Genomic DNA, 57,316 nt, shown 5'->3' with positions numbered 1-57,316 from the left:
GCCCGCCTGCAAAAGACGCTGCTGGCAGCACCGCCGACGCAGCCTTTCGATGGCGTCGGTCCAGGCGACCGCGTGCTGCAAGCCATGCTCGATCCGGCCTATGAGGTGAAATAATGATGAACCGCCGCGATATTCTGCGCTACGGCGCTGCCGCTGCCTTCACCGGCTTGATGCCCACCGGTGCCCTGATCGCGGGCGAGGTGAAGCGCCTGCCCACCTTGATCCTGATCGAACTGCAGGGCGGCAACGACGGGCTCAACACCGTCATTCCCTATGCCGATCCGCTCTACGCCAAGATGCGGCCCAAGATCGGTTTTGCCCCCGACGAGGTTATCCGCATCGACGAGCAGTTGGGGCTGCACCCGGCCTTGAAACCGCTAATGACCGACTGGGATGCCAAGGAACTGGCGATATTCCTCGGTGTCGGCTACCCGAACTCCGACCGCTCGCACTTCCGGGGTATCCAGATCTGGGACACGGCCCTCGACAGTGAACGCCTGGCGTCCGAGGGCTGGGTGGCCAAGGCCCTCACGAAAGCAGGGGGCAAGCCTCGTTCTGCCGATGCCGTTCTGTTGGGCCGCATGCATGCGGGACCTGTCGAAAGCTTCGATATCAAGGCCGTTTCGTTGAATGATCCCGCACGCCTGAAGCGTCTTAGCGCCGACATAGACGCTGACCATATGATGGAAGGCGCGCCCAAGAATATCCTGGTGCAGCAGATCGCCGCCCTGCAATCGACGGTCAAGGTGGCCGGACAGGAACTGATCGCCCGCCTCGACACCGTACCGGACAGCGCGCTCGGCACCTTCCCGACCCATACCTTCGGCAAACAGATGCGCGACGCCCTGCGCCTGATCGCAGCAGGCGTCGATGTGCCGGTGATCAAGATCTCGCAAGGATCCTTCGACACCCATATCAACCAGCGCAATCCCCAGGAAAAGCTGCTCCGGGAGCTGGCCGAAGGCATCGCTGCCTTTCGTGACGGCGCCAAGGCGCTGTCGAAATGGGACGATATCCTACTGGTGACCTACTCGGAGTTCGGTCGCCGTCCGGTCGAAAACGCCAGCCTCGGCACCGACCACGGCACCGCCGCCCCCCACTTCGCCTTAGGGGGACGCGTCAAGGGCGGCTTCCAGTTCAAGCAGCCGTCGCTTGACGTCCTCGCCAATGCCGACATGGTGCCGAGCGGAGACTTCCGGCAGATCTATACGACCGTGCTGCAGAAATGGTGGGGGCTAAAGCCCGACGGTATTCTGGCCGGAACCTATGACACGGTGGATTTTCTAAGGGCTTAGGACAGCGCCTCGTCCAGCCTGGCCAGTGCCTCGTCCCGGCCCAGAAGGTCAAGGACATCGGCAACACCGGGGGAGTTGGTACGCCCGGTCAGGGCTGCCCGTAGCGGAAGCCCCACGGCCGGGAACTTGACACCCAACTCACCCACCGCCGCCTTGATGGCGGCGGCAATCGGATCATGGCTCCAGTCGGCAAGCTCGCCGAGTTTCGCACGCACCAGCCTCAGACGTTCCTTGGCATCGATATCGAGCAGCGCCTGAGCGGCTTCTTCCATAGGAATGGGACGGCTGCGGAAGTAGAAGGCGCCGCTTTCGGCCAGATGCGGCAGGGTCTTGGCGCGCTCCTTCAAGCCCGGCAGGGCCTTCACCAGCAGGTCGCGCTCGGCATCGCTTAAAGAGCGGCTCAGCTCTTTTTCGAAGAAGGGGCGCGCGACATCGGCCAGATAGGCGGGCTCGGCTTCCTTGATGAAATGGAAATTCGCCGACGTCAGCGCATCGAGATCGAAGCGGGCCGGCCCTTTGCTGACATGACTGAGGTCGAACAGCGGCGCCGCCTGATCCTTGGTCAGATGGGGATGCTCAGCCCCCGGCGCCCAGCCCAGGCGCATGAGATAGTCGCACATGGCATCCGGCAGGAAGCCCATGTCGCGATAATACTCGACGCCCACCGCGCCATGGCGCTTGGACAGCTTGGTGCCATCGACACCATGGATCAGGGGGATATGAGCATAGGTCGGCTCGGCCCAACCCAAGGCGCGGATCAACTGCAGCTGACGCGCGGCATTGGGCAGATGCTCGTTACCACGGATCACATGGGTGACGCCCAGATCATGATCGTCGACCACGGTCGAGAGCATATAGGTCGGCGAGCCATCGGCGCGCAGCAGAATGAAATCATCCAGTTCGGCATTCCGGAAGGTCACGGAACCCAGGATCATATCCTCGATCACCGTCTCGCCATTCTGCGGAGCCTTCAGACGGATAACGTAGGGCGCTCCCGCCGGAGCATCGCTCTCGGGCCGATCGCGCCAGCGCCCGTCGTACCGCGGCGGCCGATTGGCCGCGACAGCAGCGGCCCGCATCGCCGTCAGATCGTCCTGGGTGGCAAAGCATTTATAGGCCAGCCCCTTGGCCAGCATCTCCTGCGCCACCGCCATATGCCGGGCCAGAAGCTGATGCTGGTAGAAGGGGCCGTCGTCCCATCTGATGCCCAGCCACTGCAGCCCCGACAGGATCGCAGCCGTCGCCTCTTCGGTCGACCGTTCGCGGTCGGTATCATCAATGCGCAGGATAAACTTGCCGCCGTGCTTCTTGGCGAAAAGCCAATTGAAAAGAGCGGTGCGGGCGCCGCCGATATGCAGCAGGCCGGTGGGCGAAGGGGCGAAGCGGGTTACGGTGCTCATGGCTTCGCTTCTACCCGATCCTATTGCCGCCTGTCATCCAATGAGACTCTCACTTTGTCGCGTCATCCCGGGACTTGATCCCGGGATGACAGTTTCCCTAGTGATTGGTCCGGTCGGAACTGCCAAAAAGTCCGGTCGGACGGATCATGAGGATCACCACAAGCGCAACGAAGATCGCCAGATCCCGCCATTCATGGGACACAAAGCCGCCGAACAGCCCCTCGACCAGCCCGATGATCAGCCCCCCGGCCATCGCCCCCAAAGGCGACCCCAAGCCGCCGATGATGGCTCCTGTCAGCGCCTTGAAGCCGATCAGCAGCCCAACCGAATGATCCGTCTGGCCATAGTAGAGCATGAAGACGACACCGCCGAATCCAGCCAAGACGCCCGACAGCAGGAACGCACGCCGCGTCGTACCCTGGAAATCGACCCCGCAGAGCGAGGCCCCCACGGCATCGGCCGCCACTGCCCGAAGTTCACGGCCGAACTTTGTGCCCACCAGCAGCCGCCAAATGGCGAAAGCGGTCAGAACCCCACTGACCAGCACCCCGATCTGGGTGAAGGACAACCGCACACCACCACCAGGAAGGTCAAATTCGACACCTGCGTGACTGAGAGGTTGCAACCATTTAGCGCGTGGTCCCTGAGTCAGCAGGGCGCTGTTTTGTAACACGAGAGAAAAGCCGATGGCCGCCACCAGCGGCGCCAGTCGGTTGGCGCGCCCTACAGGGCGATAGACCAGCGTCTCGCCCACCACACCGATCAATCCCACGTAAGCCGGGGCGAAGATCAGCGAAATGGCGGCCAGTACCAGCAGTGGCACATCCGCCCCCAGTGTCACAGCGACCGCAAACGGTAGGACAGTGCTGACGGTGCCGATCATCGCCATATCGCCAAAGGCAAAATTCACGGTTTCCAGCAGGCTGAAGATGATCCCATAGCCAACGGCGACCAAAGCATAGATCGTCCCCAGGATCAGGCCATTGACGATCACCTGGAGGATGAAGGCGCCGCCGCCCAACGGGTCGGATTTTGTATCGTAACTGATGGCCTTGCCCGGCGAAAAAGCCGCCATCCGGCCCCAGCGCTGCAGCATGTAGGTCTGCATGTCGGTCAGGGTGCCCTGGCTTGCAAGGATCGCCTCGCTTAGGACCAGTTCCTCGGCATCGCCAACCTCGGCAAAAAGGCAAAGCAGACTATCGCTTGCCCAGGCTTCATTGCCCCGTCGATATTCAAAGCTAACCCGCACACCGTTGTCCTGGCGTTCAGGCTTAGCGATCTGCGCCTCGCTCCCCACCGGAACAAAAGCCCAAGCGTAGTCGGCGCAAGTATGCAGCTCCCGCGCGTCTTTACGCTCGCAAGCAGCGAGAAATAAAAGGCAGATACACCAAAAAATACGGATTGCCATCGCACCTGGTTCTTAGCCGGTGAAGCACTCAACACGAAGTCGCCACAATTCGCCTTAATACTTAATAAGACCCCTCGCAAGAGATTGCGACCCTGCCCCGTCGATGCCATTCTGGACGACGGGGCTTCTTTTTTGTCCCGACGATCGGACGTCGTGTAAAAAAAAGAAACAAAATAACAGGGATACTCGCCACCAAGAGTGCCTAACAAAGAAGGAGCGATTGCGCCTTCGAGACGCAGGCGCATGGGTTCGCGAAGGGAAAAAGGTCGGAAATGGCTGGGCTTGGTAAAACCTTGGGCGGTGCAGTGCTGATACTCGGGATCGGCGCTGCGACTATTTACTACGTGCAGTTCGGCGACAGCGCCGGGGCAACCCCCGCGCAAGGTCCCGGACGGGGTGGCCCCCAGCGCGCTCTGCCGGTTCTGGTCGCCCAGGCCGAAGTCGGCGCGCAGCCCATCGAGATCAGCGCCATCGGCTCGGTCCAGGCCTCGGAGACGGTGCAGGTCCGCTCGCGCGTCGACGGCACTATCCTGGAAGTCCATTTCAAGGAAGGCGACCGGGTGAACGAGGGTGACCTGCTGTTCACCATCGACCCGCGTGGCATTCAGGCCGATCTCAAGCAGGCGGAAGCCAACCTCGCCCGCAACAAGGTGGCGATGGGCAACAGCAATCGCGACCTCGACCGCCAGAACGCGCTTGCCGCCAAGAATTTCGCCTCCCAAGCCGCTCTCGATTCCGCCAAAAGCACAGCCGGTCAGGCCATGCAGACGGTTCGCGCCATGGAAGCCCAGATCGAGGCGCTGAAAGTCCAACTCGGCTATACCCAGATCCGCGCGCCGATCAGTGGCCGCACCGGCCAGATCCTGCAGACCAAGGGCAATATCGTGCGCTCGGGCGAAGCAACCGGCCTGGTGACGATCCGCAAGGTCAACCCCATCGCCGTCACCTTCTCGGTCCCGCAGCGCCATTTCCCGGATCTGCGCGCGGCCCTGGATGCCGGTGCCGTTCCGGTGCGGGCGACCGTCGCCGGACAGCCTGCCCAGACGGGCAAGGTCGCTTTTTTCGACAATCAGATCGACAGCGCGACTGGTACTTTCTCGGTCAAGGCGCAGTTCGATAACGAGGGCGATGTCCTCTGGCCCGGTATGTTCGTTTCCGTGACAGCGCGCCTGGGCACCGAAGCTCAGGCCGTCTCCGTTCCGACCGCCGCCATTCAGACCGGCCAGCAGGGCCAGTATCTGTTTGCTGTCGAAGAGAAGGACGGGGCGAAAGCGGTCAAGATGACCCCGGTCACCACCTCCCGTCAGCAGGGCGACCGCACCATCCTCGCCTCCGGCCTCAAGGGTGGCGAAACGGTGGTGATCGACGGTCAGCTGCGCCTGGTCGACAATAGCCGCATCGAAGTTCGCGACCCGGCAGCCGCCAGCGGTGCGGCCCCGGCCAGACAGAATCAGGCTCAAAAACGCGCGCCCCAGGGCTGAGCGGACAAGGAAACAGGGCGATGAACCTCTCGGAACTCTGCATTCGCCGCCCGGTCATGACGACCCTGATGATGGCGGCGATCATTCTCGCCGGCATCGCGGGCTTCCGTCAGTTGCCGGTCTCCGCCCTGCCGAAGGTCGACTTCCCGACCATCGTGGTCTTCGCGACACTCTCGGGCGCCAGCCCCGAAGTCATGGCGAATTCGGTCGCGACCCCGCTGGAGCGCGAATTCTCGAATATCTCGGGCATCACCTCGATGACCTCGACCTCCACCCAGGGGTCGACCAACATCGTCCTGGAGTTCGACCTCAACCGGAATATCGATCAGGCCGCGCTTGATGTGCAGGCCGCTCTGTCGGTGGCACAACGCCGCCTGCCCAAGGAAATGACCTCGCCGCCGGGCTTCCGCAAACAGAACCCGTCGGACGATGCGATCCTGCTGATCGCCCTCTCCTCCCCGACCCTGCCGCTCAGCCAGGTTCATGAGTACGCTGAAACGGTGATCGGTCAGCGCCTCTCGACCATCACCGGCGTCTCGGAAGTCTCGATCTTCGGCGGGCAGAAATTCGCGGTCCGCATCCAGGTCGACCCGCAGGCCCTGGCCGCCCATAACGTGCCGATCAGCGAAGTGCAGGATGCCCTGGCATCCGCCACCTCGACCACGCCGCTCGGCACATTGAACGGCCCGGCCCAGACCATGACGCTGCAGACCACGGGCGAACCGCGGGCAGCCAAGGACTTCAAGAATCTGATTGTCGCCTATCGCAACGGTGCGCCGGTGCGCCTGACCGATATCGCCCAGGTCCAGGATTCGGTCCAGAACGACAAGATCGCCAGCTGGTACAACGGCGTGCGCTCGATCACCCTCGCGATCAAGCGCCAGCCCGCTGCCAATACGGTCGAGGTGGTCGACAAGATCAAGGAACTCCTGCCCGCTTTCCGCGCCCAGGTGCCGCCTTCGATCAATATCGACGTTCTGAATGACCGCTCCGTTTCGATCCGCGACTCGATTGCCGACGTCGAATTCACCTTTGTGCTGACCGTGATCCTGGTCGTTCTGACGATCTTCCTGTTCCTGCGCAAATTCAGCGCGACCGTCATCCCGTCGCTTGCCCTGCCGATGTCCATCGTCGGCACTTTCGCGGGCATGTACCTCTGCGGTTTCAGTCTGAACAACATCTCGCTGATGGCCCTGACACTCGCGGTCGGCTTCGTGGTCGACGACGCCATCGTGATGCTGGAGAACATCGTCCGACACATCGAAGACGGCATGAAGCCCTATGAAGCCGCCATCAAAGGCTCCAAGGAAATCGGCTTCACCATCATCTCGATCACCCTGTCGCTGATCTCGGTCTTTATCCCGATCCTGTTCATGGGCGGTGTCATTGGCCGTATCTTCTTCGAATTCGCGGTCACTATCAGTCTTGCCATCCTGGTGTCGGGCTTCATCTCCCTGACCCTGACCCCGATGCTCTGCTCGCGTTTCCTGTCGGCTCATCAAGGTCACCAGAAGGAAGGCATCTTCGGTCGCATCCTCGAAGGTGGCTTCCAGGGCATGCTCTGGTCCTATCGCGTGACTCTGCGCGGCGTCATGAAGATGAAATTCGTCGCCCTGATGGCGACTTTGGCTTTGACCGCCGTGACAATTGTCGAGTTCCAGCGCATGCCACGCGGCTTCTTCCCCGAAGAAGACAACAGCATGCTGTCGATCTTCACCGAAGCCAACCAGGACACGTCCTTCCCCGCCATGGCCGAACGGCAGCAGAAGCTGGCCGCCATCGTGGCCGGCGATCCAGACGTCATCAGCGTCAATTCGGTCGCCGGTGGCTTTGGCAGCCGTGGCCAGAATACCGGCCAGATGTTCGTCGAAGTGAAGCGCAAGGATTTGCGCTCCACCAAGAATCTGCCCATCCAGGATATCGTTGGACGCCTGCGCAGCCAGCTTAATCAGGTGCCGGGCATCAATGCCTATGTGAACGTGGTGCAGAACCTGCGCCTGGGCGGTCGTCAGTCGAACCTGCAGTATCAGTACACTCTGCAGGGCCTCGATCAGGCGGAACTCTTCGCCTGGATCCCCCGCATCGAACAGGGCATGCGTCAGATCCCGGGTGTGGCCGACGTTTCCTCCGATCTGCGCATCCGCTCGCCCCAGGCCGTGGTCGATATCGACTATGACCGCGCCTCCGCCCTTGGGCTGTCGACCGACACCATCCGGTCGACGCTTTACAGCTTCTTCGGCACCCGGCAGGTCTCGACGATCTTTACCTCGTCTAACGACTATCCGGTGATCCTGGAGGTCGAGCGCAAGTTCCAGGAAGATCCCGCCGGTCTCGGCAAGGTCTATGTCCGGTCGGACAATGGCACCTTGGTGCCGATGGAGACCTTCGCGACCGTCCGCCGCGCCGTCGGCCCGCTATCGGTCAATCACCAGGGTCAGCTTGCCTCGGTGACCGTCTCCTTCGCGCTCCAGCCCGGCATCGCGCTGGGCAATGTCACGGACCAGATCCACAAGCTGGAGACAGATCTCGGCCTGCCCGCGACCATTTCCTCCAGCTTCGCCGGGTCGGCCAAAGTCTTCCAGGACGCAACCTCGAACCAGGTTGCCCTGATCGGTGTCGCGATCCTCGCGGTCTACATCATCCTGGGTGTGCTCTACGAAAGCTTCATCCATCCGATCACCATCCTGTCGGGCCTACCTGCGGCGGGTCTGGGCGCGCTGCTGACCCTGAAGGTCTTCGGGATGGACCTCAGCATCATTGCCGCCATCGGTATCGTGATGCTGATCGGTATCGTGAAGAAAAACGCGATCATGATGATCGACTTCGCGCTGGAGCGAAAACAGGCGGGCGAGACGGATGCCGAAAAGGCCATCGTGGAAGCCTGCCTCATTCGCTTCCGTCCGATCATGATGACGACCTTCGCCGCGATCCTGGGCGTGCTGCCCATCGCTGTCGGCCATGGTGCCGGTGCCGAACTGCGCCAGCCGCTCGGTATCTCGGTGGTCGGCGGTCTAATCGTTTCCCAGCTTCTGACGCTCTATATCACCCCGGTGATCTACGTCTATTTCGAGAAGCTGGCCGCCTTCCTGAAACGCAAACCCGAAGCGGAAGGACCGACAATGGTCCCACCCCCAGCGGGGCAGGCTGCGGAATAACAAGAGGGGCGCTCAACCGAGCGCCCCTTTTTGTTTGAGACCGCTCGGTCGACTAGCGACGCTCGTTCTGAACAAGTGCCAGATTATTGGGCGTATCCTCCAGAATGCTGATAGGTCCGCAATCCTGCTGGACGATTTCCAGCATGGGGCCGCCGCTCGGTTTCGAAACGATCCGCAAGCCCACGATCACCTCTTTGGGACCGAGCCAGGCCTCCGGTTCGCCGTATGTTGAGTTCTGCCAGCGCGCGACGAGCCTTTTGATATCCTTGCCGCCGCCGGAAAGCATCTCCACCACATCAAGTGAAAAGACCGCCTCCGAGCGCGCAGGTATCACCTCATAGTTTGCGACTTTAGCCCGCATCAAGATATCGGCACTTTTAAAGACGCTATAGCTCCGAGGAAACCCCACGGTACAGGCCAGGGCGGGGGTAAAGGTCGGCAAGGCCGATATCATCACAAACACGCCCAACAACACACGCATTTGAATATCCTAAGACAACCTTGATCAATTTATTCTATAGGTTGATCATCCTGTCGAAGACAAAAAAAGACCCGCCAGAGGCGGGCCCGAGTTTGGGAGGAGACTTCCAATGTGCGTGTCATCAAGATGCGCCCTCTCCGACTCCCCTACCATTCGGCATGACGGCTAAGCCGGTTGGATTAGGCCGAATGCAGAAAGGGCGCCCGGTGGACGCCCTTTCGACTCATGAGTCAGATAGATCAATCGCAAGCGAATGATCTATTAAACTAATCGATCGTCGGCAGGATCTCGGCAATGGTCGAGACGATGCGGTCGATCTGGGCCTTCTCGATGATCAGCGGCGGCGAGAGCGCGATGATGTCGCCGGTGGTCCGGATCAGCACGCCCTTGTCGTAGGCCTTGAGGAAGGTTTCGAACGCACGGGCGGTCGGTTTGCCGGGACGGGTTTCCAGTTCGATACCGCCGATCAGGCCAAGATTGCGGATATCCACCACATGCTTGGTGCCCTTGAGGCTGTGCAGCGCTTCCTGCCAATAGGGGGCGATTTCGGCGGCGCGCTCGAAATGACGCTCTTCCTTATAGACATCGAGGGTCGCGATACCGGCGGCGCAGGCCAGCGGGTGGCCGGAATAGGTATAGCCGTGGAACAGCTCGATCGCGTTGTCCGGCCCGGTCATGAAGGTGTCGTAGATATCGCCCGCGGCAAAGACCGCGCCCATCGGCACGGTGCCGCTGGTGATGCCCTTGGCGACGGTCATCATATCCGGCACCACGCCGAAATAATCGGCGGCAAAGGGCGCGCCCAGACGGCCAAAGCCGGTGATGACTTCGTCGAAAATCAGCAGGATGCCGTGCTTCTTGGTGATCTCGCGCAGCTTTTCGAGATAGCCCTTGGGGGGGATCAGCACACCGGTCGATCCGGCCACCGGCTCGACAATCACGGCAGCGATGGTGGAGGGGTCATGCAGGGTGACGATCCGCTCCAGCTCGTCGGCCAGCTCGGCACCAAACTCCGGCTGCCCTTTGGTATAGGCATTGCGCTTCGGGTCATGGGTATGGGGCATATGGTCGACGCCCGCCAGCATCGGGCCGAAGAACTTGCGGTTGGTGACGATGCCGCCGACCGAGATGCCGCCGAAACCGACGCCATGATAGCCGCGCTCGCGACCGATGAAGCGGGTGCGCGCGCCCTCGCCCCGCACCCGGTGGTAGGCGAGCGCGATCTTCAGGGCGGTGTCGACCGCTTCGGAACCGGAGTTGGTGTAGAAAACCTTGTCGAGGTTGCCGGGCAGCATGGCCGAGAGGCGCGAGGCAAACTCGAACGCCAGCGGATGGCCCATCTGAAAAGCCGGGGCGTAATCCATCACACCGGCTTGTTTCTGGATCGCCTCGACGATCTTCGGGTTGCCATGGCCCGCGTTGCAGCACCAGAGGCCCGCCGTGCCGTCCAGCACTTCGCGGCCATCATGGCTCTTATAATACATGCCCTTGGCTTCGACGAGCAGGCGCGGATTGTCCTTGAACTGCCGGTTCGCGGTGAACGGCATCCAGAACGGCTGCATGTCGTTGGTTGTCAGGCGGGCATTATCATCCGGCATTTCAAGAACCCCTTTGATTTGGATGAAAAACGCTAGCACGCGCCTAAAATGTAAAAAACCCCTACCGACGGCGTCGATGGGGGCCTTTTCGTGATGATGGTATCAGGGTTTGTGATGGGGAGAGAGCTACCTCCCATCCGATCCCGACCCTATTTGATAGGCTCCCGGAGGAAATCCCCCGCATGAAGCGGGGGATGACGAGTTCCTGGTTTTAAGCTTTAGAAGCGAAGGCCGGAGGGGTTAGATGCTAGGCACCGGAAGGCGCAGGACCGGAGCGTACTTTTGTACGTGAGGATCCGAGCACTTCCGGTAACGACGCAGATGGCCCCTCCGGGCGAGCGTTAGCTGATGCGCTGTTCCGTTGCCGGATCGAAGATATTGGCCCGGCTCATATCGACCATGAAGTCGGCAACGCTACCGGCCTCCGGGGCTTCCTTGGGCACGCAGCGGGCGATCGCGTCGCGGCCGCCGAGCTGGATGTAGGTCAGCGTATCGGCGCCGGTCGGCTCGACGACCGAAACCGTGGCGTCGAACTTGATCATTCCCGGATTGGCAGCGGCTTCGGCGGCATTGAAGCGAGTGACCGTTTCCGGGCGAACGCCCAGGGTCACGTCCTTGCCGACATAGGCGGGCAGGTTCTTCGGCGGGTTCGGCAGCGGCAGGAAGATCTCGCCCTGGCCGTTGGCAATGCGCACGCCCAGCTGATTGCCTTCGTTCGCGACCTTGGCCGGAATGAAGTTCATGGACGGCGAGCCGATGAAGCCCGCGACATACATGTTCGCCGGATGCTCGTAGACTTCCTGCGGCGGGGCGAACTGCTGGACGACGCCTTCCTTCATGATCGCGATGCGGGTTGCCAGGGTCATGGCTTCGATCTGATCATGCGTCACATAGACGATGGTGGTCTTCAGGCGCTGATGCAGCTTCTTGATCTCGGTCCGCATATCGACGCGCAGCTTGGCATCGAGGTTGGACAGAGGCTCGTCGAACAGGAAGACCTTGGGGTCACGCACCAGGGCGCGGCCCATGGCGACACGCTGGCGCTGACCGCCCGAAAGCTGGGCCGGCTTGCGTTCCAGCAGATGCTCCATCTGGAGCAACGCCGCGACCTTCTTCACCGCCGCATCCCGTTCAGCCTTGGCGACGCCTCGCATCTCCAGGCCGAAGGCGATGTTCCGCGCTACGCTCATGTTGGGATAGAGCGCGTAGGACTGGAACACCATCGCGATGTCGCGGTCCTTGGGGTGGATGTCGTTGACGACACGGCCGTCGATGACGATCTGACCGTCGCTGATGGTGTCGAGACCGGCGATCATATTCAGCAGGGTCGACTTGCCGCAGCCCGACGGGCCCAGCAGCACCAGGAATTCGCCATCTTGCAGTTCGAGGTCGATGCCCTTGAGGACCGCGACATTGCCGTACTGCTTCTTGACGTTGGAGATATTGAGGGTGGCCATGGCGCGTTACCCTTTCACCGAACCGGCCGTCAGGCCGCGAACGAAATACTTACCAGCGAGGATGTAGATGACGAGCGTCGGCAGGGCCGCGATCATCGCGGCGGCCATATCGACGTTGTACCGCTTCACCCCGGTGGTGGTGTTGACAAGATTGTTGAGCGCAACGGTCACCGGCGCAGACGCCGTCGAAGTTGCGAAGGACACACCGAACAGGAAGTCGTTCCAGATCTGCGTGAACTGCCAGATCACCGTGACCATGACGATCGGGGTGGAGAGTGGCAGCATGATCTTGAAGAAGATCTGGAAGAAGCCCGCACCGTCGATGGTTGCCGCCTTCACCAGATCGTCCGGGATGGTGATGTAATAGTTCCGGAAGAACAGGGTCGTGAAGGACAGACCATAGACCACATGCACCAGGATCAGGCCCGGCGTCGATCCGGCGATCCCCAGCCAGCCGAGCGTCTGGCTCATGGGCAGCAAGATCAGCTGGAACGGAATGAAGCTGCCGAACAGGATCAGGCCGAACAGCAGGTTGGCCCCCCGGAAACGCCATTTCGTCAGGGCATAGCCGTTGAGCGCGCCCAGAATGGTGGAGATCATCACCGCCGGAACTGCCATGACGATGGAGTTCCAGAAGAAGGGCGCGAGGCCGTTACAGGCGGCGCCCGTGCAGGCCTTGCCCCAGGCTTCGCCCCAGGCATCGAAGGTGATTTCGCGGGGAAGCGAGATCAGGGAGCCGGTGCGGATTTCCGCCGCGCTTTTCAGCGAGGTCGAAATCATCACGATCATCGGCAAGAGGTAGTAGCCGACGAAGAGGATCAGGATCGCATAGATGAAGATGCGTCCGAAGATGGCATACCGCCCGCGTGCGCCGGGCAGGTCCTGCAGACTAGCGCTCGCCACGGCGACCTCCACGAAGTTCGGAATAGAGATAGGGAACGATGATCGCCATCACGGTCGCCAGCATCATCATGGCCGACGCCGCACCGATGCCCATCTGGTTCCGGCGGAAGACCATCTCGTACATGAAGGTCGCAGGCAGGTCCGAGGCATAGCCGGGACCGCCGCCGGTCAGGGCCAGCACCAGATCGAAGCTCTTCACCGCCAGATGGGCGAGGATGACGATGGCGGACAGGAACACCGGGCGGATCGAGGGGATGATGATCCCCCAATAGATGCGCGGCAGGCTGGCACCGTCGAGATAGGCCGCCTTGATGATCTCTTGATCCACACCGCGCAAGGCCGCCAGGAACAGCGCCATCACGAAGCCGGAGGATTGCCAGACGGCAGCGATCACCAGGGTATAGAGCGAAAATTCCTGGGTGATGATCCAGTCGAAGCGGAAATCCGCAAAACCGAGATCGATCATGAACTGCTGGATGCCGGTGCCGGGGTTCAGCAGCCACTTCCACGCCGTCCCCGTCACGATGAACGACAGCGCCATCGGATAGAGGTAGATGGTGCGCAGCGCGCCCTCGCCCCGGATCTTCTGATCGAGGAATACCGCCAGCATGCAGCCGATCGCCAGGCAGGTACCGATGAACAACACGCCGAAAATCAGCAGGTTGGTGATCGCCGTATGCCAGCGCCCCATGCTCCAGAGGCGGATGTAATTCTCGAGGCCGACCCACTCATAGATCGGCAGCATCTTCGATGCGGAGAAGCTGATATAGGTCGTCCACAGAATGAAGCCGTAGACGAAGACGAGGACCATGGCGAGCGTCGGCGCCACCACGATCTTCGACAGGCTGTTGCGTAGGCCCGCCTGCATTTTGTCCCCCCGAACCCAGCCGAACTTAAAAGAAGCGGCCCAACTTACTTAAAAGAAACGGAGTGTCGGGGGGCACCCCGACACTCCGCTGGTAGGCTTAGTTATTTTGCCAGAGCGACAGCTTCGGCCAACTTCTTCACGGCGTCCTGCGACGACATGGTCGAGTTGAAGTGCTGGGTCACGACTTCGAAGATCGCGCCCGACACCGAACCGGTGGTCGACATGCCATGGGCCATCGACGGCAGCAGCGTGCCGTTTGCCGAAGCCGCGTTCAGTGCGGTTTCAGACGCCTTGGCGCATTCGTCGAACTTCGCCATCGAAACGCCGGTACGAGCCGGGATCGAGCCCTTGAACAGGTTGAAGGTCTCCTGGAACTTCTCACCGACCAGCAGCTTGGCGAACAGCATCTGGCCTGCGACCTTGTCGTCACCCTTCACGTTGAACATCGCAAAGCTGTCGACGTTCGAGAGGTAACCGCCCTGGGGGGCCGGGGTCGGAGCGCAGACGAAGTCCTTGCCCGGAACCTTACCGGCAGCCAGGAATTCGCCCTTCGCCCAGTCACCCATGATCTGCATGGCGGCGGTGCCGTTCATGACCATCTGGGTGGCCAAGTTCCATTCGCGGCCCGGGAAGTCGCGGTCAACGTAACCGCGGATCTTGCGCATCTGATCGAAGGCCTTGACCATCGTATCGGACTTCAGGGTCGCTTCGTCGAGATCAACAAAGGCCTTCTTGTGGAAAGCCGGACCGCCGAGGCCGAGCACAACCGTTTCGAAGATCGTCGAGTCCTGCCAGGGCTGACCGCCATGGGCCAGCGGGGTGATGCCAGCGGCCTTCAGCTTCTCGGCCAGGGCGTTGAATTCGTCCCAGCTGGTCGGGATCTTGCCATCAACCTTGGCGAGGACGGTCGGGTTCACCCACAGCCAATCAACGCGATGCACATTGACCGGAGCGGCGACATAGTGGCCCTGGTACTTCATGACCGACTGAATGGCGGGCGGCAGAACCTTGTCCCAGTTCTCCGAAGCGGCAACCTTGTCGAGGTTCGCCAGAACGCCCTGCTTGGCCCATTCCTGGATCGCCGGGCCCTTGATCTGGGCAGCGGCGGGCGGATCGCCAGCCAGAGCGCGCGAACGCAGAACGGTCATGGCCGCATCACCGGCGCCACCGGCGACGGCATTGTCGATCCACTTGCCGCCATTGGCTTCGAAGTCGGCCTTCAGGGCCTGCACGGCCTTGGCTTCACCGCCCGAGGTCCACCAATGCAGAACTTCGGCGGTCGGCTCGGCATAGGCAGCGCCGGCAACAAAAACAGTGCTGAGAATTGCTGCGGTGAGGCCGCGCTTAGAAACGAAATTCATCGAACATTTCCTCCCAGTTGGGGCTCCTGCCGCCTTATTTTTTCCCGACGAATGCCGAGGAGACAGCAGGGATAAGTCCTCGATCCGGCCCTTTGGACCTTATGATCGCAGCGCAGACTAAGCGCTCCCCCCGTCAGTTGCACCCGCAACCGTGTAACGCGCCGGTTTCGAGAATCGGGAGCTGTTACAAACTGTTACAAAAGACAGGCGGTTCGCAAATCCGATAAATAGCCACGACAGCTTACAACGATAGTCAGGCCATGCTTCAATCGGCATCGGCAAGAGCAAGCCGTCAGCTCAACCGAGGCAGTGATGCGAGACGAAGCAAGGGTGCGACTGAAGAACGGTCTCTTCACATACCCCATGCGAGATCTGGGCATTCCGGCGCTGCTGGCTACATTTTTTGCCGTTTACATGATCCAGTTGCCATTGATCGCAGAGGTGACCGGCCTGGACCCCGCGTGGCATCGGATGCTGATTCATGCCTATAAGACGCATCAGCAGCATGGCCGCGATTTTATTTTCAACTATGGCCCTCTGTCTTTCCTGGTGGCAGCACAATTTGACTCGGAAATCCTGCCAATACGTATGATTTCCTGGGCGCTTTATTACGCGATCTTTGGCATAACCCTGGCCGTTGTCCTTAAGGTGGACACCCTGCTCAAGGCAGCATTCGTTTGCCTCTATTGCCTGCCGCTGGTCGTTTTCCCCGATATCCACCTTCTCATACCATCGGTGTTGCTCGGCTATCTCGAGATCGACCGTCGGCAGGGCGATCGATCGGCGATGGCGATATCTGCGCTCCTCGCGATACAAATGGCCTTCATGGGGCTGATCAAATCGACAGCGCTATTTCTGGCCCTGCCCATTTTAATATTGGTTACTGCGTACCGCCTGTACCAGCGGGATTGGTTCCCGGTTCCTCTTCTCGTCTTTCTTCTGGCAACAACAGCTCTGCTGGCCGTCGGTCGTCAGGACTACTCTGCTGTCGTTGATTTTTATGTCGCTTATCTTGATGTTTCGCGCGCCTATAACGCCGACATGCAGCTTCCGGCGGGCATGCTTCATCAGGTTGCGCTTGTCGCAGGCGGGGTACTGATCCTTGCGAGCGTCCCTTACCGGGCGCGCGGCGGGTTCCTTCATGGGGTGCTGCTGCTAGGCTATCTCCTGGTGATCTATAAGCTGAATTTCACCCGACAAGGCGCCCATCCGCAGATAAGCTTCGCCGGTCTTGCCGTACCGCTTCTCTGCCAGATCATGTTGCCGGAGCGCTGTCTGCCGAAGCCCTGGTTCAGAGCGACCCTGATCACGGTGGCTCTCGCCTGTCTCGCCACTGCCCATATACTCCGAAGCATCTTGATGCAGGACGAGATGTCCGTCTTGCGCTATGGCCGGATATTTGAGCAACGGCTGCAGCTACTGATCCATCCTGGCTTCCGGGGTAATTTCTGGCGCGCCCAGGAGACCGCCCGGGCCGAGGTGGTGGCCAAGGTCAGGACAGCCATGCCCTTCAAGAGCATGGAAGGCCCTGTTGATGCTTTTCCATTCGAAGTCGGGAAGATTCTCGATTCAGGGATGGAGGCTGCGACGCGCCCGGCCTTTCAGGCCTATTTCGCGACCAGCCGCCTCATGACGGAACGCAACCTCGCGTTTTTGGAAAGCGATGCGGCTCCGAAATCGGTCCTTTTCAGCATCACCCCCATCGACGGGCGTTATGCCACCCTTGAAGATCCCTTGACGCAGCGCGCCTACCGGCGGCTCTACCAACCAAGAGACAGTACGCCTGAGGTGCTGTTGCTGGAGCGGCGTGCGCAGCCGTTGCTGGAACAGGAGATCTGCCGGGAAACCTACACCATGCTCGGCCAGACGGTACCACTGCCGCCAACCAGACCGGACGAGGCATTGTGGGTTAGGTTGAACCTCACCACCACAGCCAAGAGTAGGATCGCCGAGCTCCTGGCACCGCCGCCCGAATTGCGCCTGGAAATCGCAACCCCAGCGGGCACTAGCAGCTATCGCTATCTGCAGGAGAGCGGGACGGTCGGCTTCCTTCTGTCACCCGCCTTAACGACGACCGACGGGGCCGGACGCTTCTTCGCTGGACAAACCCTGCCGCAGGACACCGTCTTAGGCTTCAAACTGATGGACGCTCAGCATAGTCCGGCAGGTTGGTATGAAGAAGGCATCCCGGTTACGCTCTGCACCTTGTCATGGAAAGAACCGGGTTAGCGCCGCGTCACTCCTGCAAACCCCAAGCCTCGTCATTTGCGATATAGCGGGTGATATAGTCCTTGAAGGTCCATTCCTGGTCATACCAGCGATAGACCATATCCTCGCCACCGTAGTGCAGCCCCAGGCCTTGGGCGACAAGCGGGTTGATCGGCAATTGGGTATTCCCCATGCCCCCTACCCGGTCCTGAAGCTCAAAGGCAAAAGCATCCAGCAGCCGTAATCCTTCCGCACGATCACCGCCAAGGCGCGGAGAAAGATGCTCGTATAGCCGACAGGTCAGGACAGCCATCGGCTCAATCTCCAGATGACCTGCGGTCCAGAAGATATGTTTATAGCGGTAGCTCGTCGCGAGATAATCGCCGATCTGAACGTCGGCGGCCTGATCGCGCGCGCTAATCGCATCGATGTCCCACTGCAGCCGGTTCGCCAGATTGGGCATCCGCTTTTCGGCCAGATCCATATAGGCGCCATAGGCCGCATCGCCGGTCAGCCCCTGCCGGGCCACCTGCATCCCGATCATATCGCCGTTATAGCGCCCCCAGGGATAATACCTGGACGAACCTATCCGCTTATCCACCGTTTCAAAGGGCCAGAAACACATCATCACCACCGGCGGATAGGTGGCGGTTTCGACGCCAGCGGGGATATTGTCGCGCAGAAAACTGCGGATAGGCACCTCCGCACGTTCATCGATCTGCTCGATATATAATACGCAGCGGGCGAGGAGCGCCTTGTCCGGCAGCTCGATCTCGGCCCCCGGAACAGCATGATTGAGCACACACAGATAGTGCCGGCCGCTCTGCGGAGCATCCGCAGCCGCCAGCAACTCTCCGACATAAGGCGCCTGACAATTCCCGTAGATCAGAACGACATCGCTGTCTGGACTGAGGTTGCCGAAGCTGAAGATCATCGCGCTACCGTCACGCCTTCTCGAATCCAGTCATGATATCGACGATCTTGCGGACGGACGTGAACTGCTCGGTCTGCGCGCTGCTCAGCGCAACGCCATAGTTGCTTTCCACCATCATCGCCAGCATTACAGCAGAAAGGCTGTCCCAGCTCGATACATTGCTATCGTCGGACTCCAGCGTCAGCTGGTCGACGGGAACCCTGAGGATCTCGGCAGCTTCGGGCAGGAAAGTCTCAAGGGAAAACTGCGGCATCGGCTCTCTGGTTCTCTCTTCTCAATTGTTCCTGCCAAGGGCATCGGATTGCCCACTGCATCTCCTGCTATTATTGCCCCATCCCCGTTCGGCCAACAATTCCCGATCGGTTTCCGGGCAACCAATCAGACATTAACCATCTTCGTATTACCCGCCCCTTTTATCAGGGGCCCTTCGCCTGCTATAGAAGGGCAACCTTCCTAACCGCCTACGGATTTACCGTTAATGATCGACACGCCGAGCCGCGATGCGACCGAGACCTGGAACACAGCCTGCCAGCAGCGGGGATTGCCCCTAAGGCTCGTGCTTTTGGACGGTGGCGAGTGGGGGGTCATGTCGGCGGAGGACAGCATTCTGCTGCTGCCGACCGGCACCGCGACGGTCCCTGAAGCGATTGCCCGCGCAGAAGCCTTTGCCCGTGGGCTGGACCTGGGGCTCAAGGCCGGTCGCACCCGCGCCGATGTCGCCCATCGCCGCGACCTTGCCCGTGCGGAAGCCGATGCCGACGCCCTCTCGCGCCAGATTGAGGAGTTGGAATCGATCATCGATGAAGGCGAGCAGTTGCGTGCCGCCGCCGATGAAGCCGAAGCCCAGGCGGCCGAGAGCGCGCGCATCGAAGCCGACAAGATGGAAAAGCTGCGTCACGAGCGCGATATCGCCGAGCGGATGGAGCGCGAACGCCTGGACCGTGAAAGGGCCGAGCGCGAGAATCGCGAAGCCGAACGCCGTCTGCGCGATGCCGAAGACCGCGCCATCCAGGAAGCCGCCCGCAAGGCCCGCGAAGCCGAAATGCTGGAAGCCCGCATCGCAGCGCAGACGCAGCTTGCCGAACAGGCTCTGGCCAATGCCCGCGCCGAAGCCGCCGCCGCCCAGCAGGCCCAGGCCCGTGCCGCCACGCCGCCACAACCCGCGCCGACAGCCGCTCGCAGCCCAGCTGTGCCGCCCGCACGCCCGACCTTGGCCGACAATCTGCTGACCAATATCTCGCCGCCGCTGGCCAGCTTCATTCCGGCGCTGGCAGGCATCACGCCGGCCGATCATCGTCCTGCGCCCCTGCCCGCGCCGATCGAAGAAGAGCCGCTGAGCTTGGATATCCCGGCGCCCGGCCAGCGCTTCAATCTGCGGCTGCCGACCCCCGATCCAGAAGCGCTGCGCGACCATGACCATGCAGCCGAACTGGCAGCGGACGAGGACTATTACAGCGAGGGTACCGCCGATGCGGACCTCGACTATGCGCAAGAAGAGCAATACGCCCCGGCCGAAGACTATGCGGACGACGCCGCCCAGGACGATGACTACCTTGAGGACGACCAGGCCATTCTCGATGATTATGTCCCCGCACAGGAGGTCGTCCCCCTGAATGCCGGACAATATACGCTGCCCGCCGTCGAGCTGCTGACCTTGCCCCAGGCAGAGCGCGAGCAGATCGTCGATGACGAGCAGCTCGACCAGAATGCGGAACTGCTGGGCAATGTGCTTCAGGACTTCAACATTAAGGGCGAAATTGTCGACGTCTGCCCCGGCCCCGTCGTCACGCTTTATGAGTTCGAGCCCGCGCCCGGCCTGAAATCCAGCCGCATCATCGGCCTTGCCGACGATATCGCCCGCTCGATGTCCTCCATCGCCGTCCGTATCGCGGTGGTCCCCGGCCGCACCGTCATCGGCATCGAACTGCCGAACGAACAGCGCGAGATGGTCTATCTGGGAGAGATGCTGCGATCCCCCGCCTATGTCGCGTCGGAAGCCAAGCTACCGCTGGTGCTGGGCAAGGATATCGCCGGCGAGCCGATCATCGCCGACCTCGCCAAGATGCCCCATCTGCTGATCGCGGGCACGACGGGTTCGGGCAAGTCGGTCGGGATCAATGCCATGATCCTGTCGCTGCTCTATCGTCACAGCCCGCGCGATTGCCGCCTGATCATGATCGATCCGAAGATGCTGGAACTCAGCGTCTATGACGGCATCCCGCATCTGCTGACCCCGGTCGTCACCGATCCGAAGAAGGCCGTCGTCGCCCTGAAATGGGCGGTGAAGGAGATGGAAGACCGCTATCGCGCCATGGCCCAGCTGGGTGTGCGCAATATCGAAGGCTACAACTCCCGTGTCGCCGAGATGGAAGCGACCGGCGAACGCCCGACCCGCCGCGTCCCCGTGGGTGTCGACCGCGCGACCGGCCAGCCGATCTTCGAAGAACAGCCGATCGATCTGACCCACCTGCCCTATATCGTTGTCGTGGTCGACGAGATGGCCGATCTGATGCTGGTCGCGGGCAAGGAGATCGAAGCCTGCATCCAGCGTCTGGCCCAGATGGCGCGTGCCGCCGGCATCCATATCGTTATGGCAACCCAGCGTCCCTCGGTCGATGTCATCACCGGCACGATCAAGGCGAACTTCCCGACTCGCATCAGCTTCCAGGTCACCAGCAAGATCGACAGCCGCACCATCCTCGGCGATGCCGGGGCTGAGCAGTTGCTGGGCCAGGGCGACATGTTGTTCATGGTCGGCGGTGGCCGCCTGACCCGGGTCCATGGCCCGTTTGTGTCCGACAGCGAAGTCGAACATGTGGTGACCTTCCTGAAGGCCCAGGGCGTGCCCGACTATATCGAAGGCATCACCCGCGAAGAGGGCGAGGATGACGACGGCGAACTCGGCCTGACCGGCGGCAGCGGCGACGGTCCCGTCGATGAGTTGTTCGACCAGGCGGTCGCGATCATCATCGAGGAACGCAAGGTCTCGACCAGCTTCATCCAGCGCAAGCTGCAGATCGGCTATAACCGCGCGGCCCGCCTTGTGGAGCAGATGGAGGAAGAGGGCATCATCTCCGCCCCCAACCACGTCGGCAAACGCGAGATCCTCGCCCGCCTGCGGGATTTCTAGGCTCCGAGCATGTCGCTGACCACCGCCGCCCTCGACGACCAGGATGCGATCGCGGGGTGCGAGCTTTACCTGCGGCGGGTTTATAACGACGGCAACGGCGACCCTGCCACGAATGGGGAATGGGCTCTGATCGAGCGTTGCGCCCGCCAGTGGCAGGTGGTGTTCGACGTTGGAGCTTGCGTCGGGGATTGGAGCAGCCGGACACTGGGGGTCAATCCAAAGGCGGAGGTTCATTGTTTTGAACCCTTCCCGCCCAATGTGGAAGCGCTGCGCAAGCGGGTCGGGCAACAGGCACATATCCTGCCGGTCGCCCTGGGGAGTGAGGCCGGTGAAGCGGTGTTCCATGTTCCGTCCCAGACGGGGCCAGGTGAGAACCTTGGATCGCTTTATCCGCAAGGATCCGGTGCTCTGGTGCGCCTTGCCGTTCCGATGACGACCATCGCCGACTATTGTACGGATATGGAGATCACGCAGATCGACTTTCTCAAGATCGATGCTGAGGGCGCCGAGGTTTCCATCCTCGAAGGCGCGCGTCCCCTGCTTGAGGCCGGCCGGATCGCCGCATTGCAGTTCGAATATGGCGGCACCTGGGTTTCGGCCCGGCACTTTATGAAAGATATCTTCGATCTGGTCGCCGGAACCGATTATACCGTCGCCAAGCTGATGCCGGACGGCTGCCGCATCGTCGCCGACTATTTCTACGAGATCGAAAGCTTTCGCCAGTCGAACTGGCTGCTGATCCGTGGGTCGTCCGATGACGGGGCGGCCTATCTCGGGGCACGGCGCTAATGTTTTCCTCGGTCAGCACGCGCCGCTATGAAAAGGCCGACCGGCATTGTCACGCCGATCATCATCAGTTGGTGGTCGCCCTCGACGGTGCCATGACGCTGGAGCTGGGGATTCATTCCGGTATCGTAACCAAGGATCGTGCGGTGCTGGTCCCGCGTGGCGTACCCCATTCCTTTCAAGCAGATCGTGGCTCCTGCTTTCTGGTTGCCGACCTGAGCGACGATCATTTGCCGATGGGTCTGAACGGTCGCGAGACGGCCGAGGCTTTCTTCGGGATCTCCCCCGGACTTCGGCATCTTTGCCATTATCTCGAAAGCGAAATGACCTCACGGGGGACGCTATCCCGCGACATCGCCCACCATGTGACGGCCCTGATATCCGCCAGCATAACGCCCGCAACCAGACATTCTGCTCCGGTCGAAAGGGCCATCCATCTGGTACAGGACGACCCGACGTGTTGGACGATGGCGGCATTAGGCCAAGTGACAGGCCTGTCTCCCACCGCACTGGCTAAGCGCTTCAGAGCCGAAACCGGTACGTCGCTGGCCACCTATCAGGCCGATCTTTGCCTGAGCCACGCCCGCACCCTGATCCTGACAACCATGCGCCCTCTGGCCGCTATTGCCTTTGAAGCCGGTTATCGGGATCAGAGCAGTTTCGGTCGGGCATTTCGTCGCACCTTCGGCGTCAGCCCCGGTTCATTGCGACGGATAGACAAGGCTACCCAATAAGACAAGCCGATCCCCGCACCGCAGGCTCTCGAGAGTTTTCAAGAGCTCCAGTGGAAACGCACGCTCAGCGGAAAAGCTTAAACGTTAGATCTGACAGGTATCGAACAGGACTTATCAGAGGTAACTCTTCTGAGGAGTTATCGGCTTTGTTGTGCCGGATCAAAGGGCGGAAAACCGAATGTTTTCAAACCTTGGAGCCATGCCAGTGACTCCCGATAGGTATGTTTCGGCATCTATAAAAATTAAATAAAATTTTACTCAGTGCCGTAATACTCTTTGGAAGAAGCAGTTAATAACGAGCGAGCGATACCATGTGCCTGGATGGTCCTTCTTATCGATTTGGCCTGCCTGTCGAAAATTTCGCCGTCGGCCTTCTGCCGAAGGCGAGCGAACAGATCGCGGCCGTTTCGTGGGACTGGGGTCCGGGCCACGGTCGCACCGATGAATATTATCTGATCCAGGCGGACGATGGCTGGCAGCTCTGGCTGGTTGACCCATCCTGCCCGGATACGACCACCGCAGCCGTCGCAATTTCCACGGTGCCCTATACGTCACTGACCGAAGCCGCCTCGGACATGTTGCGCCGCTATTGGCAATGGTCGGAAAGCGACGGCCTCGACCGCTTCTCGACCATCGACAAGGCAACCCTGATCGATGCCGGCGAACTCGAGCGTCTGGCCGACCGCGTCTGGGGTCCGGTCTCTGCGACCGTGGCTTAAAGCGGCAGCGGGCGACGGGCTTTGAGCATTCCGCACAAAGCCCAGCGCGCCCAGCGCGCCGCACGGCACAGGCTGCCGAGATAGCCGTAGTCCCGCAAAATCAGCAGCATGAAGAACGCATCGCCGGTCGATGGCTTGGTCGATGCGTCCAAGTGAACTTCCGTGAACATCGGGATCGACAGATCACCGGTATGGCCGTAGGTCACCGCCTCCTTCAGGGGCAGCAACGGCACACGCAGGGTGAAGTGCCCCTTGCGCGCGTCCTGATCGGACACCAGCCGCCCCGCCCAAGGCCGCCAGAAAAGCTTCACCCCGGTGGTTTCCACCTGAAATCCACGCGGCAGCAGCCCTAGCAGCGGCCAGCGGATCGACCGCAATTGCACCTCCAGCCGGTTGGTATCTTCTGCCGTCCAGACGGCCGCAGCATTGGCGGCGGCCTGTTCGGCCACCAGCGCCTGCGTGCGCTCGGTCACCCCTGGATTGAAGTTTGCCGGATCCTGGGCGCTCGCCTTGCCACTTGGCAGATCGACGCGGCTATAGGGGCGCAGCAGGCGGGTGCGTTTCTCTTTCCAGGCCTGCTCCAGATCGGCATAGCGAACCTTGAAGTCATTGGCCCAGTCGGTATCGGGACGGCGGAACACCACCTGACTGGCGAAGGGAATGAAGTCATCCGCCCCGCCCCGGCGGCAGGCATTCTGCACCGCCCGCAGATAACCACGTTTGCCGGACGATAGGCGCTCGCCAGCCCGGAAATAGTTATTGGACGGCCCCGCCGGGGAATAGGAGCGCAGCATGATGCAGCGCTTACCCAGGCGGCGTTTCAGGTCGCCGATGGCCAGCATCTCGCGCTGGGTCGGCTTGGCATCATTGATATTGGCGATCAGCGCATCCGGCGTATCGATGAGCAGGATCGAGTCGTTATTCCAGATTGGCAAGGCCATGGCACGCACGCCTGGCTCAAGCTCGACCCATTCACGGTTCGGCAATCGGCGCACCGACCAGCCCTGCGCCGCCAGATAATCCGCCATCTTCATCTCGAGGAAATCGGGAACCAGCACCTCGGGCCGGGTCGCCGCGACCTCCGCGATCTTCCGCAGCGAGGGCGGATGCAGATGGTCGGGATGTTCGTGGGTCAGATAGAGATAACGGCTGCCAGCGATGCGCGCGATATCATCGGCCGACGGGTAATTCTCGACCCACCAGGAGCGCCAGTAGGTCGAGCCGATCAGCCACGGATCCGTCGCCAGCAAAGGCGTCCCATCCGCCCGGCTCAGCAGCATCACCGCATGTCCCAAAGTCTCGATCTGCACCGATCTGTTCCCGATAGCCCGAAGAAGGAAGGGTTATGCCGGGGAAGGGGGCTGATGGGAAGCGGGAACAGGGTCGCAGGTCTACCGCACGTAGCGGATCAGTTGCGGCCTATCAGGCAGATCTTCCATCTTTTCGATGTTATTGAGCATGAAGAATAGAAACTTTTGCGATTGCCCCTCGAAGGCGGTCGGCACATTCATCGCCCAAGCCAATTTGGCCGCCTCATCACGCGAGGCTACCTGCTTAACGCTCAAAAATCGCTCCGGGCTGATTTCGCGAATATTGCCAAGGCTGACGGTCTTGAAGATATCCGTCGCGCGGGAGAGCAAACTTACGGTCGGCAACCCACCGCGCAATAGCACTTCATAGGTGAGTGAGCCCCGTACCCACCGGGCGATGAGTATTCTTTTCTGCCCAACGAGAGCTGCCGCCCACTGCACGCTTACCTCTGCCGAAAGATCGACCTGTCCCTGTTCGATATCGTCTCCCAGGATCGCCAGCGGCATAAGCTCACCCGAAGCAGCCGCTGCAAGATATCCTTGGGTGCCATCGACCAGCTCCAGCGCCAATCCGCGACCGATATGGAAAGCTCCTCTCACCCCGGGCAACTTGAAGCGGACGCCCCCTTGGCGATGAATGAGCTCTTTGAACCGACCCGCGAACTCATCGCTCCCTGCCCCGATCCTCATACCGTCGGTCGCCTGTACCCAGGCCGGCTCGTGATTTGAGAAGCGGACATTCACCGGAGCAATCGAAGGTGGGGGCTCCAACCGAATGCGATCCATTTCGAACCGGCCATTCAAGACAATCGACTTGGCTGGGAGCAGCAATGACAAAACTGATCCTGCCTGCGGATCTTCGCAGTGGAAACCTGCTCGCCGAACAAGGACACAGGCCTGTTCCTGCGCGGGAATATGTTTGTAGTGTACAAGAATCTCCGCCATACGCATGGCCAAGCGAGGGTCGATACCCTTGACCTTGGCAAGCTCACGCGCCAGGACGGGGACACGGAAACGCAGATCCGCCAATCCCATGTCGATGAGGGCAATCTCCACCGCCAGAAGTTGGGCGAAATCCTCACTTGAGGTGAACAGTGCCAAAGCCCCAGCCGACACCAAAATCCGATGACCTTCGGCCTGTATTGCCGGAACATGCCCTTGATAGAATTCGAGGTTGATAGGCTCGGTCCTGTCGCGTTTATCGTTCAGTCGTGCAAAAGCGGACACTGCCAACAACTTCAGAGGCGCGGGGATCGTCGTGTCACCCGCCTTGCCGAACATGTACCCTATGGACAGACGCTCGATTTCGACGAGCGGGCGGTCGGCATCCGCCAAGGGCTGATCAAGCCAAGGCGCCATCTGCTCTGCAATCGGGGCGACATTCTTGGTGATAAGTTCCTTTACCGTCTCCCATCTGGCGAACCCCCCATGCGCCATCGCATCGAGCGGGATGAGAGAGGCATGGCCGACCGCCAGCAGCACTAGAAGGACTGCAAATTTGCGCACAGAAAGCCCCTATTCGACAGGATCGAGTTTCCAGGTGTCCGGCGAGCTCCGACAGGTATAACCGGCACTGACGACAAGACGGCAAGTCTCGCTTTTGCTCCAACCGAGACGCTTCTCGATCACGATGGCGGCAGCCACCTGGACATACCGCCGATGCTCGTCCTCCGGCGGAAGGGCAGAGAGGCCCTGACGGGCCTTGGCGTCGATAAACGAAGCAATCACCGGCCGCTGATAGCGCCATGCTGCGTCGTCCACGTCGATCAGGACAATCTCAAACGCGAGCCGCGTGGCAAGCTCATCCTGACCTGTCCCCGCCAATAGCGCCCCCCGCGTCACAAGGATCCTGCGCCCAAGTGCCCGGATGAGGGGCGTTTCCCCGCTTCGGAAGTCGAGAAGGATGTCACCGCTTGCCTTTGTCCGGGCTGCGATAAGACGTTTAAAAACATTCTCTGCCAGAAGCCTCGACTCCGCGGCAGCATCTTCCGTTGTGCTTTTTCCTGCCACCGTTTCGATTCGCATCTCCTCCAGGGCAACCATCTGACGATCCCCATCAGATGGTTTTCTTGGGAGAGGTGGCTCTCCGATCCGGAAGCCATCTGCGTAGTCGATGGGTATCCGATGGCGGGGATGAAAAGAGTCAACGTCAATTCTAACCGCGCCGCCTGAAGCCAGTTGAACATTCATCCAGCCTGGACCCGGCTGCACCGAGGAGGTTTGAGGCTGCGTCGACGACTGGGGATTACACCCGGCCAAAACCAGAACCACCGCAACCACCCATACACGCATTCCGCCCCTCCTTGAGCCCCAAATCTACCTTAAGGAGAAATTCTTAGAATCGCCATCCCCATTGCCCCGCCCCCTCCTCTTCGCTCATGCTGACAGGACCATTGCTGGCACGGGGCTTGCGCAGTCCGCGGTGGTCAAGAACAGGGAGGTGCCATGAGCGAAACGACGGGTACTGGTAAAATTCCGCCGATCTTCGATGAGATGAATGGCTTTGACGGGGGCCTGAGATCGCCCTATCAGCCGGTAGCGGACTGGCTGAAAACTCTGCCCGAGGGGCAGTTGCCGAAGTTGCAGCGCCAGGCAGACCTGCTGTTCGAGCGTATGGGCATCACCTTCGGTGCCTATGGTCAGGAAGGCGGCCATGAACGCTCCATCCCCTTCGATCTTATCCCCCGTGTCATGGGCCAGTCGGAATGGCAACGGCTTGAAGCCGGGCTGAAACAGCGGGTACGGGCGCTCAACGCTTTCCTGCACGACGCTTATCACGGTCGCGAGATCTGCCGGGCGGGCAAGATGCCCGAGGCGCAGATCGTCAAAAATGGCCAGTTCCTGGCGGTCATGCAGGACTTCGATCTGCCGCGCGGCATCTATGCCCATATCTGCGGCGTCGATCTGGTGCGCGTTGCCGAAAATCAGTTCTACGTCCTTGAGGACAATTGCCGGGTACCGTCGGGTGTCTCCTATATGCTGGAGAACCGCGAGGTGATGATGCGCCTGCTGCCCGCGCTGTTCACCGGGCGTCGCATCCTGCCCGTCGCGCAATATGCCGAAGAGCTGCTGAATGCCCTGAAAGCCAGCGCGTTCCGCCACAGTGGGTCCGAGCCGACCATCGCGGTCCTCACCCCCGGCCAATACAACAGCGCCTATTTCGAACACGCCTTCCTGGCCGACGAAATGGGCGTTGAGCTGGTCAAGGGTACCGATCTGTTCGTCGACAACAACAAGGTCTATATGCGCACGCCGCGCGGACCCAAGCAGGTCGACGTCATCTATCGCCGCATCGACGATATCTTCCTCGATCCCCTGGCCTTCCGCCCGGATTCGATGCTGGGCATCCCCGGCCTGATCGGTGCCTATCGTTCAGGCAACGTCAATCTGGCCAATGCCTGCGGAACAGGCATTGCCGACGACAAAGCGACCTATTGCTATGTCCCGGAGATGATCCGCTTCTATCTGGGCGAAGAACCGCTGCTGGAAAATGTTCCGACATATCGCTGCTCTGAAAGCCAGGATCTGAAATATGTGCTGGAGCATCTGTCCGATCTGGTGGTGAAGGAAGTCCATGGATCGGGCGGCGCCGGCATGCTGGTTGGCCCCACCGCCAGCAAAGCGGAAATCGAAGCCTATCGCGCCCGCCTGCTGGCCGACCCGTCGGGCTTCATCGCCCAACCGACCCTGGCGCTTTCCACCTGCCCGACCTTCGTCGAGAAGGGCGTTGCCCCGCGCCATGTGGATCTGCGGCCCTTCGTTCTGTCCGGCGGTGACGATATCACCATCATGCCCGGCGGTCTGACGCGCGTGGCGCTGAAGGAAGGATCGCTGGTGGTCAATTCCAGCCAAGGCGGCGGCACCAAGGATACTTGGGTGCTGGCGGACCAGGAATAAGAAAGGGCCATACAGAATGCTCTCCAGTACCGCCGCAAATCTCTATTGGATCGGCCGTAACGTCGAACGCGCCAGCAATACCGCCAGCCTGCTCAAAGCCACCCACCGCATGTGGCTGATGGCGGGCGGCGCGCGGGAATGGCGCTCCATGGCCGCGACCTATGGCGTCAATGAAAGCTTCGGAAAGAAGTTTCCGAACAAAAGCGTCTCCGACCTACTGTCTTTCATGGCCCTGGACGGGGACAATCCCTCCTCGATCCTGACCAGCATCCGGTCCGCGCGCTCCAATGCCAGGACCGAGCGCAACAACCTGACCGTCTCGGTCTGGGAATATCTCAACGATACCTGGCTCGCCTTGCGCGACCGCATCGGCGCGGGCATCCCGGAAGGCGAGGAGCAGGAGTTCCTGGATTGGGTGCGCGAACGCACCAGCCTGATCAACGGCGCCCTGACCAACACGCTGCTGCGCGACGAAGCCTACGACTTCCTGCAGCTGGGCGTGCATATCGAGCGCGCGGACAATACCGCCCGCATCCTCGATTCGAAGTACCATATCCTGCTGCCCCAGGGCGAAACGGTCGGCGGCCATGTCGACTATTACCAATGGTCGGAAATCCTGGCCTGCGTGAATGCGCTGCGCACCTATCGGCGCGTCTATTCGTCCGCGATTTTCCCCTGGCGGGTAGCCGAACTGCTGATCCTGCGCGAGGATCTGCCGCGATCCCTGCATTTTTGCCTGAAACAAATCGACAGCCACCTTGTTAACCTGGCGGGCATCTATGGTTCCCGGCACGAATCGCATCGCCTCGCAGGTAAACTGCATGGCGAATTGCGATACGGTAAGGTTGACGATCTGTTCACGACGGGGTTGCATGAATTCCTGGTGGAATTCATCAAACGCAATAACCAGTTGGGACAGGAAATCGCGGAGAACTACCTCTTCGCGGGCTGAAGGCAAGACAATGCTGCTCGAAATAACCCACACGACTCACTATCGGTTCGACGGTCAGGCGCATGGGGCAACCCAATATCTGCGCATGACCCCGACCAATAGCGCCAGTCAGCGGGTCCATGATTGGCGGCTATCGACCCCCGAGCCAACCCACCCCTGGTGGGATGGGCATGGCAACCGGGTCGATAGCCTTACCCTGCACGGCAAGGTGCGCGAGATCGAACTGGTCGCGCGCGGCCTTGTCGAAACGTTCGAGAATGCAGGCGTGATGGGCGAGGACGGCCCCGCTGCCCTGCCGCCCGACTATTGGCTGCGCAGCGGCCCCTATACCGGATGGGGTGAGGATCTGCGACGCCTGCTAGCCGATATTCTGCCCGAACGCCCGCCCCAGCGGCTGGACGTGCTGCATCAGTTGATGCGCGGCCTGATCGACCGTATCCCCTATCGCGCTGGCATGACCGAAGTCGGCACCACGGCCAACGAGGCTGCCGCGATCGGGGCAGGCGTCTGCCAGGACCATGCCCATCTGTTCTGCGCCCTGGCCCGCGCCCTCAATATCCCGGCCCGCTATGTCTCGGGATATCTGTTGAGCGGTCCGATCTCCGGCCCCCAGGATGTCAGCCATGCCTGGGCGGAAGCTTATGTGCCGAAAATCGGCTGGGTCGGCTTCGATCCGTCCAACGGCATCTGCCCGACCGAGCATTATGTCCGCGTCGCGGTCGGCATCGATTATGCCGATGGCTGTCCCGTGCGTGGCGTGCGTAGCGGTGGCGGCCGGGAGGATTTAAGCGTCTCGGTTTCCGTCGCCCCTATGGCATCCGCCGTAACGCCCTCCTATAATCCCGCCCAACAACAATAATCCCGTTTCCAGGGGAAAGGGCGGACGATGACCTATTGCCTCGGCATGCTGTTGAAAGACGGCCTGGTTATGATTTCTGACAGCCGGACCAATGCCGGTCTGGATCACATCGCCGTTTTTCGGAAGATGACGATCTGGAACGAACCCGGCGACCGGGTCATCGTGATTGCCGCCGCCGGGAACCTCGCCATCACCCAGGAAGTGATCCACTTCCTGCATGTGGGCGTGACGCTGCCTGACGAGGAAGAACCCAAAACCATCATGAGTGTCACCTCGATGTTCGAGGCGGCGCAATTGGTGGGGGCCGCCGTGCGCCGCAGCTATCGCATCGATGGCGAGCGCCTGGAAAAAGAGAACAGCGGCTTCAATTGTTCGTTCCTGATCGGCGGCCAGGTGGGCGGCGATAAGGCCCGCCTGTTCCAGGTCTATAGCGCAGGCAATTTCATCGAATCGACGGCCGACACCTGCTACTTCCAGATCGGCGAGATGAAGTACGGCAAACCGATCCTGGATCGCGCTTTGAGCTATGACACCAAGCTGACCCAGGCGGGGAAGCTTGCCCTGATTTCGATGGACAGCACCTTGCGGTCCAACCTGTCGGTCGGCCTGCCGCTGGACATGGCGGTCTATCATCGCGATTCGCTCGAACTCGGCATGCATCGGCAGTTCGACGAACATGACCCCTATTTTGCCGAGATCAGCCAGCGCTGGAGCAAATCGCTCAAAGACGCGTTCCTGGCCCTGCCGGATCCGAGCTGGTAATGGCGACGCTCTATCTGCTGAAAAGCGACATTATCCGGAACGGCGAAGGCCCGTTCTTCTGTGGTCAATGCGCCATGGTCGAGGGGTTCCTGGGATATTATCCGCAGGTCCGCCACGCGCTCGAAATTCATTATATCGAATATCCCAAACCCCGGCCCGAACTGATCGGCTTAGGCGAGGAAAACCAGAACAGCCCGGCTTTACTTATGAGCGGCGAAGAAGCCGGAGGATCTGGCAAGCAGGTCGGCGATATCTGGCTGCTGAACGAACCGAAAGCGATCATCGCCTGGCTCGCAGCCCACTTTAATGTCGGCCGTCCTTTAAGCTGATCAGACTGCGGGGCTGTCTGCGGCCTGGACCAAGCGGTTCCGTCCCTCGCGCTTGGCCTGATAGAGAGCGATATCGGCGCGGGCAAGGGTATCCGAGAGGTTGACGTCGGCCGCTTCAGCTTCGGCGATACCGATACTGACGGTAGCGTGCAGGCTGCGCGTGCCATAAGGGGCCGCCTCGATGGCGCGGCGCAGCTTTTCGCCGACCAAGGCAGCCGCTTCAAGGCCCGTATCCGGCAGCAGGATCACAAATTCCTCGCCACCGACCCGGGCGGCGATATCGGTCCGGCGGGTCATATCGCACGCGATCTCCGCGATGCCGCGAATGACGTCGTCCCCGGTCGCATGACCGTAGGTATCGTTGACGGCCTTGAAGTGGTCGATATCGAACAGCAGCAACGCACAAGGTTTGGAAGCACGCCGGGAACGGTCGAACTCGCGCTGGCCCAGTTCGAAGAAATGACGGCGGTTATGCAGCCCGGTCAGCGCATCGCGCGTGGCCAGTTCCAGCAGGCGTTGAGCATAGAGCTGGACGCTGTTGACCAGGGGCCGGAAGATGAAAAAAGCCTCTGCTGCCAGGGTCAGTAGCAGGATGACCAGCACGACCTTCTGGGCATCGCGCAGGGATTCGACCCGCTCCGATGCCTCAAGCTCAAACTGGCTGACGGCACGGTCGAGCCCATGCAGGAGGTCCCCAGACGCCGCCTCGCGCATCACCTGCAGGTGGATCGCGCGGTTCAAGGCATCGTTGCCGGTATCGAGCAGGGCTTCGGCATGATAGACGAACCGCTTCACCTCGTTATCGAGGGCAACAGGCGACTCGAAAAAGATGCCATGCATGGCCGACGACAGCTCGACCTGAAAACCATAACTGGCGCTGCGACCGGTCAGAACTTCGTTGGAAGCGGCCATCAGCTTGACCGCATCGGCCAGCTCCTGACGGGCCGCAGGCCGACCGCCCATCGTCCAGTCGAGCGCAGCCTTGGTCACCCGTTGGGTCTGGGTAATCTGACGCTGGGCAACCTTGATGACGGAGCCGCTCGATGACTGCTGCGTGATGATATTATCGAGCAGCAGATGCACCAGCGCGGACAGCACCGCAATAAGCGTGAGCGCAGCGACATAACTGAACGTCAAACGCCGTACAAGCTTGCGGTCGTCTTGCTCGGCAATAGAAAAAGAACGCGCCTTCTCATCTGTAACGGGCGCGAGAATATCGGCCATACCTGTTCTATTGCCCCCCGGCTAAAGAATGGGATAGCCATTCCGAGCGTCAATTTACATGAAATTGTAACGCTGTCGACACGTGAGACCTCTCAGATGAGGTCTTCTGCTCCGGCTTCGCGGGCGATTTGTCGGAAAAGGGCGGAATGGTCTTTGGCGCCTTCGCCATTCCTGCATAAGTCTTCAAAAAGCCGATGGATAAGACTGGCGAGGGGCAAATCGAGGCCATTGCCGCGGGCCGCCGCCTGAATGGTCACCATATCCTTCAGGTGCACGCTGGCAGCGCCGCCGGGGATGAAGCTGCGGTCGAGCATGCGTTGGCCATGGATCGCCAGAATCTTGCTGTCGGCAAAGCCACCGCTCAAGGCTTCACGCACCTTGGCGGGATCGGCCCCGCCTTTTTCGGCCAGGATCAAGGCTTCGGAGACCGCACCAATGGCGGCGCCGACGATCAGCTGATTACAGAGCTTTGAGAGCTGACCAGTTCCAGGCGGACCTACCCTGGTCACCCGACCGAGATGGACCAGCACTGGCCGCGCCCGCTCCACCGCCTCTTCATCCCCCCCGGCCATGATGGCGAGAGTTCCGGCCTCCGCTCCCGAAGGACCGCCGGAGACAGGGGCATCGATGGCGGCAATGCCTCTTGCACCCAAGGTTTCATAATGTGCCCGCGCGGTGTCGGGCGGGATCGAGCTCATATCGACCAGCAGACTACCGGGCTTCAGCGCATCACCGATGGCAGCAACCACCGCTTCAACCACCGGACCATTCTCAAGCATCGTGATCGTCAGATCGGCGTCTCGGACGGCATCGGCGGGCATCAAGGCAATCCTTACCCCTGGACCGGCCAGCGCCTCTGCCTTCGCCGCCGTGCGGTTCCAGAGCGTCACCTGATAACCGGCAGCAATCAGCCGCCGCGCCATCGGCGCCCCCATAAGGCCGATGCCTAAGACCGCGATATTCATGTAAGGCGCCTCTCCCTCGTATCGTCATCCCGGTGCTCGACACCGGGATCTCCTCCGGGAGCGTTTCCACGCTATCTCACACAGAATTGGACGATCTCCCGAAGGAGATCCCGGGATCAAGTCCCGGGATGACGCTTTTTGAGTTGGGGACCTTTAGTACCAGCCACCATCCACGATGAAATTCTGCGCGGTCATGGCGCCCGCATCGGCCGACGCCAGGAATACCGCCGTCGAGGAGATATCATCAGGCACGAGGCGACGCTTCAGGCACTGGCGCTTCATCAGTTCCGCCTCGCCCTCCGGGGTCAGCCACATCGTCACCTGACGCTCGGTCATGATCCAGCCGGGGATCAGGCAATTGACCCGGATGTTATGGGGACCAAGCTCGCGGGCCAGGGCCCGGGTCAGGCCGATCACCGCAGACTTCGACGTCTTATAGGCGGCAAAACTATCGTCCGACACGAGGTAGCTGGTCGACCCCATGTTAATGATCGAGCCGCCGCCTGCGGCCTGCATGTCCTTATGCACGGCCTGGGCGGCGAAGAACTGGTGGTCGATGTTGGTCGCGAAACGCTCACGCCAATAGTCCGGCGTCACCTGATCGATGGTATGGCGGTCGTCGCGGGCCGCGTTATTCACCAGCACCGTGATCGGGCCAAGCTTGGCGCGGATCTTTTCGATGGCAGCCTGATAGGCCGGCACGTCGCGCAGATCGACCGTCTCGAAATGCACGTTGCTGCCCAGTTCAGCCGCGAGCTTGGCGCCGGCTTCGGCGTTCATATCGACAAAGCCGACCTTGGAGCCCTGCGCGGCAAACGCCCGTACGATCGCTTCGCCGATGCCGCTGGCACCACCCGAGACAAGCACGGTCTTGCCATTGAGGCTGCGGTATTGCGCGTCCATACGCTGATCCTTTTCCCTGAACTGATTTAAGCAGAAGCCCCTGGACCCGGCGTTGCACCGGGCGGGCATTTCCCGAGGATGATCATCCCCAGCACTTCATCCTTGGTAACGTCCGACACTTTGGCTGTGCCGACCAGACGGCCATTCTTCATGACCGCGATGCGATCCGCGAGATCGAAAACATCATGGATGTCATGAGAAATCAGGAAGATGCCGATCCCCTCGCGCTTCAACTGCACGACCAGATCGGCCACCTGCTTGGTCTCGGCCGGGCCAAGGGCTGCCGTGGGTTCGTCCATGATCAGGACACGGGCATTGAAATGGATCGCCCGGGCAATGGCCACCGACTGCCGCTGACCGCCCGACAGCGCCACCACCGGCTCCTTGAAACGCCGGAAGTGCGGATTGAGGCGCCCCATGACCTTGCGGGTCTGGGCCTCCATCTCCGAATCGTCCAGCGTGCCCCAGCGCGTCATGATCTCGCGCCCCAGGAACACATTCGCGGCGGCATCGACATTATCGGCCAGGGCCAGGGTCTGATAGATCGTCTCGATCCCGAACTCCTTGGCGTCACGCGGATTGCGGATTTCGACCGGCAGGCCGTTCACTTTGATCTCGCCGCTGTCGGCCCGGTAGGCGCCCGACAGGATCTTGATCAGGGTCGATTTGCCCGCACCATTATGGCCCAGCAGCCCGACCACTTCGCCCGGCCGCAGATCGATGGAGACATCGTCCACCGCCTTGATGCCGCCGAACGCGATGGAGATGCCCCGCATCTCCACCAGAGAATTGGCTTCGCTCATTTCGCGCGCCCCCGATAGATCGTATCGACCCAGACCGCCACCACCAGCACCAGGCCGACGACGATATTCTGCAAGGGCGCATCCACCCCGGTCAGAACCATGCCCGACTGCAGCGACTGCATGACTAGCGCCCCCAGCATCGCACCGACGATGGTGCCGCTGCCGCCTGCCAGCGATGCCCCACCAATGACGGCCGAGGCGATCACGTAAAGCTCGTCCAGCGTACCCGCCGAATTGGTCGCGGCATTCAGGCGCGCGGTGGAGATACAGGCAGCGATCCCGGCAAGCCCGCCCATCAGGGCAAAGACCCCCATCAGCGTCCGCTTGGTATTGATGCCGGACAGCTTGGCGGCCTCCGGGTTGCCGCCGATGGCGAAGATATAGCGGCCAAAGCGGGTGCGCTTGGCGAGGAAAGTCACCGCCACGCCGACCACCGCCGCAATCAGCACCGGCACGGCAAAACCGTGGGAGATGAAGACACCGCCCTCGGGCCAAGTCCCGCCAGCGGCTTCGATCATGCGGCGGGCAATGCCGGGCGGCAGCGGATAGGCATTCACGATCAAAGTCGCCGCGATGACACTTGCCGCCAGCAGACCGATGAGGGCCGCTTCCGCCCAGGCCGGACGGACCGCAAAGCCAAATGCCTTATGGCGCCGCCGGGTCAGGAAGCGGAACAGCACGATCAGGGCGATGGCGAGGATCGCGATGACCCAGCTCGCACTATCCCCCAGCGCACCCTCAATGCCACCGCCGATAGGCTTGAAGCGGCTGTCCATGGGCGCGATGGTCTGACCGGAGGTTGTCCACCAGGCAGCGCCGCGCCAGACCAGCAGACCTGCGAGCGTCACGACAAAAGAAGGTACCGCCAGATAGGCAATGATCGCGCCCTGCACCGCGCCGATGAAGGCGCCCAGCGACACCGCGATCAGCACCGCCACGATCCAGGTCAGCGGATGCTCGAACCCCCAGATCGCGGGCAGCCATTGCGCCTGCGCCACGCCGACGATCATGGCGACGAAGCCGAGCAGCGAACCGACCGACAGATCGATGCTGCGGGTGACGATGATCAGCACCATCCCGCAGGCCATGACCGAGATCGAGGCTGTCTGAACGGAGAGATTCCACAAATTGCGCGGCGTCAGAAACGCCCCGCCTGAAACGATGTCGAAAACGATCCAGATGACGGCGAGCGCCGCCAGCATGCCCAGCATGCGCCCATTCAGCTCCAGCGCCTCGAAACGTGCTTTCAACGCACCCATCGGCAACCCTTTTTACCCAAGTCGGAAAAGGTGCGGCGGAGGCGACCGGACAGAAGCCTCCGCCGCACAAATGCAGCTAGTCGGGGGGATTAGCCGCAAACCTTCGTCTTGCCCTTGGGGACGCCCTGGCAGACTACATCCTTGGTGACCCAACCGGCGTTGATGACCGTGTCGAGATTATCCTTGGTGATCGGCTGGGGCTTCAGGAACAGCGACTGCATCGGCTGTTTCTTGGGGCCTTCGGAGAAAGTGACGACGCCGGGGACTTCGGTCATCTTCTTGCCGCTGGCCAGCAGCAGCGCGGTTTCGGCAGCAACGCGGCCAAGCTCGCGGGCGTCCTTCCAGACCGAAACGGTCTGAGTGCCGAGGGCGACCCGGTTCAGCGCAGCCTTGTCGCCATCCTGGCCGGAGACGGGAACGCTGCCAGCCAACCCTTGCGCGGAAAGCGCCGCCACGACGCCACCGGCGGTGCCGTCATTGGCCGCGACCACACCGTCGACCTTGTTGTTATTCTTGGTCAGGAACTGCTCCATGTTGCGCTGGGCATTAGCGGGCAGCCACTGGTCGGTATAGGCCTCGCCGACGTTCTTAATGTCGCCCTTGGACATGGCGTCCTTCAGCACATCCATGGCACCGGCAAACAGGAAGTCGGCATTGGGATCGGTCGAGGATCCCTTGATGAAGACATAGTTGCCCTTCGGCTTTTCAGCGAAGACAGCGCGCGCCTGCATGCGGCCGACTTCCCTATTGTCGAAGGTGATGTAGAAGGCCTGCGGATTCTCGATCAGGCGGTCGTAACCGACCACGGCGATCCCTTCGTTCACGGCCTTTTCAATGGCCGGACGGATGGCTTCGGTATCCTGGGCCAGCACGATCAGGGCCTTGGCGCCGCGCGCGATCAGGCTTTCCACGTCGGTCAACTGCTTAGCCGGCGAGGATTGCGCATCGGCCGAAAGATAAGTGCCGCCGGCCTTTTCAATGGCGGCCTTGATCGCGGCTTCGTCGGTCTTCCAACGCTCTTCCTGGAAATTGGACCAGCTGACGCCGACGGTAACCTTCTGGGCGTAGGCAGTAGATCCGAGAGTCACGGCAAGCATCGCCGTCGACAGGTAAAGACCCAATCGCTTCATGACGTCCTCCATGATGGGACGCGGCTGATTTTCTTTTTCGGCTATCCAAAATGGCGCCGCTGCCGCGTCTTTCCGCCGTTAGTAGGCGATGACAGCGCTAAGTTGGCAAGCAATATTTTCAGTCACAAAACTAAATAGGGTGCCTTAGCTGCCATTTTGGGGAAGCTGATACAGTCGGTCGAGCACCAGCGCCGCCGCCCCACGCGCCCAAACATCATCGCCCCAGGGGTGGATTTCGATCCGCGGCAGATCTCGTTCGCCGCCCACTGCATTGGCCTTTAGGGCAGCCATGATCGCGTCCCAGAACAGATGCGAGGTCCGCATCGCGCGCCCCGACAGGACGATCAGGGGCGGGTTGAGGATATTGATCAGATTGGCGAGTCCGATCCCCAGGATCGTTCCTGCGCGCCGATAGATCTCCAGCGCCACAGGATCGCGCGCCTCCGCCAGAGCAGCCAGGGCATCGAGGGCAAGGCGGGTCGCCTGAGGGTCTGAGATATCGCAGGCGGGCATGAAAGCCCCGGCTTCGCGCACCAGAGCATATTCCGCCACATAGGCTTCGATGCAGCCGCGCTGACCGCAACGGCAGAGCGCGCCGCCCTGCTGGATCTTGGTATGGCCAAACTCCGAGGCGACCCGCAGCGCCCCGCGATAAAGCCGGTGATCCAGCACCAGCCCCATGCCGACGCCATGCTCGACCGTGACGACCAGAAAGTCGCTTTCCGCCCGGCGCGGGCCGAACCATTGCTCAGCCAAAGCCACCAGATTGGCGTCATTATCCAGCAAAACCGGGCGCCCCAGGCGTTTGGCCATCATCTGGCCAAACGGGATATCCGGCTCGCCGAACACTGGACTCCAACGACACAGACCCGTCGCGTGGTCGATAAACCCCGGCACGCCGATGCCGATCCCCGCCGTCTGCGCCAGGGTCAGTCCGGCAGTCGCCAGGGCATGATCGACCCCCTCCTGCACCAGCCGCGCCACCTCCTCCGGCTCGCGCAGTTTCACCTGGACCGAGGTGTCGTGGCGTGCCACCACGTCCCCGACAAAATTGGTGATGGAAACGGCAATCGTATCCGGCGCCACCTTGACGCCGACCACCCGCAGGGCATCGGGATTAAGGGCCAGGAGAACCCGAGGGCGCCCACGCTGGGACGGCGCAGCCGCCTCTTCCGAAGCCTCCAGTTCGATCACAAGACCTTCGGAAATCAGGTCCGCCGTGACAGCTGTTACCGTTCCCCGGCTTAAGCCCGTGGCGGTCGATATATCGACCCGCGCGACAGCCTCGCGACGGCGGATCTCGTTGAGGACACGGAGCTTGGTGATCCCGCCCCCGGCATCGAACCCACCCTCTAAATCCCGACCCGTCACGCCCTTCTCCCGCCGGGCCCGAACGGCCCTTTTTGTTTGACAGGTGAATTATTCAGACCCACCCTGACGCCCATCAACCGGCGAAGTCAACCGGCCGGGTCGAATAATCACGGGGGAGCCGCGACAATGTCCACTGCCAAGAATCCGGCGATCAACGCCAAGCTGTTGATCGAGGCCGATTATATCCTGGGCGAAGGCATTCAGTGGAACATCGAAACCCAGCGGCTCTATTGGACCGATATCCACGGCAAGCGTTTCTGCTCGGCCAAGTTCGACGGCAGCGATCTGACGGTCATGGATCTTGACGAGCGCCTCTGCTCCTTCGCCTTCGATCAGGACGGGCAGATCCTCGCCGCCTTTGAAAGTGGTCTGTTCCGCTTCGATCCCGACACTGCCCGGCGCCATCGCCTGTCAGAATTCGAAGTCGACAAGCCTACGACCCGCATGAACGATGGCCGCTGCGACCGCCAGGGCCGCTTCATCGTCGGCGGCATGGACGAAGTTTCGCTGCGACGCCTGTCGTCGGTAATGCGGGTGGAGTCTTCAGGCACACAGACGTTGTTCGAAGAAGTGGGCTGCACCAATTCCCTCTGCTTCTCCCCCGATGGCCGCACGATGTATTTCGCCGACACTTCGGCCAAAGACATTTTCGCCTTCGAGTATGACCCTGCCAGCGGCACATTGGGGGAGAAGCGTCTCTTTGTGCGCCTGACCTCCAACGAGGGTGGGCCGGATGGGTCTTGCGTGGATGCGGAGGGCGCCCTCTGGAACTGCCAGTTCAACGGCAACCGGGTACAGCGGATCTTGCCGGACGGCACCCGCGATATCCGCATCAACCTGCCGGTCCCTCAGGTAACCTGCTGCTGCTTTGGCGGGCCGGACCTGAATCGGCTGTTTATCACGACCGCCCGTGAAAATCTCAACATCGACGATGCCAGCCGCTATCCGCTGTCGGGCAGTATCTTCTATGTGGATCTGCCGGTGCGGGGACTACCAGAAGACCGCTTTAACGGCCGCGTTGGCGAGATCGCCTCCCTCTAGGTTTTTCAGGCCAGGAACGGAACCTGAGCGGGGCAGCGCCGTTGGGTTATCACCATCTTATCGGAAGGTGGCGTGGTAGCCCCAGGAGGCAATGATGCGCCTTTCAACATTTGCCCCGATCCTAGCCCTCACGGCGGGTTTGACCTTGACCGGCTGCGGCGGCCTCAACCGCACACCGCCCGGAAACTACAGCCCGTCCTACGCGAGTTCCGCCAGTCAGGGGCCGGGAACCGTCCGGTGCGATGACGCCAACGGATCCTTCACCATCCCTTGCATGCTGCGGATCGGCGGGCGGGCTTATTAGCCCACCCGGCGCAGCGGCGCGCCCTCGCCACGCAGCCGACGCAATTCCGCCCGCACGCGTGGCAGGGCGCGGATGTTGCTGTCGCCAAGGCACTCGGGATCAGCGCAGGCATTGAGGCGTGCGAGGTCGAACTCGGCCCGTTCCAGCAGGGCAATGATATGGATCCGTTCAGATTCGGTCATGGCAGGTCCTCCAGGCCAAGGGAACTACGCCCATGAAACGCCGAACGAGCCGACCTTGTTTCCTGTTCACAGGAATCTCATCGTCACGGCCTGATCGGCCGGAACCTTGATCGCAACCCCTAGGGAAAGATCGATGGCGGGTCGGCGGTGGGCGAAATGCCAGAACTCCCCCTTTGCCGGATCGACCCAGTTCCCCAGTTCAGGACACCCCGCCACCTGATCCTGGCCATTTGCCGCTTCCGCAATGCCCGCCCCGGTCGCCTTCGAGCGGGCTTCGCGCAGAACCCAGAGGCGATAGAAGGCGTCTGCCCCTTCGGCAGCCACCTTCTGCTCCTGCAGGCCGAATGCATAGGCGGACAGTTTCTTAAAATTGCGCGGGCGGTGGCTTTCAATATCGATGCCCAGCGCGCCTTGCTCCGCCGTCGCCACCGCCACCCAATCGCCGCTATGGCTCAGCGAGATGCTCGGGCCGCGATCTCCATCGGCGGTTCTGAGCCACGGCTTGCCACCATGATCCGCTTCAACCTCGAAATCACCCTGCCCCCACACTTCGACCAGCACCGACCGCATCAGAGCCCGGGCAGTGAGAGAGGCAGCTTGCGCCGCCTTCTGTTTCCGGCGGGCGGCATGGGTGCGATCCTCGTAACTTGCCCAGCGGGCCACGAGATTACGCGTCTCAGGCAGGGAGATGCGGCAGGAAGCAATCGTGACGATCATCTGCGGACCCTACCTTCAAGCCGATCCAAACAAAAAGCCCCGGCGTTTCGGCCGGGGCTTTTTGTTACGAAGCCGAGGGCTTCTTTTTGAAGGGCGGCTTGGCGCCGCCGGCCTTCTTATCGAACTTGGGGCCGTCGAACTTCTTACCCTCGAAGCGGGGCTTCTCGCCCGGCTTCTTGTCGAACTTCTTCCCCTCGAACTTCTTGCCTTCGAACTGGGGCTTGCCCTCGTATTTCGGAGCAGGGCCATCGGCTGCGAGCGGATCGTACTTCGGCTTCTTTTCGAAGCGGGGCTCTGCGCCCTCACGCGGCGGCTTGCCGCCATCACGATCTTTCCAGACGCCCTTCTTGGGATACTGCTTCTGACCGGGGGCAGGGCGTTCCTCGAAAGACGGCACCGGAGCATTGTCCGTGGCCAGTTCGATCTTCACATCGGCCTTGTCGATCTTACGGACCGAGGCGAGGAAACGATCCGCCACCGACCCGGCGATCTCGACCTTGGTTTCGCGCTCGAAAATCCGGATCGAACCAATTTCCTGCTTGGTGATCTTACCCTGACGACAGATCAGCGGCAGCAGCCAACGGGGATCGGCATTCTTCTGGCGACCGACGTTAAGACGGAACCAGACGCCGCCTTCGATGGTCGAACGCGGGCCACGCTCCGGACGTTCGCGCGGGGCGCGGGGGTCCAGCGGGGCGCGGGGGTCCAGCGGGGCGCGCTGCGGACGCTCGCCCGGATCGAAGACTTCTTCAGGCGAGGGAAGCTGGGCGCGATAGAGGCGAACCAGGGCCGCCGCGATATCCTCGGCCGACCGTTCGGCCAGCAGGGCACGGGCCATGACCAGATCGTCTTCGCCGTTTTCCTCGGTCAGCAGCGGGTTGAGCAGCAGGCGTTCCTGGTCGAGCTTCTTGATCTCTTCGGCAGACGGCGGACCGCCCCACTGCGCTTCGACCTTGGCATATTGCAGCAACATTTCGGCGCGGCGGCGGCGCGAGGGCGGAACCAGCAGAACGCTGACGCCCTTCTTGCCTGCACGGCCGGTACGGCCCGAGCGATGCTGCATCACTTCGGCATCATGGGGCAGATCGGCATGGATCACCAGGCCCAGGCCCGGCAGATCGATACCACGGGCGGCAACGTCGGTCGCAACGCACACACGGGCGCGGCCGTCACGCAGAGCCTGGAGCGCATGGTTACGCTCGTTCTGCGACAGCTCGCCCGACAGCGAGACGGTGGAGAAGCCACGCTCCAGCAGGGTCGCCTGCAGATGGCGCACGCTTTCACGCGTATTGGCGAAGACGATGGCGGTCGGCGCTTCGATCAGGCGCAGGACATTGACCACCGCATGTTCGATCTCGTTTGGCACCACGCGGATCGCGCGATACTCGATATCGGCATGGCCCTTTTCGCCGCCCTTCACCTCGATACGCAAGGCATCGCGCTGATAGGTCTTGGCCATCTGCACGATGTCGCGCGGCAGGGTGGCAGAGAACAGCAGGGTCCGGCGTTCCTGCGGGGTGGCTTCCAGGATGAACTCCAGGTCCTCGCGGAAGCCCAGGTCCAGCATCTCGTCCGCTTCGTCCAGCACCACGGCCTTGAGGTTGCCCATGACGAGACGGCCACGGCCCAGGTGATCGACCAGACGGCCCGGCGTACCGACGACGATATGGGCGCCCATTTCCAACGCACGGCCTTCGCGGCGCGGATCCATACCGCCGACGCAGGAAACGACCTTGGCGCCGGTATGTTCGTAAAGCCAGGTCAACTCGCGATGGACCTGCAGGGCCAGCTCACGGGTCGGCGCGATGATAAGCGCCAGCGGATCGCCCGCCCGGCCCAAGGTTTCAGCCTCTCCCAGCAGGGTCGAGGCCATCGCCAGACCATAAGCAACGGTCTTGCCCGACCCGGTCTGCGCAGATACCAGCAGATCGCGGCCCACCGCTTCCTCGGCCGAGCAGGCGGTCTGCACGGGGGTCGGATCGACATAGTTTTTATCGGCAAGAGCGCGGGCGAGCGCCTGGTGCGTGGGAAGAAAGGCCACGGGCAAATCCATCTGTTCGGCAAAAGTAAAAGCAGGCTTCCCGCGGGGGAAAGCCTGCCTGATGTCGATGTTTTACCTGATTCGGCCCGTGTCGCCAAGCGCGCATCGGGCAACCCTGCCCCGCCTTTATGCCGCGATCAGCGTGGAAAGATGGGTCTGTTTCTTCACCAGGAACCGTTCGAGCTTGGCGCTGAAATCATGCACCACCGCCCCCGACACGCTGGGCCGGGCCACCAAGGCCGACCGCCAGGACCTGACCTTGGGCAGATGATCGAAAATGGCGGGCTGATAGAAACGCTCGAACACCTCGAAATATCGGAAGATCGGCGCGAAAGCGGCATCTACCAGACTGAAGGCCGCACCCGCAAAGAAAGGGCCAGTTGCATCGAGCGCCTTCTCGATCTGCTCGAACTTGGCGCGCAGGTCCCCTGCCTTGCGGTCGAAGCCCTGGGCATCGGAGGCGGAATAATAGCCGCCGATGTCGCTTAAGGTAGCCGAGGCAAACTCCATCCAGGCGCGATGTTTTGCCCTAATGACCGGATCCGCCGGATGCAGCTGTGGCCCCTGCGTCTCGTCGAGATATTCACAGATGGCGGCACTTTCGAAGAGCACATCGCCCGACGGTGTCTTGAGCAGCGGCACCTTGCCAAGGGGCGAGATCGTCTTGAACCAGTCGGGCTTGTCGGAAAGATCGATGCTGGTGCGGGTGAAAGCGATCTGCTTTTCGGCCAGAGCAATGGCCGCGCGTTGCACATAAGGGCAGAGATCGAAGCTGACGAGTTCCATGGCTCAGGCTCCCATCAATGCATTGCTGAAACGCCGGGGCAGGATGGAGCGGCTGAGCACTAGGGCGCCATCCCCCAGCAGCACCTGGGCAAGGCTCAGGACCAACAGATACAGCGGATATTCCCAGCCACCGCCGGTGGCGGTAAAGACCCAGCCATTGCCCGCATGCACACCCAGCGCGCCCAGCAGAATGGGCGAAAGGGCGAGCGCGGCCCAGCGGGCTTGAATGCCCAGCACCAGCATCCCGCCGCCGATGATTTCAGCCGCCAGAGTGGCATAGGCCGTCCAGGCGGGCAGACCGATGGACACAAAGAACTGTGCCGTCCCGGCTGGCGTGAACGTCAGCCACTTCAGAATGACGGAATGGGCAAGAAACATGATGCCGAGCGAGATGCGCAGCAGGGTGACGCCGATGGTTTGCAGCGTCATATCGGGATCGCGGTTCATAACAACCTCCTTCAAGGAACAAGTGATGTCCGGAGGATGTATTCGGCAAACCAGCAACGCACGTTGGGTTATTGCCAAGCCACCTTGCAACAATGCAAACTCTTATCCATGGATGACTGGAACGAACTTCAACTGGCTTTGGCCATTGCCCGCAGCGGCAGCCTGACGGGGGCGGCCAAGCTGCTGAAGATCGACCATTCGACGGTATTCCGCCGCTTGGGCGCGCTGGAAAAGCGGCTGGACCTCAAGCTGTTCGAACGGACGGCCACGGGCTCCTATCTCCCCACCGAGGCAGGTGCCCAGATGGCGGCAGCAGCCGAGCGGATGGAGGACGAAGCCCAGGCGCTGGATCGCTCGCTCTCCGGCCGCGACCATCGGCTGACGGGTCGCCTGCGGGTCACTTCCTCGGAAACCCTGGCCTTTCGATTGCTGACACCGCATCTCGCGGCCTTCCGGGCGGCCCATCCCGGCCTCACCGTCGAACTGGTCCTCGACAGCCGGGTGCTAAGCCTGTCCCGGCGCGAAGCGGATATCGCCCTGCGCCCTTTCCGCCCCAAGGAAGGGGATCTGTGGGGCCGGAAACTCTCGGACGTCGCCTGGACCGTCTATGGCCGCCCGGAGTTCGCGGCTGTGGGCATGACTGAGGCGGATCTGCAGCGGCATCCGCTGATCGGCTGGGGCGAAGATGCCAGTGGGATCGGCGCCGTCGATTGGATCGGTCGGATTGCGCCCGCCAGCGCCATCGCCTATCGCTCCTCCAGCCTCATCAACCAGTATCTCGCCGCCAAGGCCGGCATCGGCATTGCGGCCCTGCCTTGTTATCTCGCCGACCCCGACCCGGATCTGGTGCGAATTCTTCCACCCATTCCAGCCCTGCAGCGGGAGCTTTGGATCGTGACCCACAGCGATCTCAAAAACACCGCCCGCATCCGCGCCTTCTTCGAAATCGTCGGCGAAGCTTTGATCGCCCAACGCCCCTTGATGGCAGGGGTTGCCGCAAAATTGCCCTAAAGTCCGGCCAGACGAGAGGTCCGGATCAAGGTCAAACGCCCCGCTTCGGGTTGTGGACCATGGCAGTTTTTCCGGGTTGGCAGAGGTCGCGTTACACAGTAACAAACCCGCCGTAAGACAAGATGACGACGAGAGCGAGACCAGAGTTTTGACGTTTTCCCCTTGCCGCCTGCCCCTCGTTTTGGCCACCACTGTTGCCTGCCTGCTACCGCTGACCACCCAGGCCACACCGACTGCACGCCATTCGAACCGCAACGCGCCCGTCGTCCATCAGATCCCCGATCTGCCCAAGGGTTTCATTGTCCCGGTGAAGGGGGGGCGCATGACCTCCGGCTTCGGTTGGCGGGTGCACCCGATCCTGAAAGACGTGCGTTTTCACAATGGCGTCGATTTCGCCGTCGCGCGGGGCACGCCGGTCGTCGCCGCCAAGGAAGGCACCATCGTCTCCGTGTCCTGGCACAAGACCTATGGGCGCCTCGTCCGCATCCGCCATGCTGACGGCTATGAGACGGTCTATGCGCACCTGAATAGTTTTGCCCCTGGCCTCGTCGCGGGCAAGAAGGTGCGCCAGGGCCAGCAGATCGGTAGCGTCGGCACCTCCGGCTATGCCACAGGGCCGCATCTCTATTGGGAAGTCTATCTGCACGGCGAAGCCCAGGATCCGCTGGAACTGGTCGCCGAAGCCGACGTGTTTCGAGCAGACTGACGACCGTCCGACTGTTAAGAGTTTCGTCATCCCGTGGCTTGACCACGGGATCTCCTCCGGGAGCCGGGCCAATTCTTCCTGAGACAGTGTGGAAATGCCCCCGGAGGAGACCCCGGGATCAAGTCCCGGGGTGACAACAAACAAACGGGGTGGGAAGCGCCCCTTACGCCCCTTCCACCGCGGCAGCCTTCCGGCGCAGCTTCAGTTCGCTGACGATCACCCCCAGCACGATCAAGCCACCGCCGATCAGCCCTGCAACGCCCAGGCGCTCTCCGGCGATGCGTCCGACGATACCGGCCCAGACCGGCTCCCCGGCATAGATCAGCGTGGCCTTGGTGGGCGAGACGGTGCGCTGGGCCCAGTTCATCGCCAGTTGGATCGCGGCGCTGGCACAGCCAAGCCCGACCGCCAGCCCGACCAGCAGCCAGGAAAACTCCGGCACGCTTTCCCCGGCAGGCACCATGCCCAGGAAAGAGAAGAACGAAGCGACGGCAAGCTGGAGCACCGTCACCCGGCGGGCATTCACCTTGCCCGCATAGCCGCCGATCATGATGATCTCCGCCGCAATCGCCATCGCGCACAGCAGGGTCACGAACTCGCCGACATTGAAGTTGAGCGCGGTGCCATCGGGACCGGCCAGCAGGACAAGACCGATAAAAGCCAGCACGATCCCCACCCAGGCCATGACGCTGGGCGGGCGACGCAGAACCGCCCACTGCAACAACGGCACAAACGGCACATAGAGGGCGGTGATGAAGGCCGATTTGCTGGAGGGGATCGTCTGGAGCCCGACGGTCTGAAGGCAATAACCAAGCGTGATGGAGATGCCGATGAACAGACCGGCCATCAGTTCCAGGGCGGTAAACCCCCGCAGGTGACGCCAGGACAGCAACGCGAGGGCCAGGGCGGCGATCCCGAAGCGGAAGCCGACGAAGAACATCGGCCCGCTGACGCTCATGGCGATCTGCACGGCCAGGAAGGTGCCGCCCCAGATGACGGTGATCAAAATCAGCACCGCTTCGGCAGCGCCTATGCCCAGAACCTGCTTGCTCACTTCTTCCCCCAAATAGCAAACGGGCGGCCCCAGCATAAAGCAGGCCTAATCGATTTCGATTAAGCCTGCTTTATGCTGAATTCATAAGGGTATGAGCCAAATACGATCACGGTTGATCGCATTTGGCTCGGTCGCACCGCCCGTTCGCCGTTATAGCCTAATTTTCAGGCGGCAGCGGCGGAGATTTCACCGATCAGGCGCGCCAGACGCTTCACGCCCTCTTCGATCTTCTCCGGCGGAACCAGCGAGAAGGCGAAGCGGATGGTGTTCCGGCCCGACCTGTCGGGGAAGAAAGCCGCGCCGGGGACGAAGGCCACCCGTTCCTTTTCGATTGAGGCCGCCAGCAGCGCCGCGCCATCCAGGTGCGGCGGCAGCGTCGCCCAGACGAACATGCCGCCTTCAGGCTTGGTCCAGGTCACACCGGCAGGCATGTATTTCTCAAGCGCCGCCAGCATCGCGTCGCGGCGGGCACGATAGACATCCCGCAGCTTGGCGGTATGGCTGTCGATGATCTCCTGCACGACCTCATGCATGACCATCTGGTTGAGGGTCGAGACATGCAGATCGCTCGCCTGCTTCATCAGCACCAGCTTCTGCACCACCGGGGTCGGGGCGATCACCCAGCCGATGCGCAAGGCTGGCGCGATGGATTTGGAGAAGGTGCCGCAATAGATCACATGACCGTTGGAGGTCGGGTCGCTGAGCGGCGCGCTCTCATTAAGGCGCGAGGTATCAAGCGACAGCAGCGAGGGCACGGCAGCGCCGTCATAACGCAGCTTCTCGTAAGCCGTATCTTCGATAACCGGGATATTGTGGCGATAGGCCAGATCCAGCAGCGCCTTGCGCTGTTCCAGCGACAGGGTGACGCCCGAGGGGTTGCCGAAATCCGGTGTGAGATAGAGGAACTTCGCCCCCTTCTCGAATTCTCGTGCCAGCGCCTTCATATCGAGGCCGGTCTCGTCCAGGGTGACGGTCACATATTCCGGCTCGTACAAGCTGAAAGCCTGGAGCGCGCCCAGATAAGCCGGGTTGGTGACGATGATGCGATCGCCGGGGCCGATGAACAGCTTGCCCAGGAACTCCAGGGCCTGCTGGGAGCCGTTGAGGATCAGGATGTTGTCGGCATGGGTCGCGATGCCCAGGGTCGCCAGATGCTCGGCGATCCACTGGCGCAGCGGGGTATAGCCTTCGGAGATCGAATATTGCAGCGCCTCGGCGCGCTTCTTCGGATCGGCGAAGATCTTGGCATAGGCCGCCGCCATATTGTCGTAGGGGAAGAAAGCCGGATCCGGAATGCCGCCTGCAAACGAGATAATGTCCGGCTGATTGATCAGCTTCAGCAGTTCGCGGATTTCCGACGCCGTCAGCTTCAGCGCGCGTTTGGCGAAAGTATCATTCCAGTCGATGGTCACGGCGGCGTCTCCTCGGTCTTTTGTTCGCCTACCGCCCGTTGGGCTACTTGAGGCGGGGCAGATATTGCGTGTGTTGAAATAAGCCCTAACCGAGACCGCGTCCGACCGGAAGAGGGTTTCGGTTGAAGCTGAATTGCGTCAGACGCATTGACCTATCGGCGATTTGAGCAATAATATTTCAAACCGGCCGTCCATGTGTCGGAATTTCCCTGGTGGCAGCGGTTTCACGCGCAAGCTTGCGTAAGATTCTGTCCCCCTGCGACGCGGCGGCGCTGGCGCATTTTTTTGCAAAAGCTTTTAATGCCACAGCGTTTTTCAACCGTCGGGGTCCGATGCGCATCCTCCTTCTCGGCGCGACCGGCTTCATCGGTCGGCACATTGCGTCCCGCCTCCTGCGTCAGGGCCATGAGGTCGTGGCCGGTGTGCGCGATACCGCCAGCGCCCGGCGCCGGTTTCCAGATATCGCTGTCAGCCGCATCGATCTGGAGCGATTGACCGCACCGGAACAATGGCTCCCCCTGCTCGACGGTATCGATGGCGTGGTCAATTGCGCGGGTATCCTGCAAAGCGGGCGGGACGGCAGCGCCGATGCGATCCATGCCGCCGCTCCGAAAGCCCTGTTCGATGCCTGCGCCCGGCGCGGCATCCGCAAAATCGTCCAGATCTCCGCCGTCAGTGCCGACGATGCCGCGGGCACGGAATATGCCCGCACCAAGAAGGCCGCCGACGATTATCTGCGCAGCCTGGATCTCGATTGGACCGTGCTACGACCCTCGCTGGTCTATGCGCAGGGCAGCTTTGGCGGCACCTCCACCCTACGCGGTCTGGCGGGACTTCCCTTCGTGATGCCCCTGATCGGTGAAGGCGACCAGCGCTTCCAGCCGATCCATGCCGACGATCTGGCCGAAACGGTCGCCCGTAGCCTGACCGACCCCAACCTCTCACACGTGACGCTGGATCCTGTGGGGCCGGAGACTCTGACGCTGAAGGACATGCTGGTTTTGTTGCGCGCCTGGCTGGATTTGCCGCCTGCACGCTTCCTGAAGTTGCCGATGCCCCTCGTCGCAGGCATCGCCAAACTGGGCGATATCGTCGGGCGCGGCCCGATGCGAAGCACCGCGCTGGAGCAGATGACCTACGGCAATGTCTCCGACCCTGCCGCTTTTGCCACAGCGATCGGCTTCACCCCGCGCAAGATGAGCGATGCCCTGCGGGACGCCCCCTCCCATGTGCAGGACCGCTGGCACGCGCGGCTCTATTTCCTGAAACCCCTGCTGACACTGATCCTGATCCTGCTGTGGGCCGGATCGGGCATCGCAGGCCTGCTGAACCCGCCGCCGGGCGGGGATGCCATTCTCGCCAAGCTGGGCCTGCCGCCCCTGATGGCGGATGTTTTCTGCCTGTGGGATCTTCTGATCGCGGCAGCTTTGACCCTTGGTTGGCGCCCGAAGCTGATGGGGCTGGCACAGCTCGCGACGGTCGGCAGCTATACCCTGGGTATCGGCCTGCTGGAGCCCGCGCTCTGGGTGGATGCCTATGGCCCGCTGCTGAAGAACCTGCCCATCCTCGCCGCCATCGCGGCCTGGATGGCGATGCTGGACGAAAAATGACCCTCGATCCCTATTTCCTGCTGAAGACCCTGCATATCCTCAGCTCGACCCTGCTGTTCGGCACCGGGATCGGGACGGCCTTCCATATGTGGGCGACACATCTGCGCGGCGATGTGCGGGCCATCGCCTCGACCGCCAAGAATGTCGTGCTGGCCGATTGGCTCTTCACCACCACGTCCGGCATCGTTCAGCCCTTGAGCGGAATCGGCCTGATCCTGATCGCAGGCCATGATCCCCATGCCTCCTGGCTGCTGGTCACCTATGGGATCTATATCGTGGCGGGCGCCTGCTGGCTGGTCGTGGTGAAGCTGCAGATGGATGTCGCCCGCATCGCCCAGGTAAGCGTGGCGGCCGACACACCCCTTCCGTCCGCCTATTTCAAGGCGATGCGCCTGTGGTTTTGGCTGGGCTGGCCAGCCTTCATCGGACTGGTCGGGGTCTTCTATCTGATGGTCGCCAAGCCGGACCTATGGTGATGCGACAGAGTCCCCATAGAGCGCGGCGATGATATCCGACTGGCCGACGATCCCCAGCAGTTGCTCGGTCTGGTCGAGGATCAGGACCACCGCATTGGTCGTGTCGCTCAGATAGGGAACCATATCGACAATCGGCGTCTCCGGCCCCGTCGATACACCGATCTTTTCCATGATCTGCGCCACGATATGGGGGCGATGGATAAGCGGGCGGCGGCTTGCCTTGAAGAACCAGCGCAGATTGAGCCGCAGATCGCCATAGCGGCTCCAGCCCACATGTTTCAGGAACCCCTCCTGGGTCAGCAGGCCGACGACGCGGCGTTCGGTCCCGATGACCGGCAGCACCCGCAGATGATGGCGGCAGAGCAGATCCCAGGCCTCATGCAACGGTGCATCCTGCGGGATGGTCACGACATCGCGCGACATGATCTCCCCACAGCGCACGGTGCCAAAACGCCGCCGATGGGCATTGCGTTCAGCCTGCCGCAGCACCGCTTCCAGATCTTCCAGATCCACATCGACCAGATGGTCCAGTTGCTGGCGCGCCTGATCCAGATCCTCGGTCGTTAAGCCGACCCGGGACAGGGGAAGCGGATCGCTCGTGCGATGCGGATTCTCGGACGGTTCCTTGCGCAGGTGCGGATAACGGCGGCCGGTCAGATTATTGAAGGCCAGCGCCGCCAGAAGCAGCAGCAAGGAATTCAGCCCGACGGTCCAGAAGGCAAAACCGAAACCCGCTGCCTGGATCGACGGCCCACCCAGGACCGCTGTCAGGGCAACGGCCCCGCCCGGCGGATGCAGGCAGCGCAGCAGCAGCATGGCCGCAATCGCCCCGCCCCCAGCGACGGCTGCAGCAATCAGCGGATCGCCGATCAGCTTTGCGCAGATCACCCCAACGACAGCCGACGCGACATTGCCCCCCAGGATCGACCAGGGTTGCGCCAGCGGGCTGGCCGGCACCGTAAACAGCAGAACCGCCGAAGCCCCCATCGGGGCGATCAGCAACAGGATCTCGTTCAGGCTGCTGGAGGCTATTTTGGCAACGGTGCCCGTGATCAGAATACCAATCAGCGCGCCGATACAGGCCCGCAGACGTTCGGCTGCGCTGATCGGACCAAGATCAGGGATCAGCTCTCGCAGGATGGATAGAGACATTGAAGAACCAAAAGATGCTCGGCGGAAGCCTGTTTATAGACTTAGCCAGGGACTGGCGCACCGCCTAGCTGTGACTAATTCTGTCGCAGTCGCTCCACAACAGCCAGATAGGCTGCCTGCAGTTTGTCGCGTACCGTTGGGCCTTCCGGCGACACTCCCTGCAGATGCTCGACCGTCAGTTCATCCATGAAACGCTGCCACATCTCCGGCCCGCCCTTCTCCAGGACCTCGGCCCGGATGCTCAGATCCTCGCTGACCGGCAGATAACGACGCCCCCAGGCCCCCAGATGCGCCATGATCGGAACCAGGGCGATCGACTTCTCCGTCAGGCTATAGATCGCCTTCTGTTTGTGGCTGGGATCGTCCGCCTTGGTCAGCATCCCCATATCCACCAACATCCGCATGCGGTCCGCCAGGATATTGGTGCTGATCCCTTCGCCCGAGCGCAGCAGCTCGCGGAAATGGCGCCGCCCCCCGAAGATGATGTCCCGCAGGATCAGCAGGCTCCATTTATCGCCGAAAACCTCCAGCGACAGATTGATCGGGCAGCCGGAACGCTGTGTATCGTCCATTTCGAACTCTAGCCTGGGAAAACCGGTTGCATTATCGCACCGCTCTCCCCAGGCATCAAGCGACGGCTAAACCGCCCGCAGATAACGGATCGGCCGTCCCGCCGTCATGGCCTGCGCCGCCCGCACGATCCCATCGGCGTCGATGCCATAGTGGCGGTAGAGATCCTGGATCGTGCCGGTCTGGCCGAAATGTTCTACCCCAAGCGACCGGGTTCGATGCCCATGGACCGAGCCGAGCCAGGCAAGCGTCGCCGGATGCCCGTCGATCAGCGTGATCAGCGCGCAATGGGGCGGCAGATCCTCCAGTAGGCGTTCGATGTGGGAACGCGCCTGCCCATGCCCATTCTCCCGCGCGCGCTGCGCTGCCGTCCAACCGGCGTTCAGGCGGTCGGCAGAGGTGATGGCCAGCAGACCGACATCGCGCCGATCCTCCGCCATCATGCCGACGGCCTGGATCGCCTCCGGTGCCAAAGCGCCGGTATAGGCGATCACCACCTGGGCGTTCGGACCCGGCTTGCGCATCCAATAGCCGCCGTCGACGATATTCCGCGCCAGCTCCGGTGTCATGGTCCGTTGAGGCTGTTCCAGCGGGCGGGTGGAGAGGCGGAAATAGAGCGAGCCGCCGGTCTCGTCCCGCAACCAGGAGCGTTCGGCGATATCGCCCGTCTCGCCCTCGCCTTCCCCATGGCGCTGCATATAGTCGAAGCCGAACCGCATCATCACCGCCAGCTCGTCCAGGAAGGCAGGCTCGAAGGAGCACAGGCCGTCCTGCGCCATGCCCACCAGCGGTGTACTGATCGACTGATGCGCCCCGCCCTCGCCTGCCAGCGACACGCCGGATGGCGTCGCGACCAGCATGAAGCGTGCATCCTGATAGCAGGCGTAATTCATCTGGTCGGCGGCACGCAGGATGAAAGGATCGTAGACCGTGCCAATGGGCAGCAACCGCTCGCCATTGATCGTATGGGACAGGCCCAGCGCCGAAAGCGCAATAAACAGGTTCGATTCGGCGATGCCCAGTTCCAGGTGCTGACCCTTGGGCGAGAATTCCCAAGTATAGGTCGAGGGGATACGTTCGGCCTTGAAGGTATCGGCCATGCTTTCGCGGGCGAACAGCCCCCGCCGATTGACCCAGGCCCCGAGGTTGGTGGAAACCGTCACGTCGGGCGCCGTGGTGACGATACGGCTGGCGAGCGCACTGTCCCCGCGCGCCAACTCGTTCAGGATCTGCCCGAAGCCCATCTGGGTCGAGATTTCCTTGTTCCCTGGTGCCGGGAAAGTCAGCGCATCCGGCACCGGCACTGCAGGTGCACTTAGGCGACGGCGGCCACCGGCAAAGAAGGGGCTTTGATCAACGAAGCGCTGCAGATCATCGGCATCAAGCGTCGCGCCCTCCCACTTGTCCCATTCGTGACCCGCGCGAATGCCGCGCGCCGTCTGAAAGCCCGCCATCTGATCGGGCGTCATCAGGCCCGCATGATTGTCCTTATGCCCCGCCAACGGCAGACCGAAGCCCTTCACCGTGTAGCAGATGAAGCAGACCGGCCGATCATGTTTGCCTGCAGCCTCGAAGGCCTCCAGCAGCGAGGGCATGTCATGGCCGCCCAGATTGCCCATCAGCTGTGCCAGCTCGGCATCCGACCGCTTCTCGATCAGCTTCGTCACGGCCCCCTGATCGCCGATATCGTCCAGCAGCCGTTTGCGCCAGGCAGCCCCGCCCTGGAAGGTCAGCGCGGAATAAAGCTGATTGGGGCAGGCATCGATCCAGTCGCGCAGGCGCTCGCCGCCCGGTTCGGCGAAGGCAGCCTGCATCAGCTTGCCGTGTTTAACGATGACGACGTCCCAGCCGAAGTTGGCGAACATCTGCTCGAACTTGGACCAGAGCCCCTCGCGGATCACGGCATCCAGCGACTGGCGGTTATAATCCACCACCCACCAGGTGTTGCGCAGTCCGTGTTTCCAGCCCTCGATCAGGGCCTCGTAGATATTGCCCTCATCCATCTCCGCATCGCCGATCAGGGAGATCATCCGCCCCTCGGGGCGCCCCTGCATCCAGCCGTGGGAGGTCACATAATCCTGCACCAGGGAGGAAAACAGCGTCTGCGCAACGCCAAGCCCGACGGAGCCCGTGGAGAAATCCACATCGTCCACATCCTTGGTGCGCGAGGGATAGGACTGCACGCCCTTATAGCCGCGGAAATTCTCCAGCTTTTCCCGGGTCTGGTTGCCCGCAAGATACTGGATGGCATGGAAGATGGGCGAGGCGTGGGGCTTGACCGCCACCCGATCCTCGGGCTTCAGCGCGCCGAAATAGAGGGCCGTCATGATGGTAGCCAGCGAGGCGCTCGAGGCCTGATGCCCGCCGACCTTCACATCGCCCGCCGGGCGGATATGGTTCGCGTTATGGATGGTCCAGGTGGCGAGCCAAAGCGCGCGACGCTCGATCTCAGCCAGATAGGGAATACGCGCGTCCTGCTGCTTGCTCATGCCTCGATCCACCCTGGTTTATCCGCACTCATGTTGCGGTTATGGGGGTGAGTTTTGCATGGAACGACTGATGGCTTAAGGGGCCGCGAAGCTCCCGCCAAACTTCGATAGAGCGTGAGCCGTTTTCGCGAAAACACGTAAGATTCTTAGGGGTTCCCCAGAAGACCAGACAGAAACGGTCGTAGATTTTCGCCGCCTCCGGCCATTCGGCTGGAAGCGGCGACGATCCGCCGCTTTGTTATTTCGGATCCGGGATGGTCAGCACCGTTTCCGGCGTGTCGACCACGAAGACCGCGAGTAGCTTTGCTCGCTTCGTCTTGCTGGCATTGAAGCTGACCTCGTGGTGGTCGCCGGGCAGTTCCGCGAAGTTCTCACCAGCACGATAGATACGCTCCGGCCCGCCATTCACCTTGGAGCGGATGGAGCCTTCCAGCACGGTGGCATAGATGAAGGCCGACGCTGCATGGGTGTGGGACGGAGAACCACTGCCCGGCGCATAGTCCACCAGCACGCCCCGCATGCTTTTTCCCGGAACATTCGGAAGTGGATGATCGAAGACCAGAGTGGTCTTAGCATTCGGATCATGGGCAAGGGCACCGGTCGTCAGGGCCAACGAGAGAACGGTCGCCGCAAAAATCTTTTTCAGCATTTTAAGGTCTCCCGTTCAGCGCTGGGCCAGCCAGGTCAGGAAGCTGGTCGGTGCCAGCCAAGCACCCGCATCAGCTACCAGCGAGCGATCATCGACGGGGGTGCCGAAATAACCGGCCTGCGGATCGACGATAATCTGGCGCGGATCCTTATCGGCGCTGAACAGCAGGTTCAACAGCCGCTCGAAGGACATAGCCTCCGGCCCTGCCAGTTCGCGCATCCCGTTTAAAGCCGGGGCGAGAGCAGCCCGCGCAACCGCATCGGCAACATCTTCAGCGGCAATCGGCTGGATCGGTGCCGGGGGGACTCGCGCCGCATCACCAACAGTGGCTCCGGCCGCGATAGCGCCAACAAACTCGAAGAATTGCGTCGCACGCAGGATGCTATAGGGCAGACCGGAGGCTTCGATCATCCGCTCCTGGGCGATCTTGGCGCGGAAATAGCCACTGTGCAGCAGACGCTCGGTGCCGACCACCGACAGGGCTAGAATATGTTTCACACCCGCTTTGGATGCCGCTGCCAGGATATTGCGGGTGGAAGTCTCGAAGAACTCCAGGACCGCCTTGTCTTCGAAAGACGGCGAGTTCGAAACATCCACAACGACGTCCGCCCCCACAGAGGCCGCATCGAGCCCTTCGCCCGTCACGCTGTTGACGCCCTTCGACGGAGAAGCGGCAATAACTTCGTGTCCACGCTGCAGAAGCTTGCTGACGGTCTTGGCACCGATAAGCCCGCTGCCACCAATTACGACGATCTTCATGATCCCTATCCTTGTCTTATCAGGAACGGGTCAATCGCCCGTCTCATCAAGCAAGACGAGACGGGGAAGCGCCCTGTGACACGCGGAGCGTATTTTTTCGAAAAACTTCAGTCTAAGACGACAAAAAGCCCTCACGCATTTCTGCGGAGGGCTTTTTGTATGTATGTAGATTTGGTTGCGGGGACAGGATTTGAACCTGTGACCTTCAGGTTATGAGCCTGACGAGCT

At 61.6% G+C, this 57,316-nt stretch carries 52 protein-coding genes (1 of these 52 cut by a window edge); 20 read left to right on the top strand and 32 right to left on the bottom strand.

What is annotated here, in order from left to right; genetic code table 11:
• A protein-coding gene (locus ACFSM5_RS17360) for a DUF1800 domain-containing protein (RefSeq protein ID WP_379877788.1) crosses the window boundary here: on the top strand, positions 1 to 114 show its end. It extends 1,317 nt beyond the left edge of the window; the window shows 114 of its 1,431 coding nt (coding positions 1,318-1,431); the start codon falls outside the window, past its left edge; it ends in the stop codon at positions 112 to 114.
• A gap of 2 nt (positions 115 to 116) precedes the next feature.
• Positions 117 to 1,295, top strand: a complete 1,179-nt coding sequence (locus tag ACFSM5_RS17355) for a DUF1501 domain-containing protein (RefSeq protein WP_379877787.1) — start codon at positions 117 to 119, stop codon at positions 1,293 to 1,295.
• Here the strand turns inward: ACFSM5_RS17355 and gltX are convergent.
• Positions 1,292 to 2,695, bottom strand: coding sequence for a glutamate--tRNA ligase (gene gltX, locus ACFSM5_RS17350; protein WP_379877786.1), 1,404 nt, complete (start codon positions 2,693 to 2,695; stop codon positions 1,292 to 1,294). The two genes, ACFSM5_RS17355 and gltX, sit on opposite strands and share 4 nt — an antisense overlap.
• Before the next feature lie 97 nt (positions 2,696 to 2,792).
• Complete coding sequence (locus ACFSM5_RS17345) at positions 2,793 to 3,944, bottom strand: branched-chain amino acid ABC transporter permease (protein WP_379877785.1); 1,152 nt, start codon at positions 3,942 to 3,944, stop codon at positions 2,793 to 2,795.
• Positions 3,945 to 4,375: 431 nt separating this feature from the next.
• Here ACFSM5_RS17345 and ACFSM5_RS17340 point away from each other — a divergent pair, with 431 nt between their 5' ends.
• Positions 4,376 to 5,584 carry an efflux RND transporter periplasmic adaptor subunit gene (locus tag ACFSM5_RS17340; RefSeq protein WP_379877784.1) on the top strand — a complete coding sequence of 403 codons (1,209 nt, stop codon included), beginning with the start codon at positions 4,376 to 4,378 and terminating at the stop codon, positions 5,582 to 5,584.
• A 20-nt stretch (positions 5,585 to 5,604) separates the two neighbouring features.
• A complete protein-coding gene (locus ACFSM5_RS17335; RefSeq protein WP_379877783.1) occupies positions 5,605 to 8,739 on the top strand; it encodes an efflux RND transporter permease subunit in 3,135 nt (1,044 codons plus the stop codon).
• A 52-nt stretch (positions 8,740 to 8,791) separates the two neighbouring features.
• On the opposite strand, the gene ACFSM5_RS17330 is transcribed toward ACFSM5_RS17335, so the two are convergent.
• The 6 genes from ACFSM5_RS17330 to ACFSM5_RS17305 form a co-directional block, all read right to left on the bottom strand.
• The gene (locus ACFSM5_RS17330; protein WP_379877782.1) at positions 8,792 to 9,220 is read right to left on the bottom strand and encodes a hypothetical protein; all 429 of its coding nucleotides are present in this window, start codon (positions 9,218 to 9,220) and stop codon (positions 8,792 to 8,794) included.
• Between the two features lie 266 nt (positions 9,221 to 9,486).
• Positions 9,487 to 10,818, bottom strand: coding sequence for an omega-aminotransferase AptA (aptA, locus tag ACFSM5_RS17325; protein ID WP_379877781.1), 1,332 nt, complete (start codon positions 10,816 to 10,818; stop codon positions 9,487 to 9,489).
• 341 nt (positions 10,819 to 11,159) lie between these two features.
• Entirely contained in the window at positions 11,160 to 12,275 is a 1,116-nt protein-coding gene (locus tag ACFSM5_RS17320; RefSeq protein WP_379877780.1) for an ABC transporter ATP-binding protein, read from the bottom strand.
• 6 nt (positions 12,276 to 12,281) lie between these two features.
• Entirely contained in the window at positions 12,282 to 13,178 is an 897-nt protein-coding gene (locus ACFSM5_RS17315) for a carbohydrate ABC transporter permease (RefSeq protein WP_465261254.1), read from the bottom strand.
• Entirely contained in the window at positions 13,165 to 14,046 is an 882-nt protein-coding gene (locus ACFSM5_RS17310) for a carbohydrate ABC transporter permease (RefSeq protein ID WP_379877779.1), read from the bottom strand. Before ACFSM5_RS17310 ends, ACFSM5_RS17315 begins: the two co-directional genes overlap by 14 nt.
• A gap of 101 nt (positions 14,047 to 14,147) precedes the next feature.
• Positions 14,148 to 15,407, bottom strand: coding sequence for an ABC transporter substrate-binding protein (locus tag ACFSM5_RS17305; RefSeq protein WP_379877778.1), 1,260 nt, complete (start codon positions 15,405 to 15,407; stop codon positions 14,148 to 14,150).
• A 312-nt stretch (positions 15,408 to 15,719) separates the two neighbouring features.
• On the opposite strand from ACFSM5_RS17305, the gene ACFSM5_RS17300 reads away from it, so the two are divergent.
• Positions 15,720 to 17,636 carry a hypothetical protein gene (locus ACFSM5_RS17300; protein ID WP_379877777.1) on the top strand — a complete coding sequence of 639 codons (1,917 nt, stop codon included), beginning with the start codon at positions 15,720 to 15,722 and terminating at the stop codon, positions 17,634 to 17,636.
• A 7-nt stretch (positions 17,637 to 17,643) separates the two neighbouring features.
• On the opposite strand, the gene ACFSM5_RS17295 is transcribed toward ACFSM5_RS17300, so the two are convergent.
• Complete coding sequence (locus tag ACFSM5_RS17295) at positions 17,644 to 18,549, bottom strand: WcbI family polysaccharide biosynthesis putative acetyltransferase (RefSeq protein ID WP_379877776.1); 906 nt, start codon at positions 18,547 to 18,549, stop codon at positions 17,644 to 17,646.
• A 10-nt stretch (positions 18,550 to 18,559) separates the two neighbouring features.
• Complete coding sequence (locus ACFSM5_RS17290; RefSeq protein WP_379877775.1) at positions 18,560 to 18,802, bottom strand: acyl carrier protein; 243 nt, start codon at positions 18,800 to 18,802, stop codon at positions 18,560 to 18,562.
• 225 nt (positions 18,803 to 19,027) lie between these two features.
• Between ACFSM5_RS17290 and ACFSM5_RS17285 the strand changes: the two genes are divergently transcribed.
• The 4 genes from ACFSM5_RS17285 (at position 19,028) to ACFSM5_RS17270 (ending at position 23,918) form a co-directional block, all read left to right on the top strand.
• Positions 19,028 to 21,679 carry a DNA translocase FtsK gene (locus tag ACFSM5_RS17285; RefSeq protein WP_379877774.1) on the top strand — a complete coding sequence of 884 codons (2,652 nt, stop codon included), beginning with the start codon at positions 19,028 to 19,030 and terminating at the stop codon, positions 21,677 to 21,679.
• Positions 21,680 to 21,688: 9 nt separating this feature from the next.
• The gene (locus tag ACFSM5_RS17280; RefSeq protein ID WP_379877773.1) at positions 21,689 to 22,468 is read left to right on the top strand and encodes an FkbM family methyltransferase; all 780 of its coding nucleotides are present in this window, start codon (positions 21,689 to 21,691) and stop codon (positions 22,466 to 22,468) included.
• Positions 22,468 to 23,199, top strand: a complete 732-nt coding sequence (locus ACFSM5_RS17275; protein ID WP_379877772.1) for a helix-turn-helix transcriptional regulator — start codon at positions 22,468 to 22,470, stop codon at positions 23,197 to 23,199. The genes ACFSM5_RS17280 and ACFSM5_RS17275 overlap by 1 nt, the downstream gene beginning before the upstream one ends.
• Before the next feature lie 311 nt (positions 23,200 to 23,510).
• Positions 23,511 to 23,918, top strand: a complete 408-nt coding sequence (locus ACFSM5_RS17270; RefSeq protein ID WP_379877771.1) for a hypothetical protein — start codon at positions 23,511 to 23,513, stop codon at positions 23,916 to 23,918.
• Here ACFSM5_RS17270 and ACFSM5_RS17265 read toward each other — a convergent pair.
• The 3 genes from ACFSM5_RS17265 to ACFSM5_RS17255 form a co-directional block, all read right to left on the bottom strand.
• Positions 23,915 to 25,228, bottom strand: a complete 1,314-nt coding sequence (locus ACFSM5_RS17265; protein WP_379877770.1) for an MBL fold metallo-hydrolase — start codon at positions 25,226 to 25,228, stop codon at positions 23,915 to 23,917. The two genes, ACFSM5_RS17270 and ACFSM5_RS17265, sit on opposite strands and share 4 nt — an antisense overlap.
• A gap of 81 nt (positions 25,229 to 25,309) precedes the next feature.
• Entirely contained in the window at positions 25,310 to 26,563 is a 1,254-nt protein-coding gene (locus ACFSM5_RS17260; protein WP_379877769.1) for a hypothetical protein, read from the bottom strand.
• Positions 26,564 to 26,743: 180 nt separating this feature from the next.
• On the bottom strand, positions 26,744 to 27,271 hold the full coding sequence (locus tag ACFSM5_RS17255; RefSeq protein ID WP_379877768.1) for a hypothetical protein: 528 nt from the start codon (positions 27,269 to 27,271) through the stop codon (positions 26,744 to 26,746).
• 402 nt (positions 27,272 to 27,673) lie between these two features.
• On the opposite strand from ACFSM5_RS17255, the gene ACFSM5_RS17250 reads away from it, so the two are divergent.
• Genes ACFSM5_RS17250 through ACFSM5_RS17230 form a run of 5 tightly spaced genes read left to right on the top strand, consistent with a single transcriptional unit; the run spans position 27,674 to position 32,027 of the window.
• On the top strand, positions 27,674 to 29,125 hold the full coding sequence (locus ACFSM5_RS17250) for a circularly permuted type 2 ATP-grasp protein (RefSeq protein WP_379877767.1): 1,452 nt from the start codon (positions 27,674 to 27,676) through the stop codon (positions 29,123 to 29,125).
• Between the two features lie 16 nt (positions 29,126 to 29,141).
• On the top strand, positions 29,142 to 30,077 hold the full coding sequence (locus tag ACFSM5_RS17245) for an alpha-E domain-containing protein (RefSeq protein WP_379877766.1): 936 nt from the start codon (positions 29,142 to 29,144) through the stop codon (positions 30,075 to 30,077).
• 10 nt (positions 30,078 to 30,087) lie between these two features.
• Complete coding sequence (locus tag ACFSM5_RS17240; RefSeq protein ID WP_379877765.1) at positions 30,088 to 30,936, top strand: transglutaminase family protein; 849 nt, start codon at positions 30,088 to 30,090, stop codon at positions 30,934 to 30,936.
• A gap of 27 nt (positions 30,937 to 30,963) precedes the next feature.
• A complete protein-coding gene (locus tag ACFSM5_RS17235; protein WP_379877764.1) occupies positions 30,964 to 31,698 on the top strand; it encodes a proteasome-type protease in 735 nt (244 codons plus the stop codon).
• On the top strand, positions 31,698 to 32,027 hold the full coding sequence (locus ACFSM5_RS17230) for a DUF3088 family protein (protein ID WP_379877763.1): 330 nt from the start codon (positions 31,698 to 31,700) through the stop codon (positions 32,025 to 32,027). The genes ACFSM5_RS17235 and ACFSM5_RS17230 overlap by 1 nt, the downstream gene beginning before the upstream one ends.
• Here the strand turns inward: ACFSM5_RS17230 and ACFSM5_RS17225 are convergent, their stop codons facing one another.
• From ACFSM5_RS17225 to ACFSM5_RS17195, 7 genes are all read right to left on the bottom strand, one after another.
• The gene (locus ACFSM5_RS17225) at positions 32,028 to 33,251 is read right to left on the bottom strand and encodes a GGDEF domain-containing protein (RefSeq protein WP_379877762.1); all 1,224 of its coding nucleotides are present in this window, start codon (positions 33,249 to 33,251) and stop codon (positions 32,028 to 32,030) included.
• A 92-nt stretch (positions 33,252 to 33,343) separates the two neighbouring features.
• Entirely contained in the window at positions 33,344 to 34,216 is an 873-nt protein-coding gene (locus ACFSM5_RS17220; RefSeq protein WP_379877761.1) for an NAD(P)-dependent oxidoreductase, read from the bottom strand.
• Positions 34,217 to 34,369: 153 nt separating this feature from the next.
• Positions 34,370 to 35,119: an SDR family NAD(P)-dependent oxidoreductase gene (locus ACFSM5_RS17215; RefSeq protein ID WP_379877760.1), complete on the bottom strand. Its 750-nt coding sequence runs from the start codon at positions 35,117 to 35,119 to the stop codon at positions 34,370 to 34,372.
• Positions 35,120 to 35,145: 26 nt separating this feature from the next.
• Positions 35,146 to 35,922, bottom strand: a complete 777-nt coding sequence (locus ACFSM5_RS17210) for an ATP-binding cassette domain-containing protein (protein WP_379877759.1) — start codon at positions 35,920 to 35,922, stop codon at positions 35,146 to 35,148.
• Positions 35,919 to 37,181, bottom strand: a complete 1,263-nt coding sequence (locus tag ACFSM5_RS17205; protein WP_379877758.1) for a sugar ABC transporter permease — start codon at positions 37,179 to 37,181, stop codon at positions 35,919 to 35,921. The genes ACFSM5_RS17210 and ACFSM5_RS17205 overlap by 4 nt, the downstream gene beginning before the upstream one ends.
• Before the next feature lie 89 nt (positions 37,182 to 37,270).
• Positions 37,271 to 38,311 (bottom strand): D-xylose ABC transporter substrate-binding protein, encoded by a 1,041-nt coding sequence (gene xylF / locus ACFSM5_RS17200; protein WP_379877757.1) that lies wholly within the window; start codon positions 38,309 to 38,311, stop codon positions 37,271 to 37,273.
• A 144-nt stretch (positions 38,312 to 38,455) separates the two neighbouring features.
• Positions 38,456 to 39,682, bottom strand: coding sequence for an ROK family protein (locus ACFSM5_RS17195; RefSeq protein ID WP_379877756.1), 1,227 nt, complete (start codon positions 39,680 to 39,682; stop codon positions 38,456 to 38,458).
• A 126-nt stretch (positions 39,683 to 39,808) separates the two neighbouring features.
• Here ACFSM5_RS17195 and ACFSM5_RS17190 point away from each other — a divergent pair, with 126 nt between their 5' ends.
• Positions 39,809 to 40,723, top strand: coding sequence for an SMP-30/gluconolactonase/LRE family protein (locus tag ACFSM5_RS17190; RefSeq protein WP_379877755.1), 915 nt, complete (start codon positions 39,809 to 39,811; stop codon positions 40,721 to 40,723).
• A 94-nt stretch (positions 40,724 to 40,817) separates the two neighbouring features.
• Entirely contained in the window at positions 40,818 to 41,027 is a 210-nt protein-coding gene (locus ACFSM5_RS17185) for a hypothetical protein (protein WP_379877754.1), read from the top strand.
• Here ACFSM5_RS17185 and ACFSM5_RS17180 read toward each other — a convergent pair.
• From ACFSM5_RS17180 to ACFSM5_RS17160, 5 genes are all read right to left on the bottom strand, one after another.
• Positions 41,024 to 41,209, bottom strand: a complete 186-nt coding sequence (locus ACFSM5_RS17180; RefSeq protein ID WP_379877753.1) for a hypothetical protein — start codon at positions 41,207 to 41,209, stop codon at positions 41,024 to 41,026. The genes ACFSM5_RS17185 and ACFSM5_RS17180 overlap by 4 nt on opposite strands.
• A gap of 66 nt (positions 41,210 to 41,275) precedes the next feature.
• Entirely contained in the window at positions 41,276 to 41,926 is a 651-nt protein-coding gene (locus ACFSM5_RS17175) for a 4'-phosphopantetheinyl transferase family protein (RefSeq protein ID WP_379877752.1), read from the bottom strand.
• Between the two features lie 64 nt (positions 41,927 to 41,990).
• Positions 41,991 to 43,967: a DEAD/DEAH box helicase gene (locus tag ACFSM5_RS17170; RefSeq protein WP_379877751.1), complete on the bottom strand. Its 1,977-nt coding sequence runs from the start codon at positions 43,965 to 43,967 to the stop codon at positions 41,991 to 41,993.
• A 126-nt stretch (positions 43,968 to 44,093) separates the two neighbouring features.
• Positions 44,094 to 44,753: a glutathione S-transferase family protein gene (locus tag ACFSM5_RS17165; RefSeq protein ID WP_379877750.1), complete on the bottom strand. Its 660-nt coding sequence runs from the start codon at positions 44,751 to 44,753 to the stop codon at positions 44,094 to 44,096.
• A gap of 3 nt (positions 44,754 to 44,756) precedes the next feature.
• Positions 44,757 to 45,200, bottom strand: a complete 444-nt coding sequence (locus ACFSM5_RS17160; RefSeq protein WP_379877749.1) for a DoxX family protein — start codon at positions 45,198 to 45,200, stop codon at positions 44,757 to 44,759.
• A gap of 108 nt (positions 45,201 to 45,308) precedes the next feature.
• Between ACFSM5_RS17160 and ACFSM5_RS17155 the strand changes: the two genes are divergently transcribed.
• Positions 45,309 to 46,211, top strand: coding sequence for a LysR family transcriptional regulator (locus ACFSM5_RS17155; protein WP_379877748.1), 903 nt, complete (start codon positions 45,309 to 45,311; stop codon positions 46,209 to 46,211).
• Positions 46,212 to 46,359: 148 nt separating this feature from the next.
• A complete protein-coding gene (locus tag ACFSM5_RS17150) occupies positions 46,360 to 46,917 on the top strand; it encodes a M23 family metallopeptidase (RefSeq protein WP_379877747.1) in 558 nt (185 codons plus the stop codon).
• 163 nt (positions 46,918 to 47,080) lie between these two features.
• Here ACFSM5_RS17150 and ACFSM5_RS17145 read toward each other — a convergent pair whose 3' ends face one another.
• The gene (locus ACFSM5_RS17145; RefSeq protein WP_379877746.1) at positions 47,081 to 47,971 is read right to left on the bottom strand and encodes a DMT family transporter; all 891 of its coding nucleotides are present in this window, start codon (positions 47,969 to 47,971) and stop codon (positions 47,081 to 47,083) included.
• A 164-nt stretch (positions 47,972 to 48,135) separates the two neighbouring features.
• On the bottom strand, positions 48,136 to 49,383 hold the full coding sequence (locus ACFSM5_RS17140) for an aminotransferase-like domain-containing protein (RefSeq protein ID WP_379877745.1): 1,248 nt from the start codon (positions 49,381 to 49,383) through the stop codon (positions 48,136 to 48,138).
• A gap of 332 nt (positions 49,384 to 49,715) precedes the next feature.
• Between ACFSM5_RS17140 and ACFSM5_RS17135 the strand changes: the two genes are divergently transcribed.
• Positions 49,716 to 50,993 (top strand): NAD(P)H-binding protein, encoded by a 1,278-nt coding sequence (locus ACFSM5_RS17135; protein WP_379877744.1) that lies wholly within the window; start codon positions 49,716 to 49,718, stop codon positions 50,991 to 50,993.
• On the top strand, positions 50,990 to 51,469 hold the full coding sequence (locus tag ACFSM5_RS17130; protein ID WP_379877743.1) for a DUF2269 family protein: 480 nt from the start codon (positions 50,990 to 50,992) through the stop codon (positions 51,467 to 51,469). Before ACFSM5_RS17135 ends, ACFSM5_RS17130 begins: the two co-directional genes overlap by 4 nt.
• On the opposite strand, the gene ACFSM5_RS17125 is transcribed toward ACFSM5_RS17130, so the two are convergent.
• From ACFSM5_RS17125 to ACFSM5_RS17105, 5 genes are all read right to left on the bottom strand, one after another.
• A complete protein-coding gene (locus ACFSM5_RS17125; RefSeq protein ID WP_379877742.1) occupies positions 51,461 to 52,621 on the bottom strand; it encodes an HPP family protein in 1,161 nt (386 codons plus the stop codon). The genes ACFSM5_RS17130 and ACFSM5_RS17125 overlap by 9 nt on opposite strands.
• 74 nt (positions 52,622 to 52,695) lie before the next feature.
• Positions 52,696 to 53,193, bottom strand: coding sequence for a winged helix-turn-helix transcriptional regulator (locus ACFSM5_RS17120; RefSeq protein ID WP_379877740.1), 498 nt, complete (start codon positions 53,191 to 53,193; stop codon positions 52,696 to 52,698).
• Between the two features lie 66 nt (positions 53,194 to 53,259).
• Positions 53,260 to 55,680, bottom strand: a complete 2,421-nt coding sequence (locus ACFSM5_RS17115) for a transketolase (protein ID WP_379877739.1) — start codon at positions 55,678 to 55,680, stop codon at positions 53,260 to 53,262.
• Between the two features lie 238 nt (positions 55,681 to 55,918).
• Positions 55,919 to 56,329 (bottom strand): cupin domain-containing protein, encoded by a 411-nt coding sequence (locus tag ACFSM5_RS17110; protein WP_379877737.1) that lies wholly within the window; start codon positions 56,327 to 56,329, stop codon positions 55,919 to 55,921.
• Positions 56,330 to 56,344: 15 nt separating this feature from the next.
• Positions 56,345 to 57,088, bottom strand: coding sequence for an SDR family oxidoreductase (locus ACFSM5_RS17105; protein WP_379877736.1), 744 nt, complete (start codon positions 57,086 to 57,088; stop codon positions 56,345 to 56,347).
• Positions 57,089 to 57,316: the final 228 nt, after the last annotated feature.

This window comes from Lacibacterium aquatile, from assembly GCF_042683105.1.
Taxonomy (GTDB): Bacteria; Pseudomonadota; Alphaproteobacteria; order Elsterales; family Elsteraceae; genus Lacibacterium; species Lacibacterium aquatile.
The sequence above is the reverse complement of the archived record's forward strand: the minus strand, read 5'-3'. Positions and strand labels throughout refer to the sequence as shown.

Excerpts from the sequence above, each read along its gene's own strand:
- ACFSM5_RS17115 (WP_379877739.1), bottom strand. The coding sequence starts at position 55,680 with ATGAGCAAGCAGCAGGACGCGCGTATTCCCTATCTGGCTGAGATCGAG.
- ACFSM5_RS17210 (WP_379877759.1), bottom strand. The coding sequence starts at position 35,922 with ATGAGCGAAGCCAATTCTCTGGTGGAGATGCGGGGCATCTCCATCGCG.
- ACFSM5_RS17160 (WP_379877749.1), bottom strand. The coding sequence starts at position 45,200 with ATGAACCGCGATCCCGATATGACGCTGCAAACCATCGGCGTCACCCTG.
- ACFSM5_RS17245 (WP_379877766.1), top strand. The coding sequence starts at position 29,142 with ATGCTCTCCAGTACCGCCGCAAATCTCTATTGGATCGGCCGTAACGTC.
- ACFSM5_RS17270 (WP_379877771.1), top strand. The coding sequence starts at position 23,511 with ATGTGCCTGGATGGTCCTTCTTATCGATTTGGCCTGCCTGTCGAAAAT.
- ACFSM5_RS17300 (WP_379877777.1), top strand. The coding sequence starts at position 15,720 with ATGCGAGACGAAGCAAGGGTGCGACTGAAGAACGGTCTCTTCACATAC.
- ACFSM5_RS17105 (WP_379877736.1), bottom strand. The coding sequence starts at position 57,088 with ATGAAGATCGTCGTAATTGGTGGCAGCGGGCTTATCGGTGCCAAGACC.
- ACFSM5_RS17330 (WP_379877782.1), bottom strand. The coding sequence starts at position 9,220 with ATGCGTGTGTTGTTGGGCGTGTTTGTGATGATATCGGCCTTGCCGACC.
- ACFSM5_RS17290 (WP_379877775.1), bottom strand. The coding sequence starts at position 18,802 with ATGCCGCAGTTTTCCCTTGAGACTTTCCTGCCCGAAGCTGCCGAGATC.
- ACFSM5_RS17180 (WP_379877753.1), bottom strand. The coding sequence starts at position 41,209 with ATGACCGAATCTGAACGGATCCATATCATTGCCCTGCTGGAACGGGCC.
- ACFSM5_RS17110 (WP_379877737.1), bottom strand. The coding sequence starts at position 56,329 with ATGCTGAAAAAGATTTTTGCGGCGACCGTTCTCTCGTTGGCCCTGACG.
- ACFSM5_RS17175 (WP_379877752.1), bottom strand. The coding sequence starts at position 41,926 with ATGATCGTCACGATTGCTTCCTGCCGCATCTCCCTGCCTGAGACGCGT.
- ACFSM5_RS17320 (WP_379877780.1), bottom strand. The coding sequence starts at position 12,275 with ATGGCCACCCTCAATATCTCCAACGTCAAGAAGCAGTACGGCAATGTC.
- ACFSM5_RS17155 (WP_379877748.1), top strand. The coding sequence starts at position 45,309 with ATGGATGACTGGAACGAACTTCAACTGGCTTTGGCCATTGCCCGCAGC.
- ACFSM5_RS17240 (WP_379877765.1), top strand. The coding sequence starts at position 30,088 with ATGCTGCTCGAAATAACCCACACGACTCACTATCGGTTCGACGGTCAG.
- ACFSM5_RS17135 (WP_379877744.1), top strand. The coding sequence starts at position 49,716 with ATGCGCATCCTCCTTCTCGGCGCGACCGGCTTCATCGGTCGGCACATT.
- ACFSM5_RS17305 (WP_379877778.1), bottom strand. The coding sequence starts at position 15,407 with ATGAATTTCGTTTCTAAGCGCGGCCTCACCGCAGCAATTCTCAGCACT.
- ACFSM5_RS17295 (WP_379877776.1), bottom strand. The coding sequence starts at position 18,549 with ATGATCTTCAGCTTCGGCAACCTCAGTCCAGACAGCGATGTCGTTCTG.
- ACFSM5_RS17130 (WP_379877743.1), top strand. The coding sequence starts at position 50,990 with ATGACCCTCGATCCCTATTTCCTGCTGAAGACCCTGCATATCCTCAGC.
- ACFSM5_RS17230 (WP_379877763.1), top strand. The coding sequence starts at position 31,698 with ATGGCGACGCTCTATCTGCTGAAAAGCGACATTATCCGGAACGGCGAA.
- ACFSM5_RS17250 (WP_379877767.1), top strand. The coding sequence starts at position 27,674 with ATGAGCGAAACGACGGGTACTGGTAAAATTCCGCCGATCTTCGATGAG.
- ACFSM5_RS17235 (WP_379877764.1), top strand. The coding sequence starts at position 30,964 with ATGACCTATTGCCTCGGCATGCTGTTGAAAGACGGCCTGGTTATGATT.
- ACFSM5_RS17335 (WP_379877783.1), top strand. The coding sequence starts at position 5,605 with ATGAACCTCTCGGAACTCTGCATTCGCCGCCCGGTCATGACGACCCTG.
- ACFSM5_RS17125 (WP_379877742.1), bottom strand. The coding sequence starts at position 52,621 with ATGTCTCTATCCATCCTGCGAGAGCTGATCCCTGATCTTGGTCCGATC.
- ACFSM5_RS17340 (WP_379877784.1), top strand. The coding sequence starts at position 4,376 with ATGGCTGGGCTTGGTAAAACCTTGGGCGGTGCAGTGCTGATACTCGGG.
- ACFSM5_RS17255 (WP_379877768.1), bottom strand. The coding sequence starts at position 27,271 with ATGGTTGCCCTGGAGGAGATGCGAATCGAAACGGTGGCAGGAAAAAGC.
- xylF (WP_379877757.1), bottom strand. The coding sequence starts at position 38,311 with ATGAAGCGATTGGGTCTTTACCTGTCGACGGCGATGCTTGCCGTGACT.
- ACFSM5_RS17225 (WP_379877762.1), bottom strand. The coding sequence starts at position 33,251 with ATGGCCGATATTCTCGCGCCCGTTACAGATGAGAAGGCGCGTTCTTTT.
- ACFSM5_RS17120 (WP_379877740.1), bottom strand. The coding sequence starts at position 53,193 with ATGGACGATACACAGCGTTCCGGCTGCCCGATCAATCTGTCGCTGGAG.
- ACFSM5_RS17310 (WP_379877779.1), bottom strand. The coding sequence starts at position 14,046 with ATGCAGGCGGGCCTACGCAACAGCCTGTCGAAGATCGTGGTGGCGCCG.
- ACFSM5_RS17205 (WP_379877758.1), bottom strand. The coding sequence starts at position 37,181 with ATGGGTGCGTTGAAAGCACGTTTCGAGGCGCTGGAGCTGAATGGGCGC.
- ACFSM5_RS17355 (WP_379877787.1), top strand. The coding sequence starts at position 117 with ATGAACCGCCGCGATATTCTGCGCTACGGCGCTGCCGCTGCCTTCACC.
- ACFSM5_RS17275 (WP_379877772.1), top strand. The coding sequence starts at position 22,468 with ATGTTTTCCTCGGTCAGCACGCGCCGCTATGAAAAGGCCGACCGGCAT.
- aptA (WP_379877781.1), bottom strand. The coding sequence starts at position 10,818 with ATGCCGGATGATAATGCCCGCCTGACAACCAACGACATGCAGCCGTTC.
- gltX (WP_379877786.1), bottom strand. The coding sequence starts at position 2,695 with ATGAGCACCGTAACCCGCTTCGCCCCTTCGCCCACCGGCCTGCTGCAT.
- ACFSM5_RS17220 (WP_379877761.1), bottom strand. The coding sequence starts at position 34,216 with ATGAATATCGCGGTCTTAGGCATCGGCCTTATGGGGGCGCCGATGGCG.
- ACFSM5_RS17165 (WP_379877750.1), bottom strand. The coding sequence starts at position 44,753 with ATGGAACTCGTCAGCTTCGATCTCTGCCCTTATGTGCAACGCGCGGCC.
- ACFSM5_RS17190 (WP_379877755.1), top strand. The coding sequence starts at position 39,809 with ATGTCCACTGCCAAGAATCCGGCGATCAACGCCAAGCTGTTGATCGAG.
- ACFSM5_RS17215 (WP_379877760.1), bottom strand. The coding sequence starts at position 35,119 with ATGGACGCGCAATACCGCAGCCTCAATGGCAAGACCGTGCTTGTCTCG.
- ACFSM5_RS17285 (WP_379877774.1), top strand. The coding sequence starts at position 19,028 with ATGATCGACACGCCGAGCCGCGATGCGACCGAGACCTGGAACACAGCC.
- ACFSM5_RS17185 (WP_379877754.1), top strand. The coding sequence starts at position 40,818 with ATGCGCCTTTCAACATTTGCCCCGATCCTAGCCCTCACGGCGGGTTTG.
- ACFSM5_RS17280 (WP_379877773.1), top strand. The coding sequence starts at position 21,689 with ATGTCGCTGACCACCGCCGCCCTCGACGACCAGGATGCGATCGCGGGG.